At 38.8% G+C, this 57,671-nt stretch carries 58 protein-coding genes and 6 pseudogenes (1 of these 64 running past the window's edge); 44 read left to right on the top strand and 20 right to left on the bottom strand.

What is annotated here, in order from left to right; genetic code table 11:
- Positions 1-192: the start of a bifunctional cystathionine gamma-lyase/homocysteine desulfhydrase gene (locus JCM10596_RS10685; RefSeq protein ID WP_234410475.1), read on the bottom strand. It extends 924 nt beyond the left edge of the window; the window shows 192 of its 1,116 coding nt (coding positions 1-192); the start codon lies at positions 190-192; the stop codon falls past the left edge of the window.
- A gap of 13 nt (positions 193-205) precedes the next feature.
- The gene (locus JCM10596_RS10680) at positions 206-1,132 is read right to left on the bottom strand and encodes a PLP-dependent cysteine synthase family protein (protein ID WP_025027126.1); all 927 of its coding nucleotides are present in this window, start codon (positions 1,130-1,132) and stop codon (positions 206-208) included.
- A gap of 339 nt (positions 1,133-1,471) precedes the next feature.
- On the opposite strand from JCM10596_RS10680, the gene JCM10596_RS10675 reads away from it, so the two are divergent.
- The 9 genes from JCM10596_RS10675 (at position 1,472) to JCM10596_RS24955 (ending at position 8,586) form a co-directional block, all read left to right on the top strand.
- Positions 1,472-2,110 carry a class I SAM-dependent DNA methyltransferase gene (locus JCM10596_RS10675; RefSeq protein ID WP_025027125.1) on the top strand — a complete coding sequence of 213 codons (639 nt, stop codon included), beginning with the start codon at positions 1,472-1,474 and terminating at the stop codon, positions 2,108-2,110.
- 335 nt (positions 2,111-2,445) lie between these two features.
- Positions 2,446-2,865, top strand: coding sequence for an RrF2 family transcriptional regulator (locus JCM10596_RS10670; protein ID WP_025027124.1), 420 nt, complete (start codon positions 2,446-2,448; stop codon positions 2,863-2,865).
- A 10-nt stretch (positions 2,866-2,875) separates the two neighbouring features.
- Positions 2,876-3,091, top strand: a complete 216-nt coding sequence (locus tag JCM10596_RS10665) for a YezD family protein (protein WP_025027123.1) — start codon at positions 2,876-2,878, stop codon at positions 3,089-3,091.
- Positions 3,092-3,287: 196 nt separating this feature from the next.
- Positions 3,288-4,328 carry a sulfate ABC transporter substrate-binding protein gene (locus JCM10596_RS10660; RefSeq protein WP_025027122.1) on the top strand — a complete coding sequence of 347 codons (1,041 nt, stop codon included), beginning with the start codon at positions 3,288-3,290 and terminating at the stop codon, positions 4,326-4,328.
- Positions 4,329-4,402: 74 nt separating this feature from the next.
- The gene (gene cysT / locus JCM10596_RS10655) at positions 4,403-5,233 is read left to right on the top strand and encodes a sulfate ABC transporter permease subunit CysT (RefSeq protein WP_034681128.1); all 831 of its coding nucleotides are present in this window, start codon (positions 4,403-4,405) and stop codon (positions 5,231-5,233) included.
- 16 nt (positions 5,234-5,249) lie between these two features.
- Entirely contained in the window at positions 5,250-6,149 is a 900-nt protein-coding gene (gene cysW / locus JCM10596_RS10650) for a sulfate ABC transporter permease subunit CysW (RefSeq protein ID WP_025027120.1), read from the top strand.
- A gap of 1 nt (position 6,150) precedes the next feature.
- Positions 6,151-7,224 carry a sulfate/molybdate ABC transporter ATP-binding protein gene (locus tag JCM10596_RS10645; RefSeq protein ID WP_025027119.1) on the top strand — a complete coding sequence of 358 codons (1,074 nt, stop codon included), beginning with the start codon at positions 6,151-6,153 and terminating at the stop codon, positions 7,222-7,224.
- A gap of 108 nt (positions 7,225-7,332) precedes the next feature.
- Entirely contained in the window at positions 7,333-7,671 is a 339-nt protein-coding gene (locus tag JCM10596_RS10640; RefSeq protein ID WP_025027118.1) for a hypothetical protein, read from the top strand.
- A gap of 144 nt (positions 7,672-7,815) precedes the next feature.
- Positions 7,816-8,586 carry a D-alanyl-D-alanine carboxypeptidase family protein gene (locus tag JCM10596_RS24955; protein ID WP_051541268.1) on the top strand — a complete coding sequence of 257 codons (771 nt, stop codon included), beginning with the start codon at positions 7,816-7,818 and terminating at the stop codon, positions 8,584-8,586.
- A gap of 143 nt (positions 8,587-8,729) precedes the next feature.
- Here JCM10596_RS24955 and JCM10596_RS27775 read toward each other — a convergent pair whose 3' ends face one another.
- The 4 genes from JCM10596_RS27775 to JCM10596_RS10615 form a co-directional block, all read right to left on the bottom strand.
- Complete coding sequence (locus tag JCM10596_RS27775; RefSeq protein WP_025027117.1) at positions 8,730-9,593, bottom strand: stalk domain-containing protein; 864 nt, start codon at positions 9,591-9,593, stop codon at positions 8,730-8,732.
- Between the two features lie 69 nt (positions 9,594-9,662).
- On the bottom strand, positions 9,663-10,895 hold the full coding sequence (gene pepT, locus JCM10596_RS10625; RefSeq protein WP_025027116.1) for a peptidase T: 1,233 nt from the start codon (positions 10,893-10,895) through the stop codon (positions 9,663-9,665).
- 85 nt (positions 10,896-10,980) lie between these two features.
- Positions 10,981-11,502 carry a hypothetical protein gene (locus tag JCM10596_RS10620; RefSeq protein ID WP_025027115.1) on the bottom strand — a complete coding sequence of 174 codons (522 nt, stop codon included), beginning with the start codon at positions 11,500-11,502 and terminating at the stop codon, positions 10,981-10,983.
- 130 nt (positions 11,503-11,632) lie between these two features.
- Entirely contained in the window at positions 11,633-12,448 is an 816-nt protein-coding gene (locus JCM10596_RS10615; protein WP_025027114.1) for a copper amine oxidase N-terminal domain-containing protein, read from the bottom strand.
- A gap of 135 nt (positions 12,449-12,583) precedes the next feature.
- Between JCM10596_RS10615 and JCM10596_RS10610 the strand changes: the two genes are divergently transcribed.
- From JCM10596_RS10610 to JCM10596_RS10545, 15 genes and pseudogenes are all read left to right on the top strand, one after another.
- On the top strand, positions 12,584-13,210 hold the full coding sequence (locus JCM10596_RS10610) for a DNA-3-methyladenine glycosylase (RefSeq protein ID WP_034681126.1): 627 nt from the start codon (positions 12,584-12,586) through the stop codon (positions 13,208-13,210).
- 195 nt (positions 13,211-13,405) lie between these two features.
- On the top strand, positions 13,406-13,978 hold the full coding sequence (locus JCM10596_RS27770; protein ID WP_025027112.1) for a TetR/AcrR family transcriptional regulator: 573 nt from the start codon (positions 13,406-13,408) through the stop codon (positions 13,976-13,978).
- A 147-nt stretch (positions 13,979-14,125) separates the two neighbouring features.
- Positions 14,126-14,320 (top strand): SDR family oxidoreductase, encoded by a 195-nt coding sequence (locus JCM10596_RS31740; RefSeq protein ID WP_267879687.1) that lies wholly within the window; start codon positions 14,126-14,128, stop codon positions 14,318-14,320.
- A complete protein-coding gene (locus JCM10596_RS24940) occupies positions 14,289-15,221 on the top strand; it encodes an SDR family oxidoreductase (protein ID WP_267879689.1) in 933 nt (310 codons plus the stop codon). Before JCM10596_RS31740 ends, JCM10596_RS24940 begins: the two co-directional genes overlap by 32 nt.
- 15 nt (positions 15,222-15,236) lie before the next feature.
- Positions 15,237-16,785: pseudogene (locus JCM10596_RS31305) on the top strand (aldehyde dehydrogenase family protein).
- Between the two features lie 64 nt (positions 16,786-16,849).
- Positions 16,850-17,812 (top strand): helix-turn-helix transcriptional regulator, encoded by a 963-nt coding sequence (locus tag JCM10596_RS10590; RefSeq protein WP_025027111.1) that lies wholly within the window; start codon positions 16,850-16,852, stop codon positions 17,810-17,812.
- Between the two features lie 188 nt (positions 17,813-18,000).
- Positions 18,001-18,267 (top strand): phosphocarrier protein HPr, encoded by a 267-nt coding sequence (locus tag JCM10596_RS10585; protein WP_025027110.1) that lies wholly within the window; start codon positions 18,001-18,003, stop codon positions 18,265-18,267.
- A 3-nt stretch (positions 18,268-18,270) separates the two neighbouring features.
- Positions 18,271-19,989, top strand: coding sequence for a phosphoenolpyruvate--protein phosphotransferase (ptsP, locus tag JCM10596_RS10580; protein WP_025027109.1), 1,719 nt, complete (start codon positions 18,271-18,273; stop codon positions 19,987-19,989).
- Between the two features lie 19 nt (positions 19,990-20,008).
- Positions 20,009-20,509, top strand: a complete 501-nt coding sequence (locus JCM10596_RS10575) for a PTS sugar transporter subunit IIA (protein WP_025027108.1) — start codon at positions 20,009-20,011, stop codon at positions 20,507-20,509.
- An 83-nt stretch (positions 20,510-20,592) separates the two neighbouring features.
- On the top strand, positions 20,593-21,414 hold the full coding sequence (locus tag JCM10596_RS10570; RefSeq protein WP_025027107.1) for a PRD domain-containing protein: 822 nt from the start codon (positions 20,593-20,595) through the stop codon (positions 21,412-21,414).
- Positions 21,415-21,628: 214 nt separating this feature from the next.
- The gene (locus JCM10596_RS10565) at positions 21,629-23,011 is read left to right on the top strand and encodes a sucrose-specific PTS transporter subunit IIBC (protein WP_025027106.1); all 1,383 of its coding nucleotides are present in this window, start codon (positions 21,629-21,631) and stop codon (positions 23,009-23,011) included.
- A pseudogene (locus JCM10596_RS24930) lies at positions 23,008-24,448 on the top strand (sucrose-6-phosphate hydrolase). The gene JCM10596_RS10565 and the pseudogene JCM10596_RS24930 overlap by 4 nt, the downstream one beginning before the upstream one ends.
- 294 nt (positions 24,449-24,742) lie before the next feature.
- The gene (locus JCM10596_RS29520) at positions 24,743-24,913 is read left to right on the top strand and encodes a hypothetical protein (protein ID WP_159102342.1); all 171 of its coding nucleotides are present in this window, start codon (positions 24,743-24,745) and stop codon (positions 24,911-24,913) included.
- 186 nt (positions 24,914-25,099) lie between these two features.
- Positions 25,100-27,118: a penicillin-binding transpeptidase domain-containing protein gene (locus tag JCM10596_RS10550; protein ID WP_025027105.1), complete on the top strand. Its 2,019-nt coding sequence runs from the start codon at positions 25,100-25,102 to the stop codon at positions 27,116-27,118.
- 106 nt (positions 27,119-27,224) lie between these two features.
- Positions 27,225-28,973 (top strand): peptidoglycan D,D-transpeptidase FtsI family protein, encoded by a 1,749-nt coding sequence (locus tag JCM10596_RS10545; protein WP_148302563.1) that lies wholly within the window; start codon positions 27,225-27,227, stop codon positions 28,971-28,973.
- 58 nt (positions 28,974-29,031) lie between these two features.
- Here the strand turns inward: JCM10596_RS10545 and JCM10596_RS10540 are convergent, their stop codons facing one another.
- Positions 29,032-30,837, bottom strand: coding sequence for a BlaR1 family beta-lactam sensor/signal transducer (locus tag JCM10596_RS10540; RefSeq protein WP_025027103.1), 1,806 nt, complete (start codon positions 30,835-30,837; stop codon positions 29,032-29,034).
- Position 30,838: 1 nt separating this feature from the next.
- The gene (locus JCM10596_RS10535) at positions 30,839-31,225 is read right to left on the bottom strand and encodes a BlaI/MecI/CopY family transcriptional regulator (protein WP_025027102.1); all 387 of its coding nucleotides are present in this window, start codon (positions 31,223-31,225) and stop codon (positions 30,839-30,841) included.
- Between the two features lie 159 nt (positions 31,226-31,384).
- On the opposite strand from JCM10596_RS10535, the pseudogene blaOXA reads away from it, so the two are divergent.
- Positions 31,385-32,214 (top strand): annotated as a pseudogene (blaOXA, locus tag JCM10596_RS24925) (class D beta-lactamase).
- Positions 32,215-32,460: 246 nt separating this feature from the next.
- Here blaOXA and JCM10596_RS10525 read toward each other — a convergent pair.
- Positions 32,461-32,904, bottom strand: a complete 444-nt coding sequence (locus JCM10596_RS10525) for a hypothetical protein (protein WP_025027101.1) — start codon at positions 32,902-32,904, stop codon at positions 32,461-32,463.
- A 624-nt stretch (positions 32,905-33,528) separates the two neighbouring features.
- On the opposite strand from JCM10596_RS10525, the gene JCM10596_RS10515 reads away from it, so the two are divergent.
- On the top strand, positions 33,529-34,887 hold the full coding sequence (locus JCM10596_RS10515; RefSeq protein WP_025027099.1) for a hypothetical protein: 1,359 nt from the start codon (positions 33,529-33,531) through the stop codon (positions 34,885-34,887).
- A gap of 896 nt (positions 34,888-35,783) precedes the next feature.
- On the opposite strand, the gene JCM10596_RS10500 is transcribed toward JCM10596_RS10515, so the two are convergent.
- Entirely contained in the window at positions 35,784-36,308 is a 525-nt protein-coding gene (locus tag JCM10596_RS10500) for an SMI1/KNR4 family protein (RefSeq protein WP_025027096.1), read from the bottom strand.
- Here JCM10596_RS10500 and JCM10596_RS10495 point away from each other — a divergent pair.
- Positions 36,297-36,635, top strand: a complete 339-nt coding sequence (locus JCM10596_RS10495; RefSeq protein ID WP_025027095.1) for a DUF4362 domain-containing protein — start codon at positions 36,297-36,299, stop codon at positions 36,633-36,635. The genes JCM10596_RS10500 and JCM10596_RS10495 overlap by 12 nt on opposite strands.
- A gap of 85 nt (positions 36,636-36,720) precedes the next feature.
- Here the strand turns inward: JCM10596_RS10495 and JCM10596_RS10490 are convergent, their stop codons facing one another.
- The 6 genes from JCM10596_RS10490 to JCM10596_RS10465 form a co-directional block, all read right to left on the bottom strand.
- On the bottom strand, positions 36,721-36,939 hold the full coding sequence (locus tag JCM10596_RS10490; RefSeq protein ID WP_025027094.1) for a hypothetical protein: 219 nt from the start codon (positions 36,937-36,939) through the stop codon (positions 36,721-36,723).
- Between the two features lie 2 nt (positions 36,940-36,941).
- On the bottom strand, positions 36,942-37,868 hold the full coding sequence (locus JCM10596_RS10485; protein WP_025027093.1) for a hypothetical protein: 927 nt from the start codon (positions 37,866-37,868) through the stop codon (positions 36,942-36,944).
- A 306-nt stretch (positions 37,869-38,174) separates the two neighbouring features.
- Positions 38,175-39,485, bottom strand: a complete 1,311-nt coding sequence (locus JCM10596_RS10480; protein WP_025027092.1) for a hypothetical protein — start codon at positions 39,483-39,485, stop codon at positions 38,175-38,177.
- 32 nt (positions 39,486-39,517) lie between these two features.
- A complete protein-coding gene (locus JCM10596_RS10475) occupies positions 39,518-39,874 on the bottom strand; it encodes a hypothetical protein (RefSeq protein ID WP_025027091.1) in 357 nt (118 codons plus the stop codon).
- An 11-nt stretch (positions 39,875-39,885) separates the two neighbouring features.
- Entirely contained in the window at positions 39,886-40,683 is a 798-nt protein-coding gene (locus JCM10596_RS10470) for a hypothetical protein (RefSeq protein WP_025027090.1), read from the bottom strand.
- Positions 40,684-40,790: 107 nt separating this feature from the next.
- Positions 40,791-42,008, bottom strand: a complete 1,218-nt coding sequence (locus tag JCM10596_RS10465) for a hypothetical protein (RefSeq protein WP_025027089.1) — start codon at positions 42,006-42,008, stop codon at positions 40,791-40,793.
- A gap of 318 nt (positions 42,009-42,326) precedes the next feature.
- Here JCM10596_RS10465 and JCM10596_RS10460 point away from each other — a divergent pair, with 318 nt between their 5' ends.
- The 13 genes and pseudogenes from JCM10596_RS10460 (at position 42,327) to JCM10596_RS10400 (ending at position 51,267) form a co-directional block, all read left to right on the top strand.
- Positions 42,327-43,139: a two-component system sensor histidine kinase NtrB gene (locus JCM10596_RS10460; protein ID WP_025027088.1), complete on the top strand. Its 813-nt coding sequence runs from the start codon at positions 42,327-42,329 to the stop codon at positions 43,137-43,139.
- 34 nt (positions 43,140-43,173) lie between these two features.
- On the top strand, positions 43,174-44,439 hold the full coding sequence (locus tag JCM10596_RS10455) for a hypothetical protein (protein ID WP_025027087.1): 1,266 nt from the start codon (positions 43,174-43,176) through the stop codon (positions 44,437-44,439).
- Between the two features lie 13 nt (positions 44,440-44,452).
- Entirely contained in the window at positions 44,453-44,776 is a 324-nt protein-coding gene (locus JCM10596_RS31735) for an accessory gene regulator B family protein (RefSeq protein ID WP_025027086.1), read from the top strand.
- Between the two features lie 11 nt (positions 44,777-44,787).
- A complete protein-coding gene (locus JCM10596_RS31730) occupies positions 44,788-45,048 on the top strand; it encodes a hypothetical protein (protein ID WP_025027085.1) in 261 nt (86 codons plus the stop codon).
- Positions 45,014-45,154: an AgrD family cyclic lactone autoinducer peptide gene (locus JCM10596_RS31295; RefSeq protein ID WP_369345619.1), complete on the top strand. Its 141-nt coding sequence runs from the start codon at positions 45,014-45,016 to the stop codon at positions 45,152-45,154. The genes JCM10596_RS31730 and JCM10596_RS31295 overlap by 35 nt, the downstream gene beginning before the upstream one ends.
- Before the next feature lie 276 nt (positions 45,155-45,430).
- Positions 45,431-46,992: pseudogene (gene ggt / locus JCM10596_RS31290) on the top strand (gamma-glutamyltransferase); the annotation flags it as partial.
- A gap of 15 nt (positions 46,993-47,007) precedes the next feature.
- On the top strand, positions 47,008-47,424 hold the full coding sequence (locus JCM10596_RS31285; RefSeq protein ID WP_369345620.1) for a stalk domain-containing protein: 417 nt from the start codon (positions 47,008-47,010) through the stop codon (positions 47,422-47,424).
- A gap of 279 nt (positions 47,425-47,703) precedes the next feature.
- Positions 47,704-48,435 (top strand): ABC transporter ATP-binding protein, encoded by a 732-nt coding sequence (locus tag JCM10596_RS10430; protein ID WP_025027084.1) that lies wholly within the window; start codon positions 47,704-47,706, stop codon positions 48,433-48,435.
- 278 nt (positions 48,436-48,713) lie between these two features.
- Positions 48,714-49,859 (top strand): hypothetical protein, encoded by a 1,146-nt coding sequence (locus JCM10596_RS10420; RefSeq protein WP_025027082.1) that lies wholly within the window; start codon positions 48,714-48,716, stop codon positions 49,857-49,859.
- Positions 49,834-50,118 carry a hypothetical protein gene (locus JCM10596_RS10415; RefSeq protein ID WP_025027081.1) on the top strand — a complete coding sequence of 95 codons (285 nt, stop codon included), beginning with the start codon at positions 49,834-49,836 and terminating at the stop codon, positions 50,116-50,118. The genes JCM10596_RS10420 and JCM10596_RS10415 overlap by 26 nt, the downstream gene beginning before the upstream one ends.
- A 3-nt stretch (positions 50,119-50,121) precedes the next feature.
- The gene (locus tag JCM10596_RS10410; protein ID WP_025027080.1) at positions 50,122-50,655 is read left to right on the top strand and encodes a metalloprotease family protein; all 534 of its coding nucleotides are present in this window, start codon (positions 50,122-50,124) and stop codon (positions 50,653-50,655) included.
- Complete coding sequence (locus JCM10596_RS10405) at positions 50,639-50,896, top strand: hypothetical protein (protein WP_025027079.1); 258 nt, start codon at positions 50,639-50,641, stop codon at positions 50,894-50,896. The genes JCM10596_RS10410 and JCM10596_RS10405 overlap by 17 nt, the downstream gene beginning before the upstream one ends.
- 113 nt (positions 50,897-51,009) lie before the next feature.
- Positions 51,010-51,267, top strand: a complete 258-nt coding sequence (locus JCM10596_RS10400) for a hypothetical protein (protein ID WP_025027078.1) — start codon at positions 51,010-51,012, stop codon at positions 51,265-51,267.
- Positions 51,268-51,323: 56 nt separating this feature from the next.
- Here the strand turns inward: JCM10596_RS10400 and JCM10596_RS10395 are convergent, their stop codons facing one another.
- From JCM10596_RS10395 to JCM10596_RS10385, 3 genes are all read right to left on the bottom strand, one after another.
- Positions 51,324-51,803: a hypothetical protein gene (locus JCM10596_RS10395; RefSeq protein WP_025027077.1), complete on the bottom strand. Its 480-nt coding sequence runs from the start codon at positions 51,801-51,803 to the stop codon at positions 51,324-51,326.
- Positions 51,796-52,014, bottom strand: a complete 219-nt coding sequence (locus tag JCM10596_RS10390) for a helix-turn-helix transcriptional regulator (protein ID WP_199900135.1) — start codon at positions 52,012-52,014, stop codon at positions 51,796-51,798. The genes JCM10596_RS10395 and JCM10596_RS10390 overlap by 8 nt, the downstream gene beginning before the upstream one ends.
- A gap of 74 nt (positions 52,015-52,088) precedes the next feature.
- Entirely contained in the window at positions 52,089-52,733 is a 645-nt protein-coding gene (locus tag JCM10596_RS10385) for an MBL fold metallo-hydrolase (RefSeq protein WP_199900134.1), read from the bottom strand.
- 106 nt (positions 52,734-52,839) lie between these two features.
- Between JCM10596_RS10385 and JCM10596_RS10380 the strand changes: the two genes are divergently transcribed.
- The 4 genes and pseudogenes from JCM10596_RS10380 to JCM10596_RS10365 all read left to right on the top strand — a co-directional run bounded on the left by JCM10596_RS10380 (position 52,840) and on the right by JCM10596_RS10365 (position 57,206).
- Complete coding sequence (locus JCM10596_RS10380; RefSeq protein WP_025027074.1) at positions 52,840-53,802, top strand: helix-turn-helix transcriptional regulator; 963 nt, start codon at positions 52,840-52,842, stop codon at positions 53,800-53,802.
- 184 nt (positions 53,803-53,986) lie between these two features.
- A pseudogene (locus JCM10596_RS24915) lies at positions 53,987-54,683 on the top strand (response regulator transcription factor).
- Entirely contained in the window at positions 54,661-56,832 is a 2,172-nt protein-coding gene (locus tag JCM10596_RS10370; protein ID WP_025027073.1) for a HAMP domain-containing sensor histidine kinase, read from the top strand. Before JCM10596_RS24915 ends, JCM10596_RS10370 begins: the two are co-directional and overlap by 23 nt.
- Positions 56,833-56,846: 14 nt before the next feature.
- Complete coding sequence (locus JCM10596_RS10365; RefSeq protein ID WP_025027072.1) at positions 56,847-57,206, top strand: hypothetical protein; 360 nt, start codon at positions 56,847-56,849, stop codon at positions 57,204-57,206.
- 168 nt (positions 57,207-57,374) lie between these two features.
- On the opposite strand, the pseudogene JCM10596_RS29515 reads toward JCM10596_RS10365, so the two are convergent.
- Positions 57,375-57,671 (bottom strand): annotated as a pseudogene (locus JCM10596_RS29515) (C4-dicarboxylate ABC transporter permease); the annotation flags it as partial.

Genomic DNA, 57,671 nt, shown 5'->3' with positions numbered 1-57,671 from the left:
GAATGCATAGCCTTTGAAGCCACCTTCAATATCCTTAATTAATTCTTCTAGGGCATGTCTTGTTGGATTTCCCGTTCTTGCATACTCGTAGACAAAATTACCAACTCCATCTTGTTTAAATGTACTTGCGTGGTGAATCGGGATTGACACTGCTCCTGTATGTTCATCTCTTGAAATACCACCATGAATCATCTGAGTTTTTTTCTCATTTATTCTCACCCTCATAAATAAATTTACTTAAATAACGTTCACTACTATCAGGAAAAACTGTCACAATATTTGTACCCGGCCGAGCAATACTCGCCTCTCTTATTGCAGCTTCAAACGCAGCTCCTGATGAACTTCCGACTAACAGTCCTTCAAGTAAAGCTAATTCTTGTACACGCTTAAATGCATCCTCATCTAAAATCGTATGAATTTGGTCGAAGTAGGAAGTATCCATGTACTCTGGCAAAAATTCCAATCCAATTCCTTCTGTCCTATGAGGTCCTGACAATCCACCATTTAAAATTGAGCCTTCTGGTTGCACAATTACTGTTTTTATTTGTAAATTTTTCATCTTTAAATATTGTGCGCATCCCATGAACGTACCACCAGTTCCAGCACCGGCCACGAAAACGTCAATTTTGCCATCCAAGCTTTCGTAAAGTTCTGGGGCTAATGTTTCAAAATATGTTTTAGGATTATTGTAATTACTAAATTGCTGGGGGCTATACGATTTAGGTAGCTCCTGTAATAATTCCTTTGCTTTCCTAATCGCGCCTTCCATTCCCTCTTCGGTCGGAGTATTGATTACCGTTGCACCTAAAGCTTTTATTAGAGCTTGCTTTTCCATGCTAAATTTTTGAGGTACCACACAAATTACTTTAATCTTCGTACCAACTGCAGCTAAAGCCAAACCAATTCCTGTATTTCCAGCTGTCGGTTCTATGACAATTCCATCTTCAACAAGATGCCCGTTTTCGATTGCTGTTTGAATCAACTTTTTCCCTAAACGATCTTTTACACTACCACCTGGGTTAAAATATTCTAGTTTGGCAAATAGATTCACTTTATTTGGTATCTCAAAATGATTAATTTTTACGAGTGGAGTACATCCGATTAACTCTTTTATATTATTGTAATACTTCATTAGGCAACACCTCTAATTTTTAGAACATTCACATTGAACTTCATTACATGTTGGTACCTCAGCTGAAAACAAGACATCTTCATATTGTGATCATTTTTTAATTAATCGTTTTTTATTCTCTTTGAAGTTTAAAGTTGATTATTCCTATTTGCATAGTATGATTTATTATTGTATTTGTCAATTATTTAATCACTATAATAATTTGCTTGGATATATGTTTACTCATTGCAATTTTCTAGTTTAGAAAAAATAAAATGATTTAGTTGCGATAATTTTATTTTTAACATACTATACTCATAGGTTTTGTTTGATTAAATGTTGTAAGGAGTGATTTAACATATGGGCCTTGAATTTGTGGAGCTTTTTGATAATTGGGCAGAGGTATATGATGAATCGGTAACGGGTAAAGATTTTGAATATAAAGAAGTATTTTCAAATTACGAGATGATCCTCGATACAGTTTGTGAATTCGTGTCTGGACATGTAGTTGAATTTGGAGTTGGGACTGGGAACTTAACACAGAAGTTATTAGATAAAGGCTACCATGTAACTGGATTTGAACCATCGTCTTCTATGATGAGAAAGGCAAAAGAAAAACTATCAGAAGAGGTTTCTTTATTCAATGGGGATTTTATTACTTTTTATACGAAAGAGCCTATGGATGCATTTGTTAGCACGTATGCTTTTCATCATTTGACAGATGCAGAGAAAGCTGAAGCAATCTCTAAGTATAGCTCTTTACTTTCAAAGGGAGGAAAGGTAGTTTTTGCCGATACTGTTTTTATAGATGAAGTGCATAAACAAAAGTATATTGCTGCCGCTAAAGATAAAGGATTTTTTAACCTAGCACAAGATTTAGAAACTGAATATTATACAACGATCCCTACTTTAGAAAAGATATTTAATACTCATGGATTTTTTGTTCAGTTCAAAAGATTAAACACTTTTGTTTGGCTTATTGATGCTACTAAGTTATAGAACGGACAACCATAATTTTTTCACAAATAAAATGGAAGAAAGCCTCGAAAAAGGTAAGACATCCTATCGATGGCAGGTCGAAATTATAGTAATAAAGGGCATAAATAGGCAGCCTTATATTTTGATTACCGTTTCCAATATGCACTTAACGTTCGAACCGTGTCCTGGTCTAAAATGTAGAAAAAATCGATAAAATGAAGGGTATAAAACATATAATTCATAGTTGACAAATAGGAATAATGTGAATAAAATGAAATTTATATTCAATATCCTAAGTGTTTCTTTGTTTAAAAGTCTACTGAATGACTGGGGTTTAAAAAGGGGAGGTTAGACTAGTGAAAATTTCAAGCAGAGGAGAATATGCCTTACGTGCGCTATTAGTTTTAGGGCAGCAATCTGGGTACATTCTATCTATAAGTGAAATTTCAGAGAAAACGCTTGTCACTATTAAGTACTTAGAACAAATTCTTTTACAGTTAAAAAAACTGAACTATGTAGAAAGTAAGCGAGGGGTTCAAGGAGGATATAAGTTAGTATTATCTCCTGAGCAAATAGTCATAGGTGAGGTGATCCGACAATTAGAGGGACCGTTGTCTCCCATGAGCTGTGCAAGTGTAACGGCTTATGAACCCTGTGGACTTGAAGGAAGCTGTTTGTTAAAGCCGCTTTGGGTCTTGGTTCGTGACACGATTGCAAAGGTGTTAGAAAAAACCACTCTTGATGATTTACTAAAAGGACGAATAGAAAATTTATAGAGGAGAGAGTATCTTGTTTGAGCAGAAGCGAAATAAAGAAGTAGTAGAGCATATTCTCCAGTCGTTAGAAGGATTGGAATATGGATCTATCCAAATCACTGTCCATGATTCACAGATAACTCAAATTGAACGAATTGAAAAGCTGCGTTTTCCATCAGTAAAAAATCGTCCTGTCAAGAATCAAACAGCTAGTACTAATGCAAGGGAGGAAAGGAAGAAGTCGTAGTGTGTTCTACTATAAGATATTTTTCTTCATCACTGATAGAGATAAGATATGGCGGTTGCCGACCAGATAACTGGAGGCTCCTTTCTATAAATGAGAAAGAATCAATGATCCAACCATTATGATTCTACTTGTTTATGGGATAGGAGCCTTTTTTACTGAATAAGTTTATATATTTAAGCAAAGGGGAGTATTAACAATGAAGAATAAGATAAGAAAAAGAGTTGTATTGATATTGATAGTGGTTCTGATGATATTGAGCGGATGTGTAACAGATTCAACACAATCTGGATCATCCAGTTCAAATGAAATCACGCTCTTAAATGTGTCGTATGACCCTACGAGAGAGCTATATAAGGAATATAATAACTTATTTATTCAGTATTGGCAGGAATTAAAAGGGCAACAGGTGACCATTCAGCAATCACATGGTGGCGCTGGAAGTCAAGCTCGCGCTGTCATTGATGGATTAGAAGCTGATGTGGTGACTCTGGCTTTAGCCTATGATATTGACCAAATGCACAAAGTAGCCAATCTTATTCCTGTTGATTGGCAAAGTCGTTTGGATCATCAATCTACCCCTTATACCTCCACCATTGTTTTTTTAGTAAGAAAAGGAAACCCCAAAAATATTAAAGATTGGGAGGATTTAATTAGAAATGATGTGGAGGTCATTACACCCAATCCAAAAACTTCTGGAGGAGCTCGATGGAATTACCTTGCTGCATGGGGGTATGCATTAGAAAAAAATAATCAGGATGAGGAGCAAGCAAAGAAATTTGTCAGTCAGCTCTATCAAAATGTTCCTGTTCTAGATGCAGGTGCTAGAGGGTCTACGACTACTTTTGTGGAACGTGGGATTGGAGATGTCCTGTTATCCTGGGAGAATGAAGCTTTCCTAGCAATCAATGAATTAGGGGAAGACCAATTTGAAATCGTTGTTCCATCGTTGAGTATTCTTACAGAACCACCCGTGACTGTGGTAGACAAAAACGTAGATAAAAAAGGAACGCGGGAAGTAGCAGAAGCCTATTTAGCCCATTTGTATACAGAAGAAGCGCAAGAAATCATTGCCAAGCATTATTATCGGCCTAGAAATGAAAAGGTAGCGGCGAAATATAAGGATGTATTCCCACAGGTTCAGCTTTTTACAATTGACGAAAAATTTGGAGGATGGCAAGAAGCCCAAGAAAAACATTTCAATGATGGAGGAGTTTTTGACCAGATATACACTCCATAGAGAATGAGTAACGTAGGGATACAGGTCACATTTATATTTAGAAAGAAGTGAGCGTATTGAGCAGAATATCTTCCATGAAACTAAAACAACATCATATTTTGCCAGGGTTTGGATTAACATTAGGGTTTACGTTGTTATTTATAGGATTAATGATTCTTATTCCAATATCGTTGGTCTTTTTAAAAACCTCTACAATGGGCTGGAATGACTTTTTGCAGACTGTAACTAATCCGAGAGTTGTAGCCTCCTACAAATTAAGCTTTGGTACTGCGGCGGCAGCGGCGGTGATGAATGCCATCTTTGGCTTACTCATCGCTTGGGTGCTTGTGCGTTATCAATTCCCAGGAAAACGCTTGGTAGATGCTCTTGTCGATCTTCCATTTGCGTTACCTACTGCGGTGGCGGGCATCTCGTTAACAGCTTTATATTCAAGTAATGGGTGGATAGGTCAGTTATTAGAACCGCTCGGTATAAAGGTTGCTTACACTCCTCTTGGAATTATTATAGCTCTTACCTTTATTGGGTTACCTTTTGTGGTACGGATGGTTCAACCCGTTCTGCAGAGTTTGGATAAAGAATATGAAGAAGCAGCAACGAGCCTAGGAGCTAATCGGTTGCAAATCTTTTGTAAAGTGATAATGCCAGAGGTGATCCCAGCTTTATTAACGGGCTTTTCTTTAGCTTTTGCTAGAGCCTTAGGAGAGTATGGTTCTGTTGTTTTCATCTCTGGAAATATGCCACTGCGTACGGAAATAGCTCCTTTACTCATTTTTACTAAGCTAGAACAATATGATTATGCAGGAGCAACGGCTATTGCTGCTGTTATGCTCAGCATTTCTTTTGTAATACTCTTATGTATTAACCTTCTTCAATGGTGGAGTCGGCATCGTTATGATCATAGATAGAAAAGAGGAATGAATAATGTCTGGAAATAATCCATTGCAACACCTCCCTACGGAATGGTCTCCCATAAGAAAAACAGGTGAAGCTTCACTAGTAAAATGGCTCTTGGTGTCAATTGCTTTACTCTTTTTGGGGGTATTTCTGGTTATTCCACTTGTAGCGATTTTTGTTAAAGCATTTGAACAAGGAATCGCGGTCTATTTAGCTTCTATTATTGATCCATATGCTTGGAAGGCTATTTCCTTAACTTTATGGGTCGTGCTGATCACTGTACCGTTGAATATCCTTTTTGGTTTAGCAGCAGCTTGGTCGATCGCCAAATTCAATTTTAAAGGAAAAAATATTCTTATTACCTTGATCGACCTTCCTTTTGCTGTATCACCCGTTATTGCGGGTCTAATTTTTGTTCTTATGTTCGGAGCACAAGGCTTTTTGGGACCATTATTAGTCAATTGGGATATCAAGATTATCTATGCCACTCCTGGTATTGTCCTAGCTACGATGTTTGTCACTCTCCCTTTCATTGCTAAAGAATTAATTCCTTTGATGCAATCCCAAGGTACAACGGACGAAGAGGCTGCACTCACTCTTGGTGCAAATGGATGGCAGACGTTTTGGCTTGTTACTTTACCAAATATTAAGTGGGGATTGCTATACGGGGTCATCCTTTGTAGTGCTCGGGCAATTGGTGAATTTGGAGCTGTTTCCGTTGTTTCAGGACATATTCGTGGTATGACAAATACAGTTCCTCTGCATATTGAAATTCTCTATAATGAATATCAATTTACAGCCGCCTTTGCTGTTGCTTCTTTAATGTCAATAGTAGCATTAGTCACCCTATTACTGAAAAATATTGTGGAATGGAAAGCAAATCGAGGAAGTATAGACTCAAAGAGCTCAATGATAGGAGGGAATTAAATTGAGTATACAGATTAAACAAATTTCTAAGAGCTTTGGCTCATATCAAGCGTTAAATAATATTGATTTAACCATTCCTACTGGAGAGCTTGTGGCTCTACTCGGGCCTTCTGGGTCTGGAAAAACAACATTGCTTCGCATTATTGCTGGTTTGGAACAAGCTGATCAAGGAAGCATTTATTTGGATCAGAAAAACATGACTGATAGCCATGTAAAAGAAAGAAATGTCGGCTTTGTGTTCCAACACTATGCTCTCTTTCGGCATATGACGGTCTTTGATAATATCGCTTTTGGTTTGAAGGTTCGCCCTAGGAAGGAAAGACCTTCTAAAGAAAAAATACGTGAAAAGGTATTTGAATTGCTTAAGCTAGTTAAGCTAGAATCGTTCAGCGATCGCTATCCTACCCAGCTTTCTGGTGGACAACGACAGCGTGTTGCTTTGGCTCGTGCGTTGGCGGTAGAACCAAAAGTTCTCTTATTAGATGAACCATTTGGAGCGTTAGACGCCAAGGTTCGTAAAGATCTTCGACGTTGGTTACGCCAGCTACACAATGAAATCCCTATTACAAGTGTATTTGTCACACATGATCAGGAAGAAGCCTTAGATGTCGCAGATCGTATTGTAGTTATGAATAATGGGGGAATTGAACAAATCGGAACGCCGGAAGAAGTTTATGATTATCCAGCTAATCCCTTTGTGTATCACTTTTTAGGGAATGTAAATCTCTTTCAAGGGCGAATCCAACAAGGGAAGATGACTTTTGGTGATGTTATATTGGAAGCTACAGATGATAAGAAAATGGTAGAATCACAGGTTGTTGCTTTTGCTCGACCGCATAATATCAAAATAGAGCGAGCTAAAAATGAAGGTCAAGCATTTCCAGCTAGAATTGAACATATACGCTCTGTAGGACCCATTGTTCATCTTGAATTATCTCGAACGGATACGAAGGAATTTATTGAAGCTGAATTAAGCAAGGAAGAGTTTAGAGCGTTGAAGCTCCAAGCAGGAGAAAAAGTATTTGTGAACCCTAAAGATATGAAGGTTTTTTTACAGGAAGAATACACAATCTAAATCATACAAGATAAGAAGGGAACGTGTATAATATTGACTAATGATTGCCTATTAAAGATATAGTATAATGGACAGAATAAGGCTATTGTCTAAATAGGGGGACTATACATGAAATGGACGAAAGGTTTTTTTGCACAAGATCCTCAGGAATTAGAAATGAAAATAAATGATTTTTTTCAGCAAAATGATTTTGGGATTACGGATATTCTTTATGATGTCATGGATAGTGGGGAACTTGGTATTTACTATACAGCATTGATTCAGTATAGTACCAATAAACAAATTAATCCTGTGAGGGTTTTTATTGCGGAAAGCCCAGAGGAGCTAGAAAAGCAGGTTAATTTCTATTTAGTCGATAGTCGAGCGGAAATTGATGTATCGAATTATGCTACTTTATTTAAGCAAGAGAAGTTTGTTTTCTCCTATATTGCAACCTTCAAACAATAACAAAGCAGTGACGAAAAAGCCCATAGAAATATGGGTTTTTTCTTTCGCCTTTTATTGCATGAACAAGATGCTTCTCCTATACAGGCTCTCCCTTTTCTACATATTGTAAGAGTAAAAGGACAAAGATGAAGAAAGGTGGGGACGATGAAAGCAGTTCACCCTTTAGCGAAAAGTGCTACCTCTGCGGTAGTCATGAATGTGACCACAGGAGAAATTTTATTTGAAAAAAAGATGAATGAAAGAGTTCCTCAAGCGAGCTTGACCAAAATCATGACGCTGTTAATTATTTTTGACAAGATGAAGAAGGGAGCATTCACCCTTTCGGATAAAGTGACGATCAGTCCGTACGCCGCCTCTATTAAAGGATCAACAGCTTGTTTCCAAAGCGGAGAAGAGGTGACGGTAGAGGATCTCATTAAAGCAATTGTAATCTCATCAGCAAATAATGCCTCCGTGGCTATGGCAGAGTATATTGCAGGAAGTGAAAAGAGATTTGTTTCTTTTATGAGAAGAAAGGGTAAAAGAATGGGATTGAAGAACACGTTTTTTGCCAACCCTACGGGATTAGATCGAGGGGGAAGTTATTCGTCTGCCTTCGATATGGCAATCCTGTCTAAAGCCCTCCTTGCTCATCATACGATATTAAGATACTCCAAAATGAAGAAAACAGTGATTAAACAAAACAGTGTTGAGTCAGTCGAATTGATCAATACAAACAAATTGCTAGAGGATCATCCAGAGATTGATGGTTTGAAAACAGGGTATACTCCACGGGCGAAAGCGTGCCTTTCAGCGACAGCAACCAGAGGGAAGCACCGAGTCCTTGCTATTGCTATGGGTGCACCAGATAAAAAAACAAGAGATATGGAGATCCTAGAGATGATCCATTATGCTTGGTTGCGTTTGGGAGTTTAAACTTCCACAAAACGGGTTAGTGAGAATGATAGTATCAAAATGGCTCCTGTAAAAAAGAAAAGAAAAGTAAAGTAAAAAGCTGTCGAGGGGTTTCTCGACAGCTTGACGAATCGATGACCGATTCGTTTTTTTTTTGTACATCATTATTCGCTAGCAATGTAAACTGTTTTGGTGGCTCCATCCCAGCTTACTTTTGCTCCCAATGCTTCACTCACAAAGCGAAGAGGGACGAGGGTTCGACCTCCAATGATTTGAGCTGGGGTAGATAATTGAATTTTTTCCCCATTTATCATGGCGGTAGAATCCCCTATTTTTAAGGAGATGTGGCGGTCGTCTTTGACGGCAACGACTGTTTTTTCAGCTGCATTCCATTCAATAGTGGCTCCCAATTCTTCAAAAATAGCACGCAACGGTACCATCGTACTATTATTTTTAATAATGGCAGGTTGATCAAACACAAGATAATCTCCATCTAAAACAACATGAGCCATTTCAAAAATACGAGTCAGAGTAAGCTTTGTTGGTGGATTGTTCTTACGGGCATAGTCTGATCCACCTTCATATTTTTTTACGGAGCTTCCAGACCATTCAATATACCAGCCTAAGAACTCTCCCTGCGCTTCGTCTTCGCTAACTCCAAAATCAAAGGCAAGAAGGCTTCGAATACCAACAATTTGCTTCACAATTCGATCAGGTAAGTTTGAAACGCCACTTGCTTTTACTAATTCAGGGGTATCATAAACTAAATATAGATTGGCTTTGCTTCCTGAAACCTTCCCTTTGACAGGAATAGCATACGTGTCGTTTCGATACGTGGCATAGTAGGTTCCTGTAACGTCAGATCCCTTTTGTTGAAGCGTTAACTCGACAAACGTATTGTCTACGGTTATTGCTCTCCAATCCCCATTAAGATCTAGTCCTTTGGATGTAGCCCCAACCGTTGTACTGCTAAGTATGAAAGATAAAGCTAGTACTAAAATAAATAAAGATGTACTTAATTTTCTCATGTTCTCCTCCCAGTTATGTAAAATCTAGAAATAGTATAACATAGGTAGGAGATAAAAAGTCCTAGAATCTTATTTGCTTTGTTCAACTAATTGGCAGATTTCAATGATCACCTGAGTGGCTTTTAGCATATTGTCTACGGATACATATTCGTATCTGCCGTGGTAGTTTTCGCCGCCTGTAAAAATATTAGGTGTGGGCAGTCCCATATAAGAAAGCTGAGAGCCGTCAGTTCCTCCGCGAATAGGGTATACTTCTGGAGTGATGTCCAGATTTTTCATCGCTTGGAAGGCGATATCTACAATTTCTTTGACAGGCTCAATTTTTTCTCTCATGTTATAATATTGGTCTTTTAATTCAAGCAAAATGGTAGCTTTGTTATATTTTTTTTGTAGTTCCTGAACGACTTGGGTGACATATTCTTTGCGAGCTTCAAATGCCTGTCTGTCAAAATCTCTAATAATATAATGAAGCTTGGTTTCTTCCACATCCCCCTGTATAGAAATAAGATGATAGAATCCTTCATAGCCTTCTGTCGTTTCGGGAGCCTCCTCAACAGGAAGCTTTTGATTAAACTCCATGGCGATTTTGGCAGAGTTAATCATCTTATCCTTCGCCGTTCCAGGGTGCACATTTTTTCCTTTAAAGGTTATTTTGGCTTCAGCAGCATTAAAGCTTTCATATTGAAGCTCACCAAGAGGCCCACCATCCATGGTGTAAGCAAAATCGGCACCAAAGGCAGTTACATCAAATTTATGCGCTCCTCTTCCGATTTCCTCGTCGGGTGTAAAACCGACCCGTATTTTTCCGTGTTTAATCTCAGGATGCTGAATCAGGTAGTTCATGGCTGTCATAATCTCTGTAATCCCTGCTTTGTTATCTGCTCCCAGCAGGGTGGTTCCATCTGTAGTGATCAGAGTATGCCCTTGATATTGCACTAATTCAGGGAAGTCTTGGGGAGAAAGAATAATGTTCTGCTCTTGATTTAAAATGATATCTTTTCCATCATAGTTTTCAACGATTTGAGGCTGTACATTCTCTCCAGTAAAATCGCTGGAGGTATCCATATGAGCTAAGAACCCAATAGTAGGGACTTCTTTGTTCGTATTGGCGGGGAGTGTAGCCATCACGTAACCGTTTTCATCTAAGGACACTTCTTGCATCCCCATCTCTTTTAATTCTTCCACCAATTGTCTAGCTAGGTTGAGCTGACCTGGCGTTGATGGGCAGGTTGCGCTGTTATCATCTGATTCGGTGTTTACCTTTACATAAGAAACCAGTCTGTTTATAAGTTCTTCTTTCATTACAGTTCCATCTCCTTTAGCTATTTCATTCTATGTCCATCATAATACGAAAAGGTGGGGTGGTAAAATAAATATGTAGTCTCTATTATTTTTCTGAATCGGCATCAAATTCCCGTGTCCATTCATGATTAATTCCTAGATATTGATAATAAATAGTGATGCTGTGTACGTCCTTTTCTGAGTGCCATAATGAATAGAAAGGCTTTTGATCATAAGTGAAATCATAATACTTTTGCTTTTCAGGGTCTATGTTGTTCTTGGGATCACTATAATATTCTTCTAGCTCTTTATCAGTCAGCGCAGGCTCGATTGACGATCCAATAGCGGATTGGCATTCGAATTGATCTAAATCGGGAACCCCGTTAATATGACTCCTACATAAGTTCACCTCTTTAGTCGTTCCATTGATGAGCACGTTCGTTATTTTTATGTTATAAGAACCTTCGTTTTCTAGTAGGGCAAAAGAGCTTCCATTTAAGTGCAATCCAGATGAAGAATGAACTAGAGGAGGGTGTTTTTTCAGATAAAAAAAGCTGACAGAGAAGATTAGCAGCAAGAGAACCAGAGATAATAAGAATACGTTCCTTTTTTTTGATCGATTTAGCATTTTGGACCCCCTTTCTAACAAGTGCAACGGGATAAAAAAATAGCCCTTGTTGACAAGGGCTACTAGGCACTTCAGTCTATCTTAGATTGTAAAATATTTCTTGTGACTGTTCAATCATACGAAAGTCATATTATGGTCTGATTTCATAGAAAATCATAAAGCCAACATCGATTTTCATTAACACATTGCTGCCATCGTTCACAGTAAAGGAAATACTCTCATCAGGCAGTAATAGATTTAGAGTCATTCCTACTTCTTCACACCATACTTTTAAATCAGGAACATTTTTGTTAAAGTTATTTTTGTAGCTTCTTACATCAGAAAAATCGGCTTTAATTAAGATTTTTCCATCTTTTTGTTCGACCTTATAGTTGGACAGAGAATACGTTTTGACTGATGTTTTTGCTGAATTGTAGTTGTTCTCCATGAATTTTTTCAGCTCTGCTGGGTTGGTATAGTCTGGGGCTGTAGCTGCCAATTCTGTGATTCTATCGGCGGCTTTTTCACCAAGCTCATCATTATATGTAATGCTTACTGTCTTAGTTGGGGAATCCCATAATACTTGTGCGCCTAAAGCTTCACTAATAAAGCGAAGAGGAACCATTGTGCTTCCTTTCGAGATAATAGCAGGTTGGTCTAATACAACAGGAATTTCATGCTCTCCGTTTGAAATTCTAGCCACCTTAGAACCGATTCGAAGGTTGATAAACATATATTCATTAGCAGCAATAACTTGTTGAACGTCTGACTTCCATTCCACTTCAGCTTCTAATTTTTCAAAAATTCCTCGAAGTGGAACCAACGTTCTTCCATTCATAGCCATACCGCTGAATGACTGTACTTCCCCATTGATTTGAATCTTAATGTTAGAATTGGCATCTGCTAGATTAGGTTGTATCGTTAAGATTAAGCAGATAATGGTAAATAATACTAAGCTCTTTTTCACGTGATCACTCCTATTTTGTCTTAAAATGTTTGTCCAAAAACTATATATTCTACAAATAGTTACAATATCCTCTTAAAGAATATATATTTTGACAAATTCCCTTAATTTTTTGTAGAAACATGGAGGAAAATCGGTATGAACCACTCTTTTTCATTAATAGAACAGATCGTGGATCGATCTCTCTTTCAACTACCTACCCTTGATTTGGCAAGAGCTTTACTCGGTAAGCTATTGGTCAAGGAAACGGAAGAAGGCATTGCAGCAGGGAGGATTGTTGAAACAGAAGCCTATATTGGTCCAGGTGACCGGGCGGCTCATAGCTATGGCAATCGACGGACCAAGAGGACTGAGATTATGTTTGGTCCTGCGGGATATGTGTACACGTATGTTATGCATACTCATTGTCTAGTTAATGTAGTCAGCGGGAAAGAAGATCATCCTGAGGCAGTCCTTATTCGAGCTGTTGAGCCCTATTATGGTCTTGAGCTAATGTATCAGCGGCGTGGGGAGAAGAAGAAGGAACAGGAATTAACCAATGGTCCTGGAAAACTGACGAAGGCATTGGGAATTGATATGTCTGACTATGGCAGAAGCTTTTCTATCCCGCCCTTATATATTGCGGAGGGAGCACCACCTGAAGCAGTTTTGACAGGTCCCAGAATCGGTATTGAAAATAGTGGGGAAGCCAGAGATTATCCATGGCGCTTCTGGGTTCGTGACAACCCTTTTGTATCAAAATTTAGACCTCCTCAAAAGACGTAACTCGTAAATAAAAAGGTATCTTCAGGCGATACTAACCATCAGTTGGAGTAAAAAATCCATCTGATGGAAGTCTGCTTTTATGAAGAAGGTTTGACAGAAGGGCATGTAATCCAGTAGAATAAGGGCAAACATAACTGACTGACGTGTCAGTTATAAGTGGCTTATTTCTTTTTAGGATGTGTAGGAGTTGAACCCATGAAACCAACAGAAGAGGTATTACTTGAATCGGCGCTAAGCATTTTCAGCGCTAAGGGCTATCATTCAACACGTGTTTCAGATATTGTACAAAATAGTAACCTCTCGCAGGGTACATTTTATCTCTATTTTACGAGTAAAGAGGATATTTTTATCCGCTTAATTGAAGCCTTTCTAACTGATATTGTAGCAGAAATCGAGAAGCTCTCGGCTGAACTTGCCCAATTAGAACCCAGCAGCCGATTTAAACAAATGATTCAGAATGGCTTACGGATTTTTTGTGAGCATCAGGAAGTAGCGAAGCTCACGATGAATTTCAAGCATGAAACAGATCAGATCAAGCTTGCTTGTCTAAGATATGATGATGCGATTAGAGAATATATCCGTGCTAATATTCAACACTTTGAACCGTATATAAGCATGACAGAGGAGCAATTAGATATGGCAACCTTCTCTATGTATGCCATGATTCAGCACCTAGCCTATGAGTGGTTTATCGTGCGCAAAGCAGATGAAGGGTATATCGAACGGCTGGCGGATGTCCTGATCATGATGATTTTGCAAAACAAATAGTGACAGAACAAAGAGAAAGAAGATAGACACTAAGCTAAGAGTGTCTATTTTTGAACCGCTAACTGACTGACGTGTCAGTTATATGCTAGGTTGATCCATTGACAAGATAAGGAGAATCTTATTGTCAGGTAGGAAGGGGAGGATGGAATGGGGAATGTCTATTTTTTTACCGGATTTCCGGGATTTATTGCTACACAGTTAATAAAGGAGATTCTGCGACAGAAGCGACCTCTGAAGCATGTGTATGTTTTGGTTCTACCGAAGCTGGTGTCTAAGGCACAGCAGGAGCTGGAAAGACTCTACGAAATGGATTCACAGCTCCAAGGAAGATGTACTGATTGAAGGGGATATTACTCAGGAACACCTCGCTTTAGCTACTTCTGTTGTTGAAGAACTGCAAAGAGAAGTGACCCATGTTTTTCATTTGGCAGCGATTTATGATTTAGCCGTCGAAGAAAGAAGGGCGGAGCTGGTGAATGTGGGCGGTACTTCTCATGTGAATCAATGGGTAGGTCAGCTAGAAAAGCTTGAGAGGTATGTTTATTTTAGTACGGCGTATGTTGCCGGAAAAAGAGAAGGTCTGATCTTAGAAACAGAACTAGAGAAACAACAATCCTTTAAGAATCACTATGAACGCACCAAGTATGAAGCGGAGGTGCTGGTGGAAAAGGTAAAAAGGACGGTTCCCACCACCATCATACGTCCAGGTATCGTAGTAGGACACTCACAGACAGGTGAAACCATTAAATTTGATGGTCCCTATTTTATGATGAATTTCTTTGATAAATTAAAATTCCTTCCTCTCATCCCTTATGTCGGTGCTGGGGCTGCACAAGGGAATTTTGTCCCTGTCGATTATATTATTCAAGCAACGGTTTATTTAGCTCACGAATCAAAAGGGGTGGGGCAAACCTATCATTTAACAGACCCCAGACCCTATACAATGAAAGAGGTGTACCGTTTTATATTAGAAGAACAGCTAGGGAGGAAGCCAAGAGGGATGATTCCTGTTTCGCTGGTCAAGAGGATGTTACGCTATGCACCACTGAGGAAATGGGCAGGTGTCGAACAAGAGTCTATGGATTATTTTACTTGCCAAGCCATCTATGACTCGACACAAGCTCAGGAGGATTTAAAAGGTTCGGGAATTGCTTGTCCAGATTTTAAGCAAGTCCTGACCCCCATTGTCCAGTATTACCTAGAGAACAAGCATGATCAAACAAAACAGATTCACATCCATTAAGGGGGACTGGAAAGAATGACAGATATTCAACAAAAGAAATGGGAAGTGATCGGACCTGCAACAGGTGAAGTCATTGGACATATAGAAGAAACGAGCATAGAGCAAGTAGAGGATATCTATGTGAAGGCGAAAAATGCCTTTCAAATATGGTCACAATACTCTATTGAACAAAGGCTTGATCATCTGCGACGAGTAAAGAACGATATCTCAGACCATATGGAGGAGCTTGCCCACATCGTTGCAGAGGATACGGGAAAGGTCAAGGTGGAAGCCCTCGTGGCAGACATTTATCCTGTTCTCGATGCTCTTGATCATCTGCTGAAGCATGCCAAAAAGAATTTAGCCCCCCAGAAGGTCAAGACACCTCTGATGCTGATTGGGCGAAAATCGTATGTAGAATATATGCCGAGGGGAGTTGTTCTAGTCATTTCGCCTTGGAACTTCCCTTTCCAATTGGCGATGGTTCCTGTGATCAGTGCCTTAGTCAGTGGGAATACAGTGATTCTAAAGCCTCTGAGGTGACTCCCTTAGTAGGAAAATGTATCGAGGATGTATTGATTCGATCGGGGATGCCAGCAGGGGTTGTCCAGGTAGCTCACGGTGGAAAAGAATTAGGGGCTGCTCTAACGGCGGGAAAACCAGATTATATCTTTTTTACTGGCTCGGTGCGCACAGGTCAGATCATTCAAGCGCAAGCCGCCAAGGACTTGATTCCGACCACCTTAGAGCTGGGAGGCAAGGACCCGATGATTGTCTTCGCCGATGCCAACTTAGCCCGGGCGGCTCGGGCGGCAGTGTGGGGAGCATTCACTAATAGCGGTCAGGTATGTATGTCTATTGAACGCTTGTATGTGGATCGAAAAGTAGCTCAACCTTTTATTCGCCTTTTAATTGATGAAATCAACAGGCTCAAGCAGGGAACAGATCTCCATGCAGATATTGGCTCTATGACTTTTGAGGGTCAGCTCTCTATTGTCAAGGAACAGCTAGAGGAGGCACTGAAGAGAGGAGCCCAGCTTGAAACAGGGAAAAAACCAACGGAGTGGAAAACGGATAAAGGGATGTTCCTAGAGCCTATGCTTTTAACCAATGTAGAGCAAGGGATGAAGGTGGTACAGGAAGAAGCATTTGGTCCTCTCCTTCCAGTGATTCCCTTTGACACAGAGGAAGAAGTGATAGGCTATGCCAATGATTCAATCTATGGTTTGAATGCCAGTGTTTGGAGCTCTGATCTAGCAAAGCCAGACGAGTCGCCTCCCAATTGGTAAGCGGAGGTGTGGTGATTAATGATGTGATTATTTCTGTAGCCAATCACGCTCTTCCTTTTGGAGGGGCGAAGTTCAGCGGAATCGGCAGGTATCATGGTGAAGGGGGATTGCGTATTTTTTGCCATGAAAAAGCCATTATTGTGGATGCAGGTAAAAGAAAAACAGAGGTGTTTTGGTTCCCATACAAGGATAAGTATCCTTTATTGGCTCAATTGCTGCAAAGCCTGTATGGAAAGAGAAAGAATTGGATTCAATTTATCAAATCTTATATAGGGCTGGTCAGAAGGAGTCAATGAACCAGCGTTCTAGACTCAGCCTGTGCTAAAATGAAAGGAAGAATCTTGATCCGTAGGTGATTCCATGTCTAAGTCAAAAAGACTGATTGAACTGATGATTAGAATGAATACGAAACGAAAATTTACGGTGGGAGAGCTGGCGGAGGAATTTCAGGTTTCTAAGCGAACCATTTTACGAGATTTACAGGAGCTTTCCGAAGCTGGGCTTCCATTGTACTCCGAGGTAGGAGCGAATGGAGGCTACCAGATTCTAAAGGAGCGAACGCTTCCTCCCATTTCTTTTTCAGAGGATGAAGCGGTGGCTATGTTTTTTGCCATTAAATCGCTCCAATACTACTCCTCTCTCCCTTTCCAATCTGAATCCATCTCGGCGTTAGCTAAGTTTTATCATTATTTGCCTCATGAGGTGAAGGAACAAATCAATGAGCTAAGAAACAGAATAACCTTTTGGGTTCCTCATCATGAGCAACCCGCTCCTTTTCTGAACGAGTTGGTACAGCATGCGGTCAAACAACAAGTCGTTATGATTGAGTATGAATCAAAAGCAAGGGACACCGAAAGAGAGATTCAGCCGATTGGTGTCTATAGTATGAATGGACTGTGGTATTGTCCCGCCTATTGCTTTCAGGAGGAGGAGATACGTCTCTTTAGAGTCGATAGGATAAAGGGTTTATATTCGACAGACAAGCAAAAGCCAAGAAAAGAGATCACCAAATATACGATTCAACAGTTCCTAAAAGGCGATGGGCAAGAGGGGGAGCTTCTCCCGTTTGTCGTCCAACTAACCCGCGGTGGGGTCAAACGCTGTGAATCGGATGTCTGGTTAAGCAAAACCTTGACAGTTCATGAGGATGGAACGGGAAGAATTGATGCCAAAATCCGACATTCCTTCATCTCTTGGGCGGCTCTCTTTTTTCTAAGTTGTGGTCCGGACGCTGTGGTAGAGCAGCCTGAGATCCTTGTTCAAGAAATTAAAGAAAAACTTGAACAAATGGTGTACAATTACCAAAACCGTTGTCATAGCTGACGAAGTATGTTAGAATTTCAGGTAAGAAATCGAAAAAAATAACGGGTCACGTGTTACTGATTCGATCAGGCATGAGTGAAAATGATGATTTGGATAAATAGTAAAGGGGAGGAAACTCTTTTTGCTACAATCCCATCTTTTCTACTCATGCCTTTTTTCAATAATTAAAACAAAGGAGAATGATCATTATGCAAGAAAAAACATTTAAAGTGATTAGTGAAGCAGGTCTTCATGCACGTCCAGCAACCATTATTGTTCAAGCAGTGGGTAAATTCGAAGCTGATATCAACATCGTATACAACGGAAAAACAGTCAATCTGAAATCGATTATGGGAGTTATGTCTTTAGGAATTCCTCAAAACGCAGAAATCACAATTACAGCTGAAGGATCAGATGAAGTAGATGCAATTAACGAGATTGAAGAAGTGATTAAACGCGAGAAATTGGGTGAGTAAATCATGGCATCAGTGATAAGCGGGATTGCAGCCTCTAATGGAGTGGCTATTGCCAAAGTGTTTCGTCTAGAAAACATGGAGCTTAGAATTGAAAAAAAAGAAGTGCAAGACACGGAGGCAGAGGTTCAACGCTTAGAGCAAGCGATCCAAACTTCTATGTCAGAACTAGAAAAGATTAAGGAGCATGCAAACAAAGAGTTAGGAGAAGACAAGGCTGCTATATTTGCTGCCCACCTCCTCGTCCTTAATGATCCAGAGCTGATTAATCCAGTGAAAGATCGGATACGCAGTGACAAGCTCAATGCGGAGTATTGCTTAAATGAAACCGCTACGATGTTTATTACGTTGTTCGAACAAATGGATAATGAGTATATGAAAGAAAGAGCCGCGGATATTCGTGATGTGATTAAGCGTGTCCATGCTCATTTGCTAGGAGTGCAGTTGTCCAACCCTAGCCTGATTTCTGAAGAAGTGGTTGTCATTGCTGAGGATTTAACACCTTCCGATACGGCACAGTTGAATCGTAAGTTTGTTAAAGGATTTGCTACAGATATTGGAGGCAGAACTTCGCACTCAGCGATTATGGCACGTTCGATGGAAATACCGGCGGTTGTCGGAACCAAGCAGATTACGAAGCAAGTGGAGAATGGAACGCTGTTGATCATTGATGGGTTAACAGGAGAAGTGATTATTGACCCTACACCTGAAACAGTAGCTCAGTATGAACAGAAAAAGAAAGAATACGAATCTCAAAGAGAAGAATGGGCTAAATTAGTTCATGAAAAAACTCTGACAACAGATGAGGTTCATGTAGAGCTTGCGGCGAATATAGGAACGCCTGAAGATGTAAACGGTGTCTTGAAAAATGGAGCGGAGGGCATCGGTCTATATCGTACAGAGTTTCTTTATATGGGAAGAGATCAGCTACCAACTGAGGAAGAGCAGTTCGAGGCATATAAAAGTGTGTTAGAAAGAATGGAAGAGAAACCTGTCGTTGTCCGGACCTTAGATATTGGTGGAGATAAAGAGCTTCCTTACCTTCACCTGCCTAAAGAATTGAATCCTTTCCTAGGCTTCCGTGCTGTTCGACTCTGCTTAGAAGAGCAAGGAATATTCAGAGAGCAACTAAGAGCGCTTCTGCGTGCGAGTGTCTATGGAAATCTTAAAATTATGTTTCCGATGATCGCCACGCTTGAAGAATTTAGACAGGCTAAAGCCATTTTATTGGAAGAAAAAGCAGCGTTACAAGAAAAAGGAGTATCCATTTCAGAGCAAATCGAGCTAGGAATTATGGTGGAGATTCCGTCAACGGCTGTCCTTGCTGATCAATTTGCCCAAGAAGTAGACTTCTTCAGTATTGGAACGAATGATCTCATTCAATATACAATGGCAGCAGATCGTATGAACGAGCGAGTATCTTATCTGTATCAGCCTTACAATCCATCTATTTTACGCTTGATCAACATGGTGATCAAGGCGGCTCATCAAGAAGGAAAATGGGTCGGAATGTGTGGAGAAATGGCTGGAGATGAAATTGCTATTCCTATATTATTAGGACTTGGACTGGATGAGTTTAGTATGAGTGCCAGCTCCGTCTTACCGGCTAGAAGCCAGATTAGAAAATGGTCGATGACAGATGCACAGAAGCTGGCTGAACAAGCTCTAACGCTTAAAACAGCAGAAGAGGTACAGGCTTTAGTCTTAAAATCGGTCAAAGTATAAAGGGGAAAGGGTGGAGAGAGTGTTAGATATCTTATTTGGCAAGAAAAAAAAGCAAACACAAGAAGTTATCGTGGCTCCTCTGACAGGAACAGTCAGAACGATGGAAGAAGTTCCTGATCCTGTGTTCTCCCAAAAAATGATGGGAGATGGAGTAGCGATCGAGCCTTCTGAGGGTCAAGTTGTGTCGCCGGTAGAAGGAGAGATTATTTCCCTTTTTCCAACCAAGCACGCGATTGGAATCCGCTCCAAAATGGGTGTGGAGATCTTGATTCACATTGGTCTTGAAACGGTATCTATGAATGGGGAAGGATTTGAGTCCCATGTCAAAGAAGGAGATAAAGTCAAGGCTGGAGATAAGCTGATTACCTTTGATTTAGAGCTTGTGAAAGAGAAGGCTGCCAGTACGATCACTCCTGTGGTGATTACCAATGGTGATCTGGTCCAAAGCATGGAAAAAGGAACTCAGACTTCAGTTGATAAAGGACAATCAGAACTACTTAAGGTAGAAGTAAGATCTTAGGAAGTGAATGGTTATTTTGACTCTAACATAGGGATTGAATTATGATAGAGTCAACATCTCCATTGTAAGGAGTGAACCATGCGATGAAAATTCATAAGATCTTAAATAATAATACCGTGGTTGTGATGGACGGAGAGATTGAAAAGATTGTGATGGGAGCGGGAATCGGTTTTCAGAAGAGAAGAAACGACATCGTTCCCAAGTCACAGATTGAAAAGATCTTTGTCATGGAGGAAGAAAGTGAACGATTTCAGGAGCTGTTGAAAACGTTGCCAGTGGCACATATTGAGATGGCGGAAGAAATTATTAGTTATGCTGAACGAGAGCTATGTGTTCCTCTCAGCAACCATGTTCATATTGCCTTAACCGATCACTTATCCTTTGCCATCGAACGATTGCAAAAAGGGATCGATATTGAAAATAAATTGTTAAATGAGATCAAGATTTTCTATAAAAAAGAATTTGAGATTGGTCTGTGGGCTAAGGCTTTACTGAAAGAGCGGTTAGGAATTGAAATTCCAGAGGATGAGGTAGGGCATATTGCTCTACATATTCATAATGCCAAAGAGCATACATCCATGGAGCATACAGTAAGACATGCCACCATGATCCAGGAAATGATTCAAATAATAGCCAATGAGTTGAAAAAGGACATTACTCAAGACAGCTTGTCTTATCAACGTCTGCTGACTCACCTGCGCTTCACCATTAAATCATTAGAGGATCAGGAGCCCTTGCATTTAATGGATACAGAAATGCTGCACATGATTAAGACAAAATATCATCAGTCATTTCAGATTGCCGTAGAGATGAACCGATACGTGCAACAAGAGTATGGAATCGACTTCCCAGAGTCAGAGCTGGGCTATGTAACATTGTATATTCAACGAATATATGAACAATAAAATAAGGTAGGATTGTTACTGCAGCATTGGCAGGCAAGACCTAAGATGAGTATAGGGGAGCATAACCGCAGATTGACCCTTAATCCGTTTTAGGTCTTTTTGTTTTGAGTAAAAGGCATCCATTCACAACTTTACTGAAATCAACATCAATATCAATACTAATACTAATATCAATAAATCTATATTTACAGCAATAATGGGAGGAATCATAACAATGAATCATCAAGAAATTGCCAAACAATTAGTACCACTACTTGGGGGAAAAGAAAATATTGTGAGTGCAGCACATTGTGCTACCCGTCTGCGCTTGGTTATCCTAGACGAAAGCAAAATAGATAAACAAGCCATCGAAAATCTAGAAGGAGTAAAGGGAGCTTTTGCTAGTTCAGGGCAGTTTCAAATTATTTTTGGAACTGGAATAGTAAATAAGGTCTACACAGCCTTTTCTCTTGAAGCAGAGCTGGATAAGCAGGATGCCAGTAAACATAATGAAGCGATCAAACAAAAAATGAATCCAGTGGCACGCTTAGCAAAAACCCTATCCAATATCTTTGTTCCAATTATTCCAGCCATTGTGGCAAGTGGTTTGTTAATGGGTCTGTTAGGTATGATGAGAGCATTCCAGTGGGTCGAAGCAGATAGCTCATGGATTGTACTACTGGACATGTTTTCTAGTGCAGCCTTTATTATTTTACCAATCCTGATTGGTGTAAGTGCGGCGAAGGAATTTGGGAGCAATCCGTATTTAGGTGCTGTTATGGGGGGGATTATGACTCACCCAGCCTTATTAAATCCATGGGGACTTGGCAATGCAGAGCCGGAGTCGTTGCTTTTCATGGGATTGGATGTAGCTCTTATTGGATACCAAGGAACGGTCATCCCAATTTTATTAGCGATTTATGTGATGAGTAAAATCGAAAAAGGCTTGCGCAAGGTTGTACCGAATGCCCTTGATTTACTCGTTGTTCCTTTTGTCACGATTATTTTAACTGGATTTATTGCGATTTTAGCTATTGGGCCTTTGGGAATGTTTTTAGGAGAATTGATTACCAATACACTGAACTTTATCTATAATTATGCTGGATTTTTTGCCGGACTTATCTTTGGTGGATTATATTCAACGATTGTTATTACAGGAGTACATCATAGCTTTCATGCTATTGAAGCAGGTTTAATAGCATCTGTAGGGATCAACTACCTTCTTCCTATTTGGTCCATGGCGAATGTAGCACAAGGGGGAGCAGGATTAGCTGTCTTCTTCCGCTCCAAGCGTGCCAAAACAAAAGAAATTGCCTTACCATCGGCACTATCTGCTTTTCTAGGGATCACAGAGCCCATTATTTTTGGGGTTAATCTAAAGTACCGTACGCCTTTTATTGGAGCAGCGATTGGGGGAGCAGCAGGAGGAGCGTATGTGGTCTTTACGAATGTGGTCGCTAATGCGTATGGTTTAACGGGGATTCCTATGATAGCCATCGTAGCTCCTCAGGGAATGTCTAACCTGATGAATTATCTGATTGGTTTTGCTATCTCTGTGGTTACTGCCTTCGTCGTGACTTGGCTATTAGGAATCAAGGAAGAGGATCAAAAAGGATGATAGTTGGAAAAGAGCGACTGATCGAACAAGCCTATGAGGAAATCAACAAGCACAAGGAATGCGTCGAGAGTGATGAATATCGTTTGCTCTATCATATTATGCCCCCTGTGGGCTTACTGAATGATCCAAATGGATTTATTCAGTGGAAGGGGACGTACCATCTCTTTTATCAGTGGATGCCTTTTAAAACAGAACATGGAGCCAAGTTCTGGGGGCATTACAGCTCTCCGAATTTAGTTCATTGGCAAGCGGAGCCGATTGCCCTAGCTCCAACAGACTGGTTTGATAAAAACGGCTGTTATTCTGGAAGTGCGATTGCGGATGGGGAAAGCTTAAAGCTTTTCTATACAGGAAATGTGAAGGATGCTGTGGGAAATCGGGAAACCTACCAATGTCTTGCCGAATCAAAGGATGGGATTCAGTTTGAGAAAAAAGGGGTGGTTGTGGAGCTGCCCGAAGGCTACACAGCCCACTTTAGAGATCCGAAGGTATGGAAGCATGAAGATCATTTCTATATGATTATTGGCGCGCAAAGCTTAGCGAAGCAAGGGCAAGCGGTTCTGTTTCGCTCCACAGATTTGAAGGATTGGACTCACCTAGGAGCTATTGCTGGAGGAGGCACGGAACAGCTAACAGATTTCGGCTATATGTGGGAATGTCCCGACCTCTTTCGCTTGCAGGAAGCAGATATTTTATTGGTTTCTCCTCAGGGACTAGAGCCTGAGGGAATGCTGTATCAAAATGTGTATCAATCAGGCTATTTTGTGGGACAGTTAGATTATGAGCAGGCTCATTATGCTCATGGAGGCTTTACAGAGCTGGATCGAGGATTCGAATTCTATGCCCCGCAAACCACCCTAGACGAGCAAGGCAGAAGAATTATGATTGCTTGGATGGGAGTGCCGGAGCAATACGAGCAGGAGCACCCGACGGTCAAGCACCGTTGTCCATACTCTAACCCTGCCTAGAGAGCTACAAGTCGTACAGGGCAAGCTCTATCAAAAGCCAGTGGCAGAGCTTCAGCAGTTAAGAAAAGAAGAGAAGTTTTATCCGCAGGTAACTCTTGATGGTCAAGATTGGCTTCTAGATAACGTGGGAGAGGCTACGGAGCTCAAAATAGATCTAAGTGAAAATAAAGCGGTAGATATAGCTCTTCATATTCGAGATTATGCTACGTTTCGCTACCACTCGGAAACAAAAACAGCGACTCTCGAACGAAAAAGCTTTGTTGATCATGGTATCGAGATCAGGCAATGCTACTTAGAAAACATCACGAGCCTGCATCTCTTTCTCGATACCTCCTCACTCGAAATCTTTCTCAATGACGGTGAAGAAGTATTTACAGCACGCATCTTTCCTGAGAAGGGACAAAAGCAGCTTGTTCTCCACTCCACTGGAAAACTAGTGTGTGATGTGTGGCAGTGGTTGTTGAAGTAAATGATGGAAGCAAACGATATTTGAATCATAGGACGTGGGAAAGGCTGTCGATTTTTATTCGACAGCCTTTGTCTGTTAATCATCTAGAAACATTCAAGAGTAATTGATTTGTAAAAAAATTGAAGCTGTGATTATAATTAATAATTGTAAGTACTAGTCATGTCTAGGAATATAAATAAGAGGTGGTTAAATTGAAGAAAGCTATCATAGCTTTAGGGGTATCATCATTATTGATCGTGGGCATTTCATGACCGAATATACTTTTTAAAAATTCCGCATGAGAGGAGTTGCCTTATGTCAGAAGAACTAATGATGCTGATCGATGCATTAATCTATATATTTATGTTTGTTTTTGCATTAAATATTCTCATTTATACGAAGAAAAGACTTCATAATGATCAATTAATTTTAAAAAAGCTAGATAAAATATATAAAAGCATTAAAAATGATAGTGAAAACAAATGAACCCCAAAAACATACTCATAAGATCGTTGGCACATTGTAATATTGGATGTGCTTTTTGTTTTTTTGAAGGTGGGCGTTGGATGCAACGGTGTTTTATGGATCTTTTATCTTGCTAAAACTTACACTTGTAATCTATAATATATTACATATGTAAGTTTTAATTGTGTATGAGAGGTAGGATAGAGGATGAAAAAGTTTTGCTATTTGATGATTAGTTTATTACTTATATTCCTTTTATCCGGCTGCAAAGAAGAGATCAAGCCGGAAGAAGTATTCACAAGTTATATCGAGTATTGGCAGCAAGGGAAATATGAACAAATGTATAATCTTATTTCCGAGTCTAGCGAATCCGCCATGACAAAGGATGAGTTCGTTCAGCGGTACCGTACGATCTATGACGGGATCGAAATGAGCGATCTGGAAGTCGCCGCAGTACTTGACAACAAAGAAGAGAAAGGTAGCGAATCGACCGTTAAGAAGTTCCCTTATCAAATGAAAATGGAAACCGTAGCTGGAACAATTGCTGCTGAAGGTACCGTCAAAGTGATCAAAATCAAAGAAACGAACGAATGGAAAGTGAGCTGGAACCCGTCCTTACTGTTCCCCTCAATGTCTGGAGGGGATAAGGTTATCGTTCGTACGCTGAAGGCAGAACGAGGAGAAATATACGATCGTTACGGTCAGAAGCTTGCCATGAATGGTAGCATCGAAGAACTCGGAATCGTTCCTGAACAGATGGGCGAAGGGAAAGAACGTACGATTGCCAAATTAGCGGGAAGACTTGCCGTTCCGGATACATTTATTCACGACAAGCTTGCCGCTCCATGGGTTAAAGATGACCTATTCGTACCTATCGTCAATATTACGGCGGGGCGGGAGAATCTTGACTTTAGCGATTTACCAGGGGTGACGAAAAGAGAGAAGAGTGCAAGGGTATATCCGTATGGTGAAGCTGCCGCTCATCTGATTGGGTACATAAGAGAAGTATCTGCAGAAGATATAGAGAAACACCGCGATAAGAAATTGAAACCTGGAGACATGATTGGCAAAGCAGGGCTGGAGCTGGTTTATGATGAGCGCCTTAGAGGAAAGAATGGTGTTCTTATTGCGATCGTCAAAGCAAATGGTCAGCATAAAGAAACCCTGGCAAAGCTGGATCCATTACATGGAGAAGATGTACGTTTGACAATAGATGCCTATCTTCAGGATTCGATCTATCGAGCTTTGGACGGTGACGCCGGATCAGGAGTGGCAATACACCCCCGTACGGGTGAAATCCTGACGCTAGTCAGCAGCCCATCTTATGATCCGAATGCATTCATCCAAGGTCTCTCCTCAGAGCAATGGGCGACGTGGAATGAAGATCCGAAAAAGCCTCTGTTGAATCGGTTTACAAGCCTTTACACACCCGGCTCCGTCTTCAAACCGATTACCGCCTCCATCGGTCTACAGCTGGGAGTCAGCGCAGTCGACGAGATAAGAAGTATTGATGGCTTTCGGTGGTCGAAGGACGATAGCTGGGGCAACTATTACGTCAAACGGGTCAGGAATGTTCCAGCAGTAAACCTTACGGACGCTATCGTACATTCGGATAATATCTATTTAGCACAAGAGGCGTTGGAGATGGGTGCGGAGATTTTCACTAGGGAAGCCGAGATATTTGGTTTCGGATTAGAACTGCCGATCGCTTACTCGTTTCCTAAATCGAGTTTAGCAAACGACGGGATTAAGAATGAAATCTTGTTGGCGGATTCTGCATACGGGCAAGGACAAGTTCTCATGACTTCGTTACATCTTGCTTTGGCCTATACTCCGTTTATCAATGGCGGAGAACTCATCAAACCAGTACTGGATCTTGCTCACGGTGAGGAGTCGAAGGACAAATCATGGGGCAGTCAGATTATGGATTCTAAAACAGCGGCGACTGTGAATGAAATGTTGCTAGAAGTTGTAGAAAACCCTGCGGGCACCGGACACGGGGCATACATCAAGGGGCGACGTATTGCCGGTAAAACGGGTACCGCGGAGCTAAAGAGGAAAAAAGGGGAAGAAGGCTTAGAGAACGGTTGGTTCGTCATGTATGATGCAGAGCATGCGGATCTATTATTAACCCTCATGATCGAAGATGTGAGGCATCGCGGTGGGAGTGCTTATGTCGTACGGAAGGTCGTTCCCGTTGTTCGAGAGTACCTTGGGGGACGTTAAGACTAAAAGTATCTAGAAGTAAGGAATAGGTCCGTTGTAAAGGACATAGTTCGTAGTCAATTTTGAAGTTTTTTGCAGGAACAAATGGGTGAAGGGAAAAGAGAAAATGGAAAATCATAAGAGAAGATCTATAGCTACTCGTTTGAACATCTTGTTTTTTATAACGTTTATTCTGTTTTCAGCACTGATTTTTCGCTTAGGAGTCTTACAAATTGTACACGGTGAAGAATATAATAATAAATTGGGCACACAAACGGTACGAAAAATAATGGTCGAGGCTCCACGCGGTTGGATCATGGACCGCAATGGAGAGATATTGGTCCGTAATGTACCGATCTACACCGTGACCTATACGAAAACCTCCCAATTTTCGGCTGAACATTGGGAGGTCTTAGCAGAGCGGCTGGAAAAACTGATTGATTTAGATAAGGAAGCAATCCTCCGGGAAATGGATAAAGGACTTCCTTTTGTCCCAATAAGATTGAAACAGGATGTATCGTTTCAGGTCGTTTCAAAAATTGAAGAAAATCTAGAAGCTCTACCGGGAGTCGATATTATGATCGAACCAAAGAGGGAGTATACTTATGACCGACTGTTTCGACATTTTTTAGGGAATGTGGGCCCTATTCAGGCTGATCAGCTAGAGCGCTACCTAGCTAAAGGGTATCGGATGGATAAAATGGTTGGAACCAGTTACTTGGAGCTGCAATATGAAGAACACTTGCGAGGAATAGATGGAGAGTTAGAAGTTACTATGGATCGTAGACTGGTACCGATTAGCGAACCTGTTCTCACACCAGGTCAACGCGGAGATGATTTAGTGTTGACGATTGACCGCAAACTGCAACAAACAATTGAGAACGTGATTGAAAAAACGGTCGCCGAGAATAGACTGGTGACAGAAGCTTTCTTTGTCGCTATGAATCCTAAAACGGGAGAAATTCTTGGAATGTCCAACGATGTTAGAAGTATAGGAGCGGGAAATACGTCATATGCGATGGGGTCTACGGTCAAAATGGCTACGGTCCTTATGGGGCTTCACGAAGGAATAGTGACACCGAATACTACGATGTATGATACTCCAATGCAGATTGGTAATCTGACTAAAAAATCGTGGACAAATCTAGGGCATGTCAATATGTTAACATCCATACAGCGTTCATCAAACATATTTATGTTTCGTATCGGGCTTGACTTGAATGAGCGAATCGGAAACCGTCAACAGGCATTTAATCGAGCCTATTATTATTTTTCACAGTTCGGTTTAGGAGTTAAGACAGGAATTGATCTTCCCGAAGAATACGAAGGATATAAAAGTGATTCCATACTGTTGGGGCTACTAGCTGACTTTATGATTGGACAATATCATACGTATACGCCTTTACAATTGGCTCAGTATGTGTCAACCATTGCCAATGATGGCTATCGAATGCAACCTTATCTAGTGAAGGAGATTCGTCGAGATGCTAGCGGAGATGATCACTTAGTGCAGGTAGTGGTGAGAAACGAACCTAAAGTACTTAATCGTGTGGATATGAGAGAAGAGGATATTCAACTGGTCAAACGGGGGATGGAGATGGTTACAGAGCCTAGCGGTACAGCTTACCGTATATTTAGTGACTTTCCTATCAAGGTGGCAGCAAAAACAGGGACGGCTCAAACAGTTGAGGCTAATGGTTCTTTTGGTAATGACCATTCTTTGCTTGTCGGTTATGCACCTGCCGACGATCCGCAAATTGCTTTCGCCTGTGTCGTGCCCAAATCTCTATTAACGAGTTCCCAGGGTCAAATATCCCCCGCACAAGTGATTACAAAACAGATTTTAACGGAGTTTTTTGAATTAAATGATCAATAGGCACATCATTCATGTGATGTGCCTTTGTTGTATTATTGTTATAAAAGCAACGTCATTTCTATTGCAAAGAAGCAGAGTGATAAATCCCTTCTTCTTCCAAGATTGAAAGTGCGATATTGGCAGCGGCGCTTCCCCCTGACTGCTTTTTACCTTGAATATGAACAGCAAAGAAAAATTGATTATCGGTCGTTTCTATATATCCCACAAACCAACCATCAGTATCTTCCGTGTTTAGAACGGCGGTACCCGTTTTCCCAGATAAACGTTGGTGGTTCGATTCTTCTAGAAGTAAGGCGTCTTTTATCGTTTCAATATTTGTTTGGGTAAATCCGAATTCATTATGATAAAACTTCTTCAACACGTCTACCTGTTCGATAGGAGAAATTTTGAGAGCATCTAGCCAATAATTCGTGATGTGACCCGCTAGATTTCTGTTTCCATAATCGATTTGTTCGTAGTAGCTCCGCAGGTTTTCTTGACCTATCTGTTGATCAAGATGTTGAAAATACCACGTGGCTGAGCTTTTCATCGCAGAGAATAAATGATGATCCTGATTCCATTCCCCATATCGATAGAGAGTTCCATCCCATGTCAGTTGTGAAGCATCCCTTGTAATAATCCCAGATTCTAGGGCGAACAATCCACTGAATATCTTATATGTGGAAGCCGGAGCGTAGCGGGTCGTACTTTCTTCATTATTATAAATGGTGTACTGATCCCTGTTTGAATCATACAGCACAGCGCTCCCTGTACGTTCACCGAAAAAGTGACTGTAATCTTTGTACTCGACGTTGGTATGGGAAAAAGCATGTTTATCTTTGTTCACCGCCAACACAGATAGAGAAGGAACACTTGCTGAAATGATGGCAAAAATCATGATAAATACTAGAGCGGATTTGAGTCTGAGCAGACGTGATTCTACTTGGAAGTTTACAATTGTAGAGATTCGTCTTTTTACTTGTTTGAATGAGCTGCTGATTTCCGAAGCCGCGAGCAAAGGGGATGTTCGTTGAGCGAGAGAAGCAAATTTCAAAATCACCTCAGCATAATGGAGGTGTGATCCCTTCTCTAACGCTTTTAAAACGGCATAATCACAAGAAATCTCCATCTCTGTTTTCAAATCCCTTAACATATACCATACGAGTGGATTAAACCAATACACGATTCTACACAGACACATGAAATAGTTCACCAGTATATCTCTGCGTTTACAATGATACAACTCATGGAGCAGAACACATTCCATTTCCTCATTAGAAAACATGGACATCTGCTTGGGTAAAACAATGTAGGGGCGGATCATCCCAAACGTTATGGGTGATTTTATCCATGAGGAGTACCCTAAAACAACATTTCTATGAACCTGTAGTTTCTCTTTGCAGGAAGAAAAAAGCGTTAATACGTCTTTGTTATCAACGACTTGTAGACTTTTCTTTATTTTGACAATTCTTAGATTACTAAATAACGTCATCAAAAGCACAACGATCATTCCTACGAGCCACATGATAAAAAAGATAGAATCCATTATGCCGAAAGGAGATTGCTCAATGGTCATCGAAAAATCTTGTAGCCAATTTGTCTTTTGAATGATGGTTTCGGTCGTGTTCATAGCCGAATCAATAGTAGAAGGCTTCGAATAACTCGCTCCCAAATTCATCATCCAGTCGAAAAAAGTAGGTAACTTTAGAAACTGAAAGGGGATAAAAGGAGCAATCATGGCCAAAAGAGAAATCATACTGATGTGATATTGCGTGGTTACAGTGATGTGGCTCTTTAGTATTTTTTTTATGCAGACGATGATGCAAATGGTGATAGACAATAGGATATTGCTGATGATAAAGAGCGTAAAGAAAGAATAGCCCATGTTACTCCTGCTTTCTGTTCTTATGTTCTTCTAACATTTGATACAATTCATTAATTTCATTATCTGACAGCTTATCTTTTTCTAAAAAATTTAATACCATAGAATTGAGCGCACCATCATAAAAACGCTTTAAAAAACTATGACTCTCAACTTCTACATAATCACTTTCAGCTACATTAGGTGTATAAACAAATACACGACCTTCTTTATGGTTCTTCAGGGCTTCTTTTTTTAATAGCCGCAACAACAATGTTTGAATGGTTTTTGGGCTCCATGTCGTCGTTTTGGCTAACTTCTCAATCACCTCATTGGTATTGATTGGATGATGCTTCCAGATGATTTTCATTACTTCTAATTCTGCTTCTGATATTTGCGGTAATTTTCTCATATCTCCCATCCTTAAACTTACATTCGTAATAATATTATTATATGGTTCAAATTTTACGAAGTCAATTAAGGAAAAAAATGAAAAATAGTATTGACACAAAAACTTACATGTGTAATATTTAAGGGGCTACAGAGTATTTTTATAAAAGAAGATAGAACGATGAAAAAACAATCATGGTTTAAAACAATAACGCTACTTTTAGTACTTGGAATCATACTGATCGGTTGCATGAACGTTAATGAACAACCTGAAGAAGCAGTAAAAGATAATGTAAAGGAAACTGAGCGATCATTAAGTGTGCATGAAATGAATGTCGATGAATTTTTTGAAGGGAAGAATGGAACGTTTATTTTACGGGATATAAAAGAAAAATCCACTTATATCTATAACAATGAACGTGCCAAACAAAGCTTTGCCCCACAATCCACTTTTAAAGTTCCTCATTCACTTATTGGATTGCAGGTTCAAGCGGTTGAGGATGAATATGATATTAAATATTGGGATCGGGAAATACGAGAGATCGACGTTTGGAATCAGGATCATACACTTGGCTCTGCATTAAGATACTCTGTCGTTTGGTATTATAAAGCGCTGGCTCGTGACATTGGAGAAAAGCGTATGCAGGAGTGGCTGGAAAAGATAGCGTATGGTAATGAAGACATGAGTGGGGGAATTGATCAATTTTGGTTAAGCAGTTCACTGCTAATTTCTCCAATCGAACAAACGGATTTTATGGAATCCTTATCTAAAGAGAACCTTCCTTTTGATCAAGAAGTGATGCAAATAGTAAAGCGGATGATGATCCAAATGGAAGGGGAGGACTATATCCTATATGGAAAAACTGGACAGGGCTCAGGGATAGCTGGTATGTTGGTTTTCTCAAAACAAAGGATGAAGAATATGCTTTTGCAACAAACATGGATAGCACATCAGCAGATGCTAAAACTATTACAATAGAGATTTTAAAGAAATATGAACTGATAGATTGATCATTGATAGACAGAAGGTGGGTTGGAGAAATACTTCATCAGAATACGATCCATGAATATAGAGATAGGATAGCGAAATAAGCGCTTAAGATAATGGAGCTTAGTAGAGCTACCATAGGCTTTACAAACATGTTTCTCACCCCTTCCCCTTCATAATATGCGTATCTAAACTTTGATCTTTTTTGAATTAGAATTATATTATTAATCCCCATCCCCATGATAAATTAGTTGCACAACTTTACTTCATCACCAAGATAGTTTTACTTCTCCAGTAAAATCTTCAACATAAACGTTTATTTTTAACGGTTCGTCCTCTTCATTTGCATCATCGATTTTAAAAGCCCCCTGGATACCATCTATGTTGGCAACTTCTGAAATCTCTTTGCTCCAACGAGATTCGTCTAGTAACATACCATTATTCCTTTGAACTTGGACTTTACTATCTCCTTCTTCAAAATGAATTTGGAATGTCAAGTTAGTATTTATGTCTGAGTTGTTGCTAAACAAATACGTACAACTTCCATTCCCTTCTTTAAATTCGAGAATAATTTCACGCTCTTGGGATTTTTTAAGCATCTTGTGAAATGTTCCTGTACATCCAAATTCCTTTTCCGAATTCTTTTCAGAGCATCCAGTCAGAAAGAGAAGAAAAAGAGCAATCGCTACTATAAAATAATTTTTAGCTTTCATGTCATCACTCCAAAATAATAGAATATCAATTCAGAACTTATTAACTCAACATCCAGAATATTACTTTAAAATAGATGCGCAGTCAATTATGAAGGGCGTTAAAAAATATTGTAAATTAGCACAGTTATTGTTATTTAAGGTATAATTAAATGCAGGCATGTAATAGAGGGAATGAAATGAGAGAAAAGTACATATGGTTTGTCATAGAGAAAAAAGGATAGAGAATGAAACCTCCTCATTTCAATGGGGAGGTGAGGATTCATACTTTACTAGGCAGGATTATTTTCTTCTATTTTTATAGAAATGAATGATCCCTTTAACAAGCAAATATAAAACCATACTGAAGAAAAAGGTAGATAGTAATGATTCAGTTAGATTAAAAAACAATAAATGATATCCATTTGCATATGCAAAAATATAAATCCCCGCAAGAAAAAGGACAATGATACAAATCCCAAATAATATACTTTGGATAACTGCTCTTTTCATATTTGTCTCGTCTTCCTTTCAACAACGTAGAGTTAATACGACATGAAACAACATACCATATGTTTTGTCACTTAACAATAGAACGCTAGCCTATCATTTACATTTATTGAAAATAATAAGAGAGGGTATGATATAGTGAAAAAGCTTTTGCTTGCTTGTTTATTTCTTTTCATAATTGTTGGTTGCGGTCAAAATCCAGCATTATCTGAAGACAAAAAAACAGTGGGGGAGAATGAACACATAGTAACTCTTGCTGAATTAGATCATGTTAGATTGCTGTCAGATGCCCCTACGGATGATGGCATGTTCCTAGGGATAACGGTGATGGTTAATGACAAAAGCCGCCTTTTCCCAAATTGGAAGAATGTACAGAACGAAACCTATTATCCCAATATAACGCTTGCTGATATAAATCAAGATGGTCAAAATGAAGTCATTATCTTATTAATAACAGGATATGGTATCGGGGTTTATGAGGAAGAAATCCATGTGTTGAATATGGAGAGCTTAGAAGAACTTGAAATTGAAATCCCTTTAGCTTACATAGAAAAACACGCTACATCTACAATAACGAAAGTGAATGGGAAGGTCTACGTTCGTGCAGAAATAGATGGTCAGGCGTTAGAAAAAGTATATGATGAATCAGATGCTGGTGTATGGAATGAAGAGGTTGGTTTTGGAGCTATTGTGAGGTATGAAGTATCTGACAATCAAGTGATAGCGAAAATACCTGGAAGCATATCACCTGCGGCTTTTGCTTTTACTGTTCAGCTTGAATATGATGAGAATCTAAAAATCAAGGGTGTGAAGCTAGTAGATGATCTTTCAGATGAAACAACGTCACCTAACCAAGAAGATCGTGCAAATGAATCTGAAAAACAAATAGAAGCAGAGTTAATAGGAATAGAAGGAATAGACAAGGAACAGGTATACAACCTACAATTCGAAAATGTCCAGACACCGGCAAAAACCTTTAAGGAGTTTAAGGTTATGGAGAAGGGAGTTATTAAGCAAATCTTAGTAGAAGAAGTTTTTGATAAGTATACGTTTGTGGTATATAAGAAAAAGAATCAGCCAGAAACAACAGCTAATGATGATTTAGATTATGATTATGTTGGATTTTTTATAAATGGCGCAGGTACTACACTCTATGAAATAGGGGAAATCGGATACAGTTCTTTTGATGGTGATCTAAGATCATACCCCATGGAAAAAGTAACCCTTTTTAATAAAGAATTACTTAGTGTTAGAGGGTTTTGTGGGTTAACTTGCCCTTTAACTTATTATCTCGATATATCATCAGAGAAGTTTCCTTACCTTTTCCTCCATGTAGAGGGAAATGGAGTTGAAACAGATATTACAGGCGATGGGATTAATGATCTTGTTTCCAGTGTAGGAACAGCGTTATACACAACCCTTTATCTTGAAGAAAACGGAAAAATGATGAAGTCGGATTTGTTTAAAAATACCAAATACAATTCAAGTAGTGCATGAAGAGGGAAATCAATTCAACATCTATTTTTCGGATAGGGAACTAGTTCGTTATCAATATAAGGATAGGAAGTTGCATTTTGTGGAAGTGGTGAAAGGATCTGAATAACAATGAAAAAAGCAATAGGATTAAGTATAGCATGTACAAGGGTTGCCTTAGCTGCTTATTACTATTTTTACTACATGGTACTGCGCTATGAATAAAGATGATGAAACAATAGGTCAAAAAATAATTGGTCAATAGCCGCTTGCTCTCGGAAAAAACAAATTAGGATTTAATTTAGAAGCCCAACCAAATTTGAATGACTTAAGAGGTTTATCAACATGAAAATATATAAGGACTTAACATATAGACAAAAAACAAGAAGGGATATAGCATTCACTTTATTGGCATCTTTAACCATTTTTATACCGAATTTTAGTATGAAATTATATTTTCTTTTCATGTCTTTGCTTATAATTGACACTGCCATATACTATTATTTATGGAAGTACAAATGGAAAAGAGACCCTGATACAATAAAACATCAGTCCTAAGTGAACCACAAATCACGGGCAATAATGCACCAATCGACTTCTCCATTTTTCCAAGGATAAAACAAGAAACCTCCTCATTGAAATGAGGAGGTGAAGATAAATCTTTAGTAAGAAAAATTATTTTCTCCTATTTCTAAAGAAATGGATGATCCCTTTAACAATTAAATACAAGATCATACAGAGAAAAAAGTTGGTTATTAGTATGCTTATAAGAGAACTAGTTGAGATCCAATAAGTAACAGTCTCATCTTGAACACCTAGCTCTAAAGGGTTCAAAATTTCTTGTATAACATACACTCCTAAAAAAATTAGATATACACTAACTGCAAAAATAAAACTTTCTAATAGTGATCTTTTCATGATTAACTCCAATACCAAAATTCAGTACCATTACAGATACATAATCTATCTAACCATTTTTCGAAAGTTAAATTGATTTTTTTGTCCCCACCTATAAATTCGCTATGATACATAGGATAATCTTTATCATTCTTGATATTTGTAGTATCTATATAGAATTTATATCCAGTTGTATCATCACCAATAGGGAGCCACCCTTCCGGCAACATACTTTTATAATCATGTTGTATATATAGACGATAAATATCTTCTAAACCAAACAGTCTTATTTCAGTGAAGATCCTAGCACCATTATGCAGTAGTAAAAAACTTTTGAAATCATTTGGCACATTTATGTTTATTTCATTAAAAAACTGATTAATTTCATGCTCTGTTGCTGGAGGGTTAAAGATAAGCTTGGTTTCTAGCAGTGAACCACCAACATCTTGGATTAATAGTACATTATTTTGATCAAGGCGTTCTTTCAAAGCACTCAGAATTAAGGGTACAGTAGTGTTCATAGTAGTTTTGTTCCTTTGTCCTTTCATAGAATTATATTATCCTTTAAGAATAGTAGCTTTTTGTTATCTTTGTGTCAATTTATTAGTGAAGATTATTTGAAGAATAAGAAGGATTGGATTCGAGTGACTCGCTACGGTGATGAAGGAGAAGTAATTTTCCAAGAGTTGTTTTTTAATGGGAATGAAATAGAGTATCGACTAATTCAAGAGGGGTGGGATTATGGAATCAAAGCCTCTTCCTGCAAAAAACTAGAGAAAAAAGAAGATCCTCATTCTGATAAGTATTATTATGTATTACAAGGATGTAAAGGAGAAACCGAACAAGAGATTATTCTTATTAAAACAGAGGATTAACTCTAAAAAAACAAGGCATGACCGAAGCCGAATAGAAATCCTAATCGCTTCCCTCATGCCCTTTCTCTTATGAATGAAAATGATCTTATGGATAATTGATCGTATCAACGACCAGCGCAATAATTTGCGGTTGCTCTGAAGTATCGGTTAATTCAAAGCCATTGTCTGTTGATGTATACTTCACGTGGTCATAGGAGCCCGAGGTGGAAGCCGAGCCGATATGAATGATGCCTGCAATGCTATAATCCGCTTCCGCTGTCCATTTAGTGTGTACCTCTGAATCCGTCCAATTGGCAACCTCCATTTTCAGCCTAGCTGATAACCGACAATGACTCCGCCTATACGCAGGTTAAAGATTCCCCCAGGTCCCCATAGTTTTTTATTGAAGAAGGGACTTTTAGGGTTTTTCGTTTGGAGGTTGCTATATTTAGCTAACATGGAAGAATCAAACCAAGATAGTTCAGGTCCAAGGGAGATGTGTTTGACAGATTGGTAGGTTAAAGTACCCTTGAAATCATACTTTGATACGTCCAATGTTGTTGTAGAGGTACTGCCTCGTGCTCCAATCATGAAAAAATCTTCTAAGGGAACCGCTACGTCAAAGGATAGCTTCCAGCTTGTGCCTGTTTGCTCGTCAATGGAGTTGCTTAATTCTACAACGACTTCAGGATCAGCTCCATTATTTGCAGCTTCTTTTGCTGATTTTAACCATTCAGCAAATGAATGGTAGGAATCCCCTTGAAGGGTAAAGCGAGGTGTCCATATCGTGGCGCCGTTAGTTGTGATTGGTATTTGGTATTGCTTTCGTTCTGCATCATCTTCAAAGTAATTATCATGGTGAGGATCGGCGAGGGTAGCTGTCGTCAAAGCTTCATCTAAGGCTTCGAAATCTGGACCATACGCTCGAATGCTCCATTCTCTCCATTGTATGCTTAAGCCAGAGAGACTGGCTCCTTGGGATTGTTCAATCATTCTGGCTTGTTGCTTATAGATGGGTGTCTTCTTATATTCCTGCCAATATTGTTCGAAGGTCTGATCGCAGTAGCCGGGGTTCCAGACCTTGCAGTAGGCGCCATTTTCACTTAGCTCCTGACAGTTTTCTTGCATATAATCCAGCTTATGTGTCTTTTTCAGTTCCTGTAGCCCATCTTTAATTTGCATGATTTTGTTTTGAATGTCTTGTGCCCTTTTTTCTGCTTCAGGGTCCAGAGAGGGCTGTTCACCAACCACCATGTTTAGCCAGCTTTTGTACATGTTAAAGAAGTTTGAATTATAATTTCCGCTCCAGGTCAGGGACCAAGGGGGAATGGTTTGTGCTAAATTAACAAGCTGTTCATCAGCCAGTTCGAATCTGCAAAGTTACATGCTAGACTTTTGGGAGCCATAATCATGTTGTAAGGAGTTTCAACTCCTGCGGAATTGGCTAAAGCTGCATGACAGCTTGCCAAAATTTAGTTTGATCTGACATAGTATCATCCTTTCAGATAAGTCTATTTATTTTTTCATTTTGTATACATAAAATCAGCGCCATAAAGCAAATTAACGCACATCTTCTAGTAAGCTCTTGAGGCGACTTGCCCACCCTTCTCCTTCTAAGCTCGCTTCTTCCTCAGGCAGAGCGTCAAACTCTCTTTCAAATTCAAATTCTTCTTTATACCGTTGCTCTAATCTTTCTTTTTCATATCCCGTAGCTTCATCAAGCTGGTACTCTATGTCTTTGAGCATACTACTGCCTTCAAAGTTTAACTTGGTAAAAGGAGAACGCCCGATTTCTTCCATCTCTTTTTCGGCTGCTTCGGCTTTGTTTACTCCTTGTTCCAGCTTCTCTTGAAAGGTATCATTGGTTTCTACCGCAAATTCTTTAGTAGAGGTATACTTTTTCCCCATAGCGACAAACATACGGATAAAATAGAGTCCCACAATAGTGTAATTGATCCATTTCATAATTTGATCGACGAGCGTGGGATCTACACTTGCAGGGATGTTCTTGGTTATGTCCGCTTTGGTTAATGTTGTTAGACGACCAGTTAGCTGAAGCTGATCTCCTTTTTTAAAGCCATTGATGTGATCGTCTTTTTCATAAGTGAGCGTGGCGGTAAAGGTGGGGCCAGTGTATGAGTTTTCTTTTGAAGGTAAGGCAATCTCGCTAAACGTCATGGTTCCAGAATATTTGGTGAGCATATCTGCTTTCCACGTCAACTGACTAGCTTTATAGCTTAATTTATTGCTGAATTTATCTGGCTTATCGTGGTTGATACTTATTTTTTGGTTTCCATAAAGCACCACAGTAGGACCTTCTTGAGGAGTGCCATTTTCTCCTCGAACAAGGATCGTGGAATAGGAGCCTGCCCAATAGTTCATATTGTGATTTCGCATCTTTTGAAAAGAAGCATTGATTTGTAGATACGTACAGTGAAAGCCTTGTTCGGCTAAGAAATGATCTAGGTCAGTCGTCTTCGATTCTCCTTTAGCGACTTGAGTGAGGAGCGCTTGCCAAGCGGTGAATATTTTTTTGTTTGTCATCAATTCTTGGACAAAGCGATCAGAATCATCATTGGGGGAAGTTTCTTTCAGATATTCTTCATAAAAAGGGGATTTCAGAAAGGTGAGAACGGTGCTAGCAATGGTATTATAGCCATGGTCGGCTAAGAAGTTATCTAAGAGCTGCAATGCCTGATGATAGAGTGTATCAAACTGCTCGGTGGTTTGCCCAGATTGCTTCGCTTGTTGAATTGCATCATTCACTTTTTCATTGATCTCTTTCCAAGCTTCACGCAAGCTGGAGTTGGTTCTCAGATCGGTAATAAACAAGCGAGCATTGGCTTCCATTGCTGCTTGATTGGTGTCCATGTAATTCCTCCTTTATCTTGCTGTTATACAGTTTATAGTAGCTCAGCAAGTTCAGACTCCAAGGTTTCTGCTTGCGTTCCTTCTTCCGTAAATTCTCTTTCACTTTCTTCATACTTTGCTTCTTCAGCCCTTTCTTGTTGGGCTATTTCTTCTCTAATTTCTTCCTGTCTCACTGGATCTGCTGTTTCAACGATTTCGTTTTGGAGCTGTTTAATCGTTGTGCTCGTATTGCTAAATTCTTCTTCTGAAAGCTGCGGTTTTTCTTTGGATGTAATTTCTTTAATCTTTTCTCCGGCTTTTTTAACGCTATTACGCAGATAATTAGCAAGTGATTGCGGAAAGATTTTGGAGATGAACCCAAAGAGCATGGTCAAAGCAAATCCGATCATGACATAGGGAGCTAACGTATCGGCAAGGGACTGCACCCAGTCTTTATTAACGGAGGGAGGGGAGTAGATGTGTCCTTGAGAATTATCTGGGGGTGACCGATCCGCCCGACAAAGCGGTAGGTTCCACTCCATGTTTTGTGGGAGTTTTCAGGAAAGGTAATCGTACCGGAAAAAATATCTCCAATATACGAATCTTTTGCTTTGGGCTGATTAATCTGGCTAAACGTAATCGAGCCTGAATGAGGGTTGGTCAGAAGTCCACCTGCCCCATCCGTTGTCCACGTTAGGGCTCCTTCTTCATATTTAAAACCGAAAAGCTTATCTGGTCCTACACTTACTGTGCTATCACCGTAGACAATAACGGCGGGACCTGTCGCTGGATCTGAATCCTCCTTCTGTACAATGGTTTGCCCATATAAATTGGTCCAGTAGTTCAAGTTTTTGTCCCGCATTTTCATAAAGGAAGCATCTACTTGAATGGCTGTACAGTCATAGCCTTTTTGTTGGAGAAATTGATCTGCTTTATCTAGATGACCAGCAGTCGTTGAATCTTGAATGACCTGCCCCCATTCTTTATACAGAGCTGAATCTTGCAAAAGATCTTGGACAAAGCGGTCGGATTGAGCATTAGGCTGACGCGAACGTACATAGTCGTTCCACCAACCTACTTTTAAAAGGCTTAAAACGGCTTCTGCGGTGGTGTTGTATCCGTTATCTGCTAAAAAATTATCTAAATAGTTTATCTTATCCTTAATGATGAAGGTCGGGTCTGCCACCTTATCTAAATGTTCCTTCCACTCCTGAGCCATCACTTTGTCTTTTTTGAGATCGTTTAGAAAAAGATAAGCATATGCTGTTTGTTCTTCTGTTGCTTACGGTCCTCCGCCACACGGTTTCCTCCTTCTGTTATGTTTGATCATTCGAAGAATTCTTCTAACTTGTTCTTCAAATCTTCCATATTGTTCTCCCAATCTATTTCCTGCTCCTCCGTCATTGAATCTCGAATGCGAGCAAGCTTATCTAATAGCTCGGCTCCTTTCTCTTCTAGCTTTTCTTCTGCCGACAAAGCTTTGTATTGCTTTAAGAGTCTCCCCATTTGTGATACTTTGTTGAGCCCGATTAAGGTATCCAATTGGTTATAGTTAATGTCCGTAGAGAGATCAATCCCTACAGAAGGTTCTATTTCATCACCCCGAATTTTTCTATATCTTTCTTTTATATTTTGATAGCGTCGTAGTAAAAATTTATAAAAATGGTATCCAAGAACTAAGGCAGTGGCAGAGGTAACAATAACACCAATGACAACAGAGGCATTCTTAATGGTTTCAAGATCATCTTTATTTACACTAGGAGGATACTGCTGGGGGCTTCCTACACGTCCAAAATAGGCTACTTCTCCCTGCAATGGGTAGGTACTTTTATCAGGGAGAAGGAGAGAGCCTGCAAATTCATTGCCTGTGTAAGAATCATTAGAGGAAGGGAGTTCTCGACGTGAAAATACAAGGATCGCTGAAGTATCATTTAATTCATTAGACCAGCTAAGAGTAGATGTTTTTTCATCATAGCTCTCACCTACAATCCGATGCGTGCCTAGAGCAACAAATTCCCCAGTGACAATGAGGGTGGGACCGCTGGTACTTTTTTGATCTTTACTAATCGTTGTGTCCCCATAGATATTGACCCAAGAACTCATGGCTTCTCCAAGCGTGCTGGCTATGGCTCGGGATATTTGAATCGGGTTAGCATTTACCTTGTGTTTGGAAAGGAAATCAGTAACAGGCTGAAGATCGGGCTGATCATCTGCTTGAGTCATGTTAAATATAGCTTGATCCCATTCCATACGCAGATTCACATCTGTTAGTAATTGTATCGAGAATTGGATGGCATCTTGGTTTGGCAGAAGTGTTGGATCGGTAGGCGCTGTAAGAAGCTTTGATATCTCTTCAACAGTCGTTTCATAACCCTGACGTAAGAGAAAAGAATTTGCATAAGCGGAGCGGTCCTTTTTCTGTTGTCGATTTGCCTGAGAAATTGTAGATATCCACTCTCTTCGTAGCATGGGGTCAAGGGTTAGCATTTCAATAAAAAGTGAAGCATGCACCGTTGATTCAGTTTGCTCAGATATTGTATTCATCCTCCTTGTTAAGCTTTGTAGTAAAACACACAGCCTATATATATGAAGGGTATGGATTTTTAGTACAGAAAAAAAAGAAAATGCGGTTTTTATCAAAAAATGTCGAAATAGAGCGAAAACTTTATTGGAGAAATAAGGAGGATATTAATGAACTGATGTAGAAGTAGGGTATTGAGTTAGATATTAATGTAACGGAGCAAAAATACATACACCAATTCTTATATGACAAATGTTGAAATATTTATTGTCCATGTATGCTCAATAGGTCCCGTCATCATGTTTGCTAGACTATAATGCTAATGGGAGTTACACCTTATAATGAAACGTTTATTTTTTAACAAATGGTTTCAGAAACAAAATGAAAAGTGGCTCGTTCAGGAGAAGGAAGAACAACCGGAAGAAAATAAGAACCCTTCTGAATTAGAAAAAAATCAATCATTAGACAATTATCATGCCGTTATAGGAAAGATGTCAGCTTTTTTCGCTCATGAGATACGTAATCCGTTGACCTCTATTATCGGTTTTGCTCAATTTTTGGACCAGCACCCTACGATCAAGTCTGACCCAAATGTGAGTCATTACATCTCAATTATTAAGGAAGAAGCCGTGAGAATGGAAGCGCTCATTCAAGAGTTGCTTAGCCTATCCAAATCTCATTTAGACCATGACAATCTTTCCATTATTGATGTGAAACATAGTATAGAGAAAGTTGTTACCCTGTATACAATGCAGCAGTCTAAGCAGGATGTCCAATTCAAGCTGAATTTAGTAGATGAAATTTATGTCACGGGAAATACGAATCGTTTTGAAAGAGTATTAATTAACCTGATTAATAATGCGATAGACGCCATGGAAAAAAAGGGCGTTATTGACATTCGAGTTGTCAAAGAAAGTAAGTTTGTTGTGATTTCTATCATTGATAGTGGTCCTGGTATTTCAGCAGAAAAATTAGAACATATTTTTTACCCTTTCTTTACAACGAAAGATGAAGGGACAGGACTTGGTTTGCCCATATGTAAAACGATTATCGAAACGATAAATGGTACGCTGGATATTCAAAACCATCCAACTAAGGGAGTACACGTAAAAATTAGAGTTCCGCTAAGCCAGCATACATCGTACAAAGGTTAAACTTTAGCCCTCTTAGTAGTTAGGAGTTATACGTATGGATTTACGAACATTAATTGTTTCTATATTTGAATGGATAGCTCTGCTTTCCTTTCCCCTTGTTTTGTTAGGGTATCATTATCGAAGATATATACGTCCTGTTTTTATTATTGCCTTTTCTATGAGTTTATTTTCTGAATTGTTGCGTTTAACACCTATGCATGTTGCGTTAATTATAGCTATTCAGATAATAGTGCTACTTGTATTAGTGAAAGTTTTATATCGAGCGAAAAATCTTGAAACCGTTGTCGTTACTAGTATTGGCTATGGTTTTTATATCTTTATTCAAATGCTCTTTATTGAGATAGTTGCGCAAACCTTTCAATATAAGTACCTACAATTTTTTACTACCATCCATATAAAAACCGTTACTCAGGTCCTTACTTTCCTTTTTGTCGCATTACTGTCTTGGCTCATTTATTATCAGAAGTACCAATTAGATGAACTACGTTATCATATTACTCGATCAACAATGAATAAAAAATATCGGGATGTCTTAGTATTAAACTCATTCCTGACCTTTATTTTTATAGTGTTTATCTTTTTTACTATGTTAGCTGAAGAGTTTGCCTATAAGTATACGTTTATACTCATGATTATTATCATTATGTTTTTTATCTTAGCGATTTTTATTATTTTACACACACAATTTCAGATGAAGCGCTTGATAGAAGCTAAGAAATTTTATCTGGATCAAGAAGAGCAAGTAGCAACTATTGTGGAAAACCTGAAAAAAAACTATCAGGGTCATTTTCAAGCGATTATCAAGCTTAATGAAAGGGAGTCTTCTTCATTAAGCAAAGAATATGTGGAAAAACATCATCTGCATCAAGGGATTTGTCCCAGCCTGCTTCAATCTAACCTTCGTACAGGCTTAGAGGGGTTGGACGAGCTTCTTTATTCCTTTCTGATTAATAAGCGGAAGCTGGGAAGATTATTGGGAGTAACCATCAATGTGACATCTGATATTCAGTGTGAGATCCATACTACGTTACAGCATGTACGCAATCTTAGCTTAATTATTGATGATTTAATTCTGATTTATTACCAAGCGCCGGCCTATTCAACGAAAACGATTCACTTTCATGTAGAAGCAAAACCTCATGAAACTCTTTATGTAATCTCAGGAGATATAGAAATTGAAGAGAAAAAGCATCCAAATTTAAAGCTTTTTGACGCGTTATTTCAGTTCAAGCAGCATGATTCCATTGTTGATTCTGAGCTTAAACCGGTGCGAATATCCATTCGTTGTCCATTAACATAAAGGAAGTGATCCTATGTTCGAAAAATGGGCGGTGGCGTTTGCGGATCACATAAAAAAAACAAATCCAGATGAGACGGAACCGCATGATGTCTTAGTGTTTGGATTTACCATCTTATTTAACTTGATGTTTACCTTCTTTTTTGTATTTCTCCTAGGTTGGATCTTAGGCGTTCCCTTGTTGAGCTTACAAGTAGCTGTGTCATTTACTCTCCTTAGAATATTGACTGGGGGAGCGCATTTGGATCAATCTCTTGCTTGTTCGATTACTAGTCTTATTCTCGTTCTAACTTTTGTTTGGCTTCCTGCATCCTCTGTGTATGTAGGCGCTACGGCATAATAAGTGTTGTCTTGATCATACTCTATGCGCCTTATTATGAAGCACATCAATTGAAGCATTCGTTGCAATGGGAAAGAAAAAAGAAACTGGTTGCTATCTTATGGGTTATCGCTGCAATGATCCTTTATTATTTTTTCTCTAGTCCTGGTTTCGTCTTCGGGACACTGCTGCAAGCAATGATGTTAACACCAGCCGGAATCAGAGTCACCCATAAGCTTAATAGAATGATGACAGATTATGGAGGTGAAAAGAATGAGGAAAAAAGTAGCTAAGCTGATTTCTAAGACTACGCTTCTAATGTCAACTATTTTCGTCAAGGCATCAAGCCCAGGATTAAATGCACCAAAAATTCCGGAAAGTTTGAAAAAAATTAAATAATAATCACCATGTGTTATTACAGAAGAATGACTCTTGCTATCTAGTGGGGTCATTTTTCTATCAGTTCCAATTCAATTTTTTCACTCAGAAAGAACAAATTGGGGTATATGGATCATCTAGGTGAATAGACTACGAGAAGATGGATAAAAAACTATAAAACTATTTTATGAGGGGGAGTAAGATTGAAATTAATCAAAAAGAGTTTTGTCATTCTTGTTCTTTTGATGTTTTTTGTCATCATCTGTATCTGCGAATGTACCAGGGTTTGATCCATCAATGGAAGGTGCGACCAAGGGGATTGTAGCGGTTTCGCACCCGCTTGCGGCTCAAGCAGGTAAGGAGATTTTAGAGCGGGGAGGAAACGCTGTTGATGCAGCCGCCGCGATTCAAATGTCACTAAACGTTGTGGAGCCTATGATGTCTGGCATAGGTGGTGGTGGGTTTATGATGATCTATCTCAAGGATCAGAATAGAATCACAATCATTGATAGCCGAGAGGTAGCTCCTCAAGCCGTAACACCTGAGCTATTCCTAGATGCAGAAGGCAAGCCCATTCCTTTTTCTGAGCGGCATACTCATGGAAATGCTGTAGCCGTACCGGGGACGTTGAAGGGAGTGGAGGTTTCACTTGAGAAGTATGGAACAATGAAATTATCTGAGGTCATTGATCCTGCCCTTAAACAAGCGGAACAAGGAATTAAAGTAAATTGGTCCATGGCACAGTATATTGAACAAAATAGAGAGAAGCTGCTAAAGTATGAATCAGCTGGAAAGGTTTACGTTCCAAACGGCACTCCATTACAAGAAGGGGAAACTCTTAGACAGCCTGATTTAGCCAAAACGCTAAAATTGATTAAAGAAAAAGGGTCAGAGGTCTTCTATCGAGGAGAGATCGGGCAAGCCATCATTGCTGAGGTTCAAAAGCGTGGGGGAGCATGACGGAAAAAGACTTACATGATTATGTAGTCAAGGAAAGAGAACCTGTTGTAGGAGAATACCGAGGTTATCAGATTGCGTCTATGTCACCGCCAAGCTCAGGAGGACTGACAGTTCTTCAGATAGTAAAGTTTATGGAAGGCTACGATGTGAAGAAAATGGGGTTAAACTCGGCTGACTATCTTCATCGTTTAATTCAGGCAATGCATCTTGCTTATGCTGATCGAGCGGCTTATATGGCGGATGAGGATTTCTACCCCGTACCTAAAGAAGGTCTTCTTCACTCAGATTATATTGCCGAACGAAGAGAGCTTATTCACCCGCATAAAGTGGTGTCTTCTGCGCCAGAAGGGGACCCCTGGGAGTATGAGTCTAAGGATGGAGGAAATCAAGAAAAAGTAAGAGAAGAGAATCCAATTGGTCAGACTACTCATTTTTCGGTCATGGATCAATGGGGCAACATGGTTTCCTATACAACAACCATTGAGCAGGTCTTTGGTTCAGGAATTATGGTTCCTGATTATGGGTTTATGCTAAACAATGAAATGACAGATTTTGATGCTTCACCCGGAGGAGTCAATCAAGTAGAACCGGGAAAAAGACCGAGAAGTAGCATGTCCCCAACACTTGTTTTAAAGGATGGTCAGCCGTTCATGGCACTAGGTTCACCGGGAGGACCAACGATCATTACATCAGTGGCACAGACGATTATGAATGTCATTGATTTTGGATTGCCTATTCAAGAGGCTATTTTAGCCCCAAGGGTGTATTCCAGTAGCTATCCATCTGTTCGGTGGGAAGCAGGGATTGAACAGGATGTCGTGTTAGAACTACTGGGGAAAGGGCATCGTTTTGATGAAAAGGCAGTAGATATTGGAAATGTTCAAGCTGTTATTTTCCATGCTGAAACAGGAAAGATGTATGGTGGAGCAGATGATACCAGAGAAGGGGCAGTATTAGGTGTTGATGCTCTTCACTTTATTGTTAAGCCACGAGCTCAAGAGAATGAGCAACAGGGCGAGTTCATTTTGAAAGTGAATGATTTAATCTACCCTTATAAGGCTTCACAATTGCTGACGAAGGATGGAGTCAGTTATATTCAAGCAGATAAGCTTCTCTTAGGCTTAGGAATTACGCAAGCAGATGTGAAAGTCGAAGGAGTCTCCGTAGGAGGAGAGCAATATCTACCTGTCAGAGCGGTAGCTGAAGCATTAGGTTATAAGGTGTTTTGGGATTCAGTTGAACGTGCCGTTCTGCTAGAGAAGGAAGTGGCACAAACTGATTCAGGAATGCAAAAGCATTATAGCGAGGATCAGTTTAAAATTACGAATTAAGCACGAATGAAGAGGGTGGGCGACCTGTAGAGGTTGCCTTTTTTATAAGCCTAAATATTTGCAAAAAATCCATAAATATCATTTACAATGGAAGTTTGCTCATGGTATACTGTAAAAAAATGTTTTAATTGGATTTCTCTTTGCAACTAAACAGAATAAAAAATTTTAGTTAAAATTATTTAAATATTGTAAAAAGTTTAACTTTATTACTTCTTTTATTTTACTTTTATGGTATAATATATTAAAACATAACAAGTTTCTTAAAAGGGTGAGATAAGTATGCTAAGAATTCAGGATGTAAGCTATACATATGATCATAAGAATCTTGTTTTGGATCAGATAAGTTTTGATGTGCAGATAGGGGATTTTCTAGCCATTGTGGGTCCAAATGGTTGTGGTAAAACCACCCTTATTAAGTTAATTTGCGATCTGCTCAAAAAACAAAATGGAGAAATAACGTTAAACAATTGCAAAAACAGTGATCTACAAGTTAAAAAATCGATACTTTATCTTCCAAGTGAAGACATTATTCCTGATTTTTTAACGGGGCGAGAATATGTACAGCTTATTCTCAACTTTTATACGGTTACACTAGATGAAGAGTTTTTTGAAAGACTTCTAAGATACTATTCCTTTCATTCTGCTATTGATCTATTAATAGAAGAGTACTCTCACGGAATGAAAAAGAAGATACAGATAATAGCTTCTCTGTTAGTAAACCCATTGATTTTAATCATAGATGAAACCTTGAATGGGATGGATATCGAATCCAGAGAAGTGACCAAGCTGTTACTTACTCAATATTCTAAAAAAGGCGGAACTGTTATATTATGCTCACATGACCTCCATTTGCTAGAAGAGATTTGTCAAAGTGTGATTATTTTGTACAAGGGCCATATTCACTTTCACAATAGGATGAGTGAAGTCAAAGAACAGCATACAAACCTGACGGACATGTTAAAAAAAATAATGAATCATGGGGATATAGAACATGAGATTATTTCAGATTAAAAACCTTGTCTATCTATATAACACCTTCTTTGTTAGAAAAGTCCTCAATTTTGGTCCTTTAAAAAATATAGTCATCCGGTTGTTTCTGTTATTTGCTCTGTTGGTCTTGTGTTTGTTTACGAGCGTTTCGATGTATCTTTTCATGTCCCATATCACTCAAAGTAGTCAAGCAATCATATTTTTATTAAATACATATTCCAGTACGGTCATTTTGTGGACGATCATTACAACCATTTTTTTGAAACTTTATTTTTTCTAAAGTGGATGGTTTTCTCAGAATGACGATGAATCTACCTATCTCTATGAAAGAAAGAAATGTTTCCTTATTTATATATGAAACAATGATGTCACTCTTAGTGATTGTTATGGTTTCATTTTCAATCTTCAGCTCTATCATTTTTCTCACACAATTTGAATATTTAGATTTGTTAATCGTAAATATCTTCTTCGTTAGTACTTCTATTTACTTAGTGCTTCAGCTATCTTCCAAGCTAGTATCATTTATCTGCAACTTAGTAAACATACCTAAACTTTTTCATGTTATTAATCTGTCAATCTTGTTTATCATTTTTACTTATTTTTTCAGAGAAGCACAGGATTTAGTGACTCAATTATCACAGGACTACCTAGGTTCAACTCAGAAGACTGAGAGTATACTGCTCCTTTGGCAAAAAACACTTGTTGAGTATGGTTTCTTACTTACCTCATTGATTTACGTGGGCGTAACAGTGGTATTAATAGGGTTGATTATTGTCATACCAGATAATACGTATATGAACAGCTCAAAATATGTAAAGAGTTTTCATCTTACAACCAATCATCTCTTTCTATCCTATATCTATAGCTCTGTAAGGAATATAAACACAGTCAATACGATTGTATTAACCTATCTAATAACCATAATCTTACTTCTTTTTAACTTTAACGATTACTTGCTCTATCCCATTATATTTTTGTCGATGAATGGTCTTTATAGTTACATTCAATCAAGTAGCTTACGGTATGTAATGTATAAATTAGACTATAAAGTTCTGCGAGATTATACGTACTTATTCTTGTCGCAATGGCTGATCATTGTAGCGGTTTCTATTCCAATACTAGTAGTAAGTGTGTTCGTTGTGGGAAGCGTGTATCACCTTTTCATTCCTTATCTTATCGTCACATCAGGGGTGCTGCTACTGATTTTAGTAGGAATATTATTTCCACCCTACAATGATAATCCGTTTTCGGTATTTACAAGCTTCTTATTTCTCCTCATTTCCGTGTTGACCATAGGTTTGACATTAGTATTTTTAAACTTGGGGCAATTGCTCACTGTGTTTATCATGATTGTTTTTTATTCAATCGTCATCCTATTTAGTATACAAGGCTTAATTAACTTGCAGAGGAGTTATAAAAATGAAAAAAGCATTTTTAGTATCTAATTGCTTAATAGCATCTGTTGTAACGACGCTCTTTATATTAGTTACGAATTTTATTATTATGCTCTTTAGCAGTGCGGATGAAGGATTGAGAAAGACTTATTTTAATAGTATTTTCTTTGAAAGTACCCTCCAGGAAGACAATATGTTAGATATAGAATTTGGTGTAGCCAATGGATACCCCATTATCATCACGATTGCGATTTTTTTCTTCCTCTACATAGCTTCAGTCTACGTATACAAGAAAATAAAGAGTCGTTAACCAATGAAAACAATATATCCTCTACATGACATAACTTTTTGGAAGGTATCTAGGCTATTTATTCAATGTTATAAAAACATATGGCTCATCTTAGGGGTGATTACACTCATTCCTGTAGCCTTCTTCCCTAGTTATACAATGTTTAGGCTAGTGCTCCAGTTTCATCTGCTCATCATTTTTGGAGTGTTTCTTTCGTTTATCGTGCACGAATATATTCATATACGCTATATGAAAAAATATTTCAAAGCTGGAGAGGTAGGCATTGAATGTAGTAAGTCCAAAATATCAATCTATCCTCAATTTGAAATAAGCGGAAATAAACTATTGATCATAGCCATCATGCCCTCTATTTATCTCACTCTATTCGGAGCTTGTCTTTACGTAATAGGAAAATTCACTCATGTAGGTGTCATCACTTTCATTTCTTATATCTATTTCTTTCATATGATCAATCTCATTCCTCCATTTGGCGATGGCATGATGATATTGAAGTCGATTTTCTTGAAAGGAGGTGAAAAAAATGAGCTTAGTGAATAACGTAGGAGCTTACCTACTTCTTCTATTGATGTCCTTAAAAGAAGGAGCTATTGCTTTTATGGAGCAAAAGCAGGTTAGATACGATGCTTGGTATGTAGTACTACTAGCCGTATTACTAACGTTAGCCTTTACCATCTATGCTGCTCTAACGATTTGGTGCGTAGTGTACAAAGGCGGAGCATTCACTGGAAACTGGGAATGGTCTTTAAAAGGAGTAAGTGTAAGAGCGGAGTGCAAGTAAGCACACTAATATACTCTTCCAAGGTACTCCTAATACCTCAGAAGAGTATATTAGCCATGGCAGAACTTGAAATGTGGACAACAACAATCTCCTCTTGAAAGGAGGTGAAAAAAATGAGTATAGTGAATAATCTGGGAGCTTATCTACTTCTTTTATTGATGTCCTTAAAAGAAGGAGCTACGGCTTTCATGCAGCAAAAGCAGGTTAGATACGATGCTTGGTATGTTGTGCTACTAGCCGTATTACTAACGTTAGCCTTTACCATCTATGCTGCTCTAACGATTTGGTGCGTAGTGTACAAAGGCGGAGCATTCACTGGAAACTGGGAATGGTCCTTAAAAGGAGTTAGTGTACGCGCAGAATGTAAGTAAGCATCCGATAGTATGCCCTTCTAAGGTACTCCTAATACCTTGGGAGGGCATCTTTGCTACTCGGAGAATTCTAGGACGGTCTTATAGTAAATAATATAGTGAATCAAAGAAACGACAACAAGAGAAAGAATAATAGAAAATCCACTGAGTGTCCAAGGTGAAAGACTGATAAACAGTACGGCAATGGTTAAGATGGGAATCAATATCGTATAGTACGTATACACCCTGCGTGTAGCCATGTTATAGATCAGCTGTGAACCTTCATCTTCGTCATTAATCTCAGGGGGTTTTAAAGTGAATAGGTGAGTTTTGTCTAATTTAAACAACAAAACGGAGTAAACAAGCAAAAAGATAGGGAGTACAATTCCTCCAATTATAATGGTAACAGATAAGAATCCTAGATGTATATTCTTTATCGTAAAGGTACTACCATCAAGATTGACATCTAATGATAATTTCACCGATACTAAAAAAATTAGCAATAAAGAATAAAAAATAATCATAAGCAAAGGATGATGTAATTTAAATTTATTCATCTTCCTCCTCCTCATCCCCATCTAAAGAAAAAAGCTCCTCTACCGAACAATCAAATACCTGTGCCAGTTTTAAAGCCAGCTTGATTGAAGGTAGCATCTTATTTTTCTCTATAAATCCCACCGTTTGTCTGGAAACCCCTACTTTTTTGGCTAATACCTCCTGAGAATAATTATATTTCGCTCTGTGTTCCTTAATTCTATTCTTCACCATATACTTACCCCTCTTTGGAATATTGTACAGTATACTTAACATTTTGTAAAGAATATATAACTTTTTTAGGGGAATTAAAGCAGGTTCAGAATTTTATCTATTACCTGTTTTTCCAAAATCACATTATGACCAGATACACAAGTATCGAAATCCATTTCTTTATACATTAAAAGTGTATTCATATATTCCTTTTTAGAGCAATCAATGTTGGGAATGATTTCGTCTAGGGTATCGCCTACATTATCCCCGACGTGTAACACTTTATCTACTGCATCAAGTACACTTATGGAATCCATTGTATGACCAGGTGTGTGCATGATTCTTATCTTATCTTCTGGAAAGTAGATTTCTTTTTCAAATGTCAAGTTTGGAAGACATAATTCTGCTTCACCTTTAAGATATTTTTTGTTTTTCTGTATCATTTCTTCCCAGTTCAATTCTATTAATTCTTTACACAAGGTATGAGAGATGATGAGACAGTTTTGAAGTGAACGATTTCCCCAGATATGGTCCCAATGATAATGGGTATTGATCACAATGATGGGTTTCTTATTATTTTTTATATACTCCATAATCGGTGCAATGCTTAAAGAACCAAGTCCTGTATCAATAATATAATTGTATTGATCCCCCATGATAAGTTGAAGGTTTAGATTCCATGTAGGGAGTTGATGTGTAAACATAATAGTTCTGTTTTTGATTTTTTCTATTTTCATCATTTTCGTTTTCGCTCCTTGGTTATATGTAAGAATGTCGTGACTTCCTCTTCATCCTAGCGTATATTAGTGACAAATAACGTCACTAATTATGAGGGGATTTTTCACTATGTCCAGAAGCAGTAGATTATTTGAGTTACTGATCATATTAAATACCAAACACAAATTTTCAGTTGAGGAGCTAGCTACGCGATTTGGCGTGTCCAGACGAACAATGCTCCGAGACTTGCACTCCCTAAGTGAAATGGGAGTCCCTCTTCACTCTTCAACGGGTCCTAATGGGGGATATAGCTTGATAAGAGAACAAACACTCCCTAGCATTTCGTTAACTCCGGAAGAAGCAACGGGACTTATCCTCTCTTATGAATGCTTAGAACAGTATCAAGATGGTCCGTTTATACAGGAAAACCTGTCTACCTTGACGAAAATACGTGCCTTATTTTCAGTGGACATGCTGAAAAAAGTAGAGATATTAAAGGAAAAGCTAGGTATGAATACTCCTAGAAGAAGCTATAAAACCCCGTATCTTTCAGCCATATTGAAGGCATCTTTAGAGCGGGTTCATCTGGAAATCGAGTATGAATCACTTTCTGGAACATCGATAAGAAGGATCTATCCACATGGCTTATATATGTCTAACGGTTTGTGGTATTGCTTAGCTTATTGTTATAAAAGAAATCAACTCGTATCGTTGCGTGTTGATCGTATCTTACATCTTAGTGAATTGCCAGATTGTAAAGAGCCTCCACCTGAAGAGGTGACCGTACGTCAATGGCTGAATAATCAAGATTCATATGGCAAGATGGTTTCATTAAAAGCATCGCTAACAAGAACAGGATGTAAGCTCTTGGATCCGCATGATATAGGAGAGTGGATACAGCTTCATTCAGATGGAACAGGAGTGATTGATAAAGAGATTAAGGAATCGGATATTCCTTTCTACGGGAGATTGTTTCTAAGCTTAGCAAACGAAATTCATGTGAAGGAACCACCAGAATTGAGTATGTATTTACAAGAGGGGGCAAGGAATATACTTAAACAATATCAAAATGAATGTCGCCAAAACCAGTAGACACAAGACTGCTGGTTTTTTATTAAGCTCCTCGTTATCTTGATATTGTTTCGAATTATTAAGAAAAACTTAAGATTTATGCTCACTGTTTCTTCAGATTTCTCAACCATAATGAAATAAGGGCAGAGATGATAAGGAGGTGCTATAATGATCATAGTTTTCGTAGAGGAAGGTGCTGGATAGAATGTCCGAACAATATACGGTACTCGTTGTGGATGATGAGAAAGAAATTCGAGAAGCAATAGAGATCTATCTGAAGAATGAAGGGATGAAGGTTCTACAGGCTCAGGATGGGCTGGAGGCACTCCGTATTCTAAAAGAGAATCAGGTGCATTTAATTATTATGGATATTATGATGCCTAAGCAAGATGGGATTCAGACAACCTTTAAAATTCGAGAGGAAAAGAATATCCCGATTATTATGCTTTCGGCGAAAAGTGAGGATACAGATAAAGTGCTCGGGCTACAGGTAGGGGCGGATGATTATGTGACCAAGCCGTTTAATCCCATTGAGTTTATTGCACGTGTGAAGTCACAATTAAGACGCTACATGAAGCTTGGCGTATATGAAGGATTGAGTAAAGAAATTGATATTAAGGGACTAAGATTAATTCAGGAGACCAAAGAAGTATCGGTTAATGGGGAACAGGTTCGGTTAACTCCTCTTGAATATAAGATTTTAGAATTCCTCATGGTGAATGCCCCTCGTGTATTTTCAATTGACCAGATCTATGAGAAGGTCTGGAATGAACCCAGCTATAACGCAGAAAACACCGTAGCGGTTCATATACGAAAAATACGAGAGAAAATAGAAATCAATCCAAAGGAGACCTAAATATTTGAAGGTGGTGTGGGGGATTGGATACAAAATTGAAAAGTAGTAGGAGTAAGATTATTTTTTCCTTCGTGATTTTATTATTATTGGCGTATGGTCTGGGGAACACCTTGTATGGAATTGAACGTGCTCCTTATTATCTAAAGGGAAGCTATTTTAAAACCTACCAATTTGCCAATGAACTAGAAGACTTTGTTGATTTATTTTCGACAACAAAGCTGGATTTTATAGAATTAGATGAAGCGAAGAAGAGAATAAAAATAGAAGAGCATATGGTTCACGAACGGCTTTTCGAGTATACCAGTAGAGCAAATGAAGAAGTTGAAAGGATCAGTGCTGAGTATCAAGATAAAATTACAGAAGCGACCAGCATTAATGATCAAGAATATGCCAGTACATTAGTAAGAGAACGTGATGCGAAAAAAACAGAAATACGTGAGCAATATAGTAAATCGAGAGAAGAAATCATAGCCATTCTAAAAGAAGAAGAAGGACAAAGGTTAGAGAAAGAATATGAAGAAAACATAGATGTAGCCATATCTAGATTTACGTATAAACAGCAATATATAAAATACTATATTAAGGATCGTATGGGCACGGTGTATAGCAATGTAGAGGAGGATCCAAATGGTGAGAAGCTTAAAAAAGAAAGTGTCTATTTTCAGAAGTTTCCTTATCATACGAAAAAGGATGATCATCTCACATCTGTAAATCGATTTTTTATCACAAGAGATCTCACTGGTTATATTGCTATTGCGGGTAAATCCGAAACACATAGCTTAATTCTAGAGAATATGTTAGATTATCAAGCGGAAACCAATAAATATCTCATACAATTTAGTATTTATCTAGTTGTTTTGTTGATTGGATTCTTCTTAGCACTGAAATATCGCAGGATGATCCTAGAAGTCATCGATCCTTTAAGAAGCGAGTATGACAAGCTTCCTATTGATGTACGACTCTTGGGAATAGGGATTGCTGCGCTATTTATGAGTGCTTTCTCTCCAAATTATTATAGAGGGAATGAATTGTTTGACTGGTTTTTTTATGCTGTAGCCATGGGAGCACTTGCCATTCAGGTTTATTTTTTTTGGCGCACACTTACTGCTTTAAAATCTTTAGAGGAGATAAAGCTACAGTTCAGTCGAAGCATCCTGTGGAAAATAAAAAAAGAAATGATGCATCTCTTCATCTTTAAAAGTCCATTTATGATGGTGCTTGGTATTTTGTTTATTGTTTTTTGCCTTGGATTTGGTGTCGTTGTAGTTGCTATAGAAGAAAGGCTTTTTCCACTATACGTTCTGGGTGTCCTTATCGTTGGTGGAATTTTGCTACTCTACATCTTGCGTAAAGTTGCTTATTATAACCAAATTCTACAGGCCTCCAATCGTATCGTTCTTGGTGATATTCATGAAGAACTGAAGGTGAGAGGAAGTGGAGCGTTAGCCAAGCTAGCGGAGAATATAAATAGGATGAGAATGGGAGTGCAAACCTCTCAAAAAGTACAAGTGAAAAGTGAGCGACTGAAAACAGAGTTGATCTCCAATGTGAGTCATGATTTACGTACCCCTTTAACCTCAATCTTAAATTATACAGATTTTCTGAAAAATAAAGAGTTAACAGAAGCAGAGCGTGAACAGTATGTAGATATTATCGATAAAAAATCTAAGAGATTAAAGGTCTTAATTGATGACTTGTTTGAGGTATCAAAAATGGCGAGTGGAGATCTTGAATTACATTTAGAACCATCGGATATTGTCCAATTATTAAAGCAGGCGTTAGGAGAGTATGATGAGAAAATTAAAGAGTCTTCGCTGACCTTTAACGTGACATCGAGTCAAGCGCAGCTTTATGCCATAGTCGATGGGCATAAAATGTGGCGAGTGTTCGAGAATATTATCAGCAATATCTTGAAATATTCCTTAGAAAATACGAGAGTCTATATCAGTACAGTGGAAAAAGGATCGGATATTATCATTACCTTCAAGAATATCTCTAAATACGATCTGAAAGATAACATTGATGAGTTATTTGAAAGATTTAAGCGTGGAGATAAATCAAGACATACCGAAGGATCAGGATTAGGCTTAGCCATTGCCAAGTCAATTGTCGACCATCACGGCGGCAGTCTAGAGGTTGAGGTGGACGGAGATCTATTTAAAACCATTGTGACGCTGAGAAAAGAAGGGGTATAGGAAGTAGGATATATATGAAGCCAGAGGATTTAATAATAAAGGTAACCATTATTTCTGTTATAACAAGCTTGTTATTCTCCCTTTTTGTCTATACAAGACCTGTTGAGCTAATATCATTTACCTTTAGTGAAAAAGCGACTGGATTTGGGATGTTCTTTTTTATCACTTTGTTTTTTCTGCTCTTAGTAGAAATAGTATACCGGGCTCTTCGAATAAAGAACAAGTGGTATAGTCTGCTGTACTATGTACTAATAGCAGTCCCACTTATATACCTGTTTATACCAATTGCAGGTCAGAGTATCGCTAGTCTTCTTTTTCCTTTATATGCAACCGTTCTATTGTGGCTATATAATTTATTAAAAATCGAAAGGTAATCCTGATGATGACATTCATCTGGGTTGCTTTTTTTTTACGTATAAGTATTCCCCTGCCGTCTGTTGGAGGTACTAACTTCCTAAAAACATCAAAAAAAAGGACTCGGCAAAGCCGAGTTAGTTCTTTCTTATTACATGATTGCTTTGGCTCTTTCCATATGAATTCTGTCAGCCTTTCATCTCTGTTTCACCTATAAGGTGACTCTCCTTCTTATAGCCCAGCCATTGAATACAAACAACCATAATAATCAGACTAAAGCCAATGATATCTTGAATAATATTAGGCGTCATAAACATAAGGGAGCCTCCAAAAGCAATGATCCGAACGAATAGATTCATGCTCTTAAATAAATAGCCCTCGACAGCCGCTCCAAGCATCATAACTCCTGTAACAGAGGTGATCACCACTAGTATGGCTTCGGCCCATGTCGTATTGATAAGAAGCAAGGAGCTGTGATAAACAAA

The sequence above is a fragment of the Caldalkalibacillus mannanilyticus JCM 10596 genome, assembly GCF_000615945.1.
Lineage (GTDB): Bacteria > Bacillota > Bacilli > Caldalkalibacillales > JCM-10596 > Bacillus_AT > Bacillus_AT mannanilyticus.
This window is presented reverse-complemented; position numbering and strand designations above follow the sequence as displayed.

Excerpts from the sequence above, each read along its gene's own strand:
- JCM10596_RS10680 (WP_025027126.1), bottom strand. The coding sequence starts at position 1,132 with ATGAAGTATTACAATAATATAAAAGAGTTAATCGGATGTACTCCACTC.
- JCM10596_RS10675 (WP_025027125.1), top strand. The coding sequence starts at position 1,472 with ATGGGCCTTGAATTTGTGGAGCTTTTTGATAATTGGGCAGAGGTATAT.
- JCM10596_RS10660 (WP_025027122.1), top strand. The coding sequence starts at position 3,288 with ATGAAGAATAAGATAAGAAAAAGAGTTGTATTGATATTGATAGTGGTT.
- cysT (WP_034681128.1), top strand. The coding sequence starts at position 4,403 with ATGAAACTAAAACAACATCATATTTTGCCAGGGTTTGGATTAACATTA.
- cysW (WP_025027120.1), top strand. The coding sequence starts at position 5,250 with ATGTCTGGAAATAATCCATTGCAACACCTCCCTACGGAATGGTCTCCC.
- JCM10596_RS10640 (WP_025027118.1), top strand. The coding sequence starts at position 7,333 with ATGAAATGGACGAAAGGTTTTTTTGCACAAGATCCTCAGGAATTAGAA.
- JCM10596_RS24955 (WP_051541268.1), top strand. The coding sequence starts at position 7,816 with ATGAAAGCAGTTCACCCTTTAGCGAAAAGTGCTACCTCTGCGGTAGTC.
- JCM10596_RS27775 (WP_025027117.1), bottom strand. The coding sequence starts at position 9,593 with ATGAGAAAATTAAGTACATCTTTATTTATTTTAGTACTAGCTTTATCT.
- pepT (WP_025027116.1), bottom strand. The coding sequence starts at position 10,895 with ATGAAAGAAGAACTTATAAACAGACTGGTTTCTTATGTAAAGGTAAAC.
- JCM10596_RS10620 (WP_025027115.1), bottom strand. The coding sequence starts at position 11,502 with ATGCTAAATCGATCAAAAAAAAGGAACGTATTCTTATTATCTCTGGTT.
- JCM10596_RS10610 (WP_034681126.1), top strand. The coding sequence starts at position 12,584 with ATGAACCACTCTTTTTCATTAATAGAACAGATCGTGGATCGATCTCTC.
- JCM10596_RS27770 (WP_025027112.1), top strand. The coding sequence starts at position 13,406 with ATGAAACCAACAGAAGAGGTATTACTTGAATCGGCGCTAAGCATTTTC.
- JCM10596_RS31740 (WP_267879687.1), top strand. The coding sequence starts at position 14,126 with ATGGGGAATGTCTATTTTTTTACCGGATTTCCGGGATTTATTGCTACA.
- JCM10596_RS10590 (WP_025027111.1), top strand. The coding sequence starts at position 16,850 with ATGTCTAAGTCAAAAAGACTGATTGAACTGATGATTAGAATGAATACG.
- JCM10596_RS10585 (WP_025027110.1), top strand. The coding sequence starts at position 18,001 with ATGCAAGAAAAAACATTTAAAGTGATTAGTGAAGCAGGTCTTCATGCA.
- ptsP (WP_025027109.1), top strand. The coding sequence starts at position 18,271 with ATGGCATCAGTGATAAGCGGGATTGCAGCCTCTAATGGAGTGGCTATT.
- JCM10596_RS10570 (WP_025027107.1), top strand. The coding sequence starts at position 20,593 with ATGAAAATTCATAAGATCTTAAATAATAATACCGTGGTTGTGATGGAC.
- JCM10596_RS10565 (WP_025027106.1), top strand. The coding sequence starts at position 21,629 with ATGAATCATCAAGAAATTGCCAAACAATTAGTACCACTACTTGGGGGA.
- JCM10596_RS29520 (WP_159102342.1), top strand. The coding sequence starts at position 24,743 with ATGTCAGAAGAACTAATGATGCTGATCGATGCATTAATCTATATATTT.
- JCM10596_RS10550 (WP_025027105.1), top strand. The coding sequence starts at position 25,100 with ATGAAAAAGTTTTGCTATTTGATGATTAGTTTATTACTTATATTCCTT.
- JCM10596_RS10545 (WP_148302563.1), top strand. The coding sequence starts at position 27,225 with ATGGAAAATCATAAGAGAAGATCTATAGCTACTCGTTTGAACATCTTG.
- JCM10596_RS10540 (WP_025027103.1), bottom strand. The coding sequence starts at position 30,837 with ATGGGCTATTCTTTCTTTACGCTCTTTATCATCAGCAATATCCTATTG.
- JCM10596_RS10535 (WP_025027102.1), bottom strand. The coding sequence starts at position 31,225 with ATGAGAAAATTACCGCAAATATCAGAAGCAGAATTAGAAGTAATGAAA.
- JCM10596_RS10525 (WP_025027101.1), bottom strand. The coding sequence starts at position 32,904 with ATGAAAGCTAAAAATTATTTTATAGTAGCGATTGCTCTTTTTCTTCTC.
- JCM10596_RS10500 (WP_025027096.1), bottom strand. The coding sequence starts at position 36,308 with ATGAAAGGACAAAGGAACAAAACTACTATGAACACTACTGTACCCTTA.
- JCM10596_RS10490 (WP_025027094.1), bottom strand. The coding sequence starts at position 36,939 with ATGGAGGTTGCCAATTGGACGGATTCAGAGGTACACACTAAATGGACA.
- JCM10596_RS10485 (WP_025027093.1), bottom strand. The coding sequence starts at position 37,868 with ATGGTGGTTGGTGAACAGCCCTCTCTGGACCCTGAAGCAGAAAAAAGG.
- JCM10596_RS10480 (WP_025027092.1), bottom strand. The coding sequence starts at position 39,485 with ATGGACACCAATCAAGCAGCAATGGAAGCCAATGCTCGCTTGTTTATT.
- JCM10596_RS10475 (WP_025027091.1), bottom strand. The coding sequence starts at position 39,874 with ATGATCGGATTTGCTTTGACCATGCTCTTTGGGTTCATCTCCAAAATC.
- JCM10596_RS10470 (WP_025027090.1), bottom strand. The coding sequence starts at position 40,683 with ATGGCTCAGGAGTGGAAGGAACATTTAGATAAGGTGGCAGACCCGACC.
- JCM10596_RS10465 (WP_025027089.1), bottom strand. The coding sequence starts at position 42,008 with ATGAATACAATATCTGAGCAAACTGAATCAACGGTGCATGCTTCACTT.
- JCM10596_RS10460 (WP_025027088.1), top strand. The coding sequence starts at position 42,327 with ATGAAACGTTTATTTTTTAACAAATGGTTTCAGAAACAAAATGAAAAG.
- JCM10596_RS10455 (WP_025027087.1), top strand. The coding sequence starts at position 43,174 with ATGGATTTACGAACATTAATTGTTTCTATATTTGAATGGATAGCTCTG.
- JCM10596_RS31735 (WP_025027086.1), top strand. The coding sequence starts at position 44,453 with ATGTTCGAAAAATGGGCGGTGGCGTTTGCGGATCACATAAAAAAAACA.
- JCM10596_RS31295 (WP_369345619.1), top strand. The coding sequence starts at position 45,014 with ATGGAGGTGAAAAGAATGAGGAAAAAAGTAGCTAAGCTGATTTCTAAG.
- JCM10596_RS31285 (WP_369345620.1), top strand. The coding sequence starts at position 47,008 with ATGTATGGTGGAGCAGATGATACCAGAGAAGGGGCAGTATTAGGTGTT.
- JCM10596_RS10430 (WP_025027084.1), top strand. The coding sequence starts at position 47,704 with ATGCTAAGAATTCAGGATGTAAGCTATACATATGATCATAAGAATCTT.
- JCM10596_RS10420 (WP_025027082.1), top strand. The coding sequence starts at position 48,714 with ATGACGATGAATCTACCTATCTCTATGAAAGAAAGAAATGTTTCCTTA.
- JCM10596_RS10415 (WP_025027081.1), top strand. The coding sequence starts at position 49,834 with ATGAAAAAAGCATTTTTAGTATCTAATTGCTTAATAGCATCTGTTGTA.
- JCM10596_RS10410 (WP_025027080.1), top strand. The coding sequence starts at position 50,122 with ATGAAAACAATATATCCTCTACATGACATAACTTTTTGGAAGGTATCT.
- JCM10596_RS10405 (WP_025027079.1), top strand. The coding sequence starts at position 50,639 with ATGAGCTTAGTGAATAACGTAGGAGCTTACCTACTTCTTCTATTGATG.
- JCM10596_RS10400 (WP_025027078.1), top strand. The coding sequence starts at position 51,010 with ATGAGTATAGTGAATAATCTGGGAGCTTATCTACTTCTTTTATTGATG.
- JCM10596_RS10395 (WP_025027077.1), bottom strand. The coding sequence starts at position 51,803 with ATGAATAAATTTAAATTACATCATCCTTTGCTTATGATTATTTTTTAT.
- JCM10596_RS10390 (WP_199900135.1), bottom strand. The coding sequence starts at position 52,014 with ATGGTGAAGAATAGAATTAAGGAACACAGAGCGAAATATAATTATTCT.
- JCM10596_RS10385 (WP_199900134.1), bottom strand. The coding sequence starts at position 52,733 with ATGATGAAAATAGAAAAAATCAAAAACAGAACTATTATGTTTACACAT.
- JCM10596_RS10380 (WP_025027074.1), top strand. The coding sequence starts at position 52,840 with ATGTCCAGAAGCAGTAGATTATTTGAGTTACTGATCATATTAAATACC.
- JCM10596_RS10365 (WP_025027072.1), top strand. The coding sequence starts at position 56,847 with ATGAAGCCAGAGGATTTAATAATAAAGGTAACCATTATTTCTGTTATA.